Annotated in this window: 42 protein-coding genes and 1 pseudogene; 21 read left to right on the forward strand and 22 right to left on the reverse strand. The window is 73.2% G+C overall.

The features are described from left to right. Nucleotides 1–92 precede the first annotated feature (92 nt). Both AB0I91_RS28885 and AB0I91_RS28890 read right to left on the reverse strand, forming a co-directional pair. Nucleotides 93–1,397 carry an ABC transporter substrate-binding protein gene (locus AB0I91_RS28885; RefSeq protein ID WP_498779371.1) on the reverse strand — a complete coding sequence of 435 codons (1,305 nt, stop codon included), beginning with the start codon at nt 1,395–1,397 and terminating at the stop codon, nt 93–95. Between the two features lie 62 nt (nt 1,398–1,459). Then, nucleotides 1,460–3,418: a DUF2264 domain-containing protein gene (locus tag AB0I91_RS28890; RefSeq protein ID WP_499639732.1), complete on the reverse strand. Its 1,959-nt coding sequence runs from the start codon at nt 3,416–3,418 to the stop codon at nt 1,460–1,462. 363 nt (nt 3,419–3,781) lie between these two features. On the opposite strand from AB0I91_RS28890, the gene AB0I91_RS28895 reads away from it, so the two are divergent. Further along, a complete protein-coding gene (locus AB0I91_RS28895; RefSeq protein WP_499639734.1) occupies nt 3,782–4,891 on the forward strand; it encodes a LacI family DNA-binding transcriptional regulator in 1,110 nt (369 codons plus the stop codon). 33 nt (nt 4,892–4,924) lie between these two features. On the opposite strand, the gene AB0I91_RS28900 is transcribed toward AB0I91_RS28895, so the two are convergent. Beyond that, entirely contained in the window at nt 4,925–5,695 is a 771-nt protein-coding gene (locus AB0I91_RS28900) for an SDR family oxidoreductase (RefSeq protein ID WP_498779376.1), read from the reverse strand. Next, nucleotides 5,692–6,522, reverse strand: a complete 831-nt coding sequence (gene kduI / locus AB0I91_RS28905; protein WP_498779378.1) for a 5-dehydro-4-deoxy-D-glucuronate isomerase — start codon at nt 6,520–6,522, stop codon at nt 5,692–5,694. The genes AB0I91_RS28900 and kduI overlap by 4 nt, the downstream gene beginning before the upstream one ends. Before the next feature lie 143 nt (nt 6,523–6,665). Between kduI and AB0I91_RS28910 the strand changes: the two genes are divergently transcribed. Beyond that, nucleotides 6,666–7,775 (forward strand): LacI family DNA-binding transcriptional regulator, encoded by a 1,110-nt coding sequence (locus AB0I91_RS28910; RefSeq protein WP_499614276.1) that lies wholly within the window; start codon nt 6,666–6,668, stop codon nt 7,773–7,775. 138 nt (nt 7,776–7,913) lie between these two features. On the opposite strand, the gene AB0I91_RS28915 is transcribed toward AB0I91_RS28910, so the two are convergent. After that, the gene (locus AB0I91_RS28915; protein WP_499639802.1) at nt 7,914–8,864 is read right to left on the reverse strand and encodes a sugar kinase; all 951 of its coding nucleotides are present in this window, start codon (nt 8,862–8,864) and stop codon (nt 7,914–7,916) included. A gap of 172 nt (nt 8,865–9,036) precedes the next feature. Between AB0I91_RS28915 and AB0I91_RS28920 the strand changes: the two genes are divergently transcribed. Both AB0I91_RS28920 and AB0I91_RS28925 read left to right on the forward strand, forming a co-directional pair. Next, nucleotides 9,037–11,076, forward strand: a complete 2,040-nt coding sequence (locus tag AB0I91_RS28920) for a glycoside hydrolase (RefSeq protein ID WP_499639736.1) — start codon at nt 9,037–9,039, stop codon at nt 11,074–11,076. Nucleotides 11,077–11,152: 76 nt separating this feature from the next. Continuing rightward, nucleotides 11,153–12,457, forward strand: a complete 1,305-nt coding sequence (locus AB0I91_RS28925) for a BNR repeat-containing protein (protein ID WP_499639738.1) — start codon at nt 11,153–11,155, stop codon at nt 12,455–12,457. A gap of 43 nt (nt 12,458–12,500) precedes the next feature. Here the strand turns inward: AB0I91_RS28925 and AB0I91_RS28930 are convergent, their stop codons facing one another. Beyond that, entirely contained in the window at nt 12,501–13,913 is a 1,413-nt protein-coding gene (locus AB0I91_RS28930; RefSeq protein ID WP_498779385.1) for a ricin-type beta-trefoil lectin domain protein, read from the reverse strand. A gap of 242 nt (nt 13,914–14,155) precedes the next feature. Between AB0I91_RS28930 and AB0I91_RS28935 the strand changes: the two genes are divergently transcribed. From AB0I91_RS28935 to AB0I91_RS28955, 5 genes are all read left to right on the forward strand, one after another. Beyond that, the gene (locus tag AB0I91_RS28935) at nt 14,156–15,085 is read left to right on the forward strand and encodes a carbohydrate ABC transporter permease (protein ID WP_498779387.1); all 930 of its coding nucleotides are present in this window, start codon (nt 14,156–14,158) and stop codon (nt 15,083–15,085) included. Nucleotides 15,086–15,141: 56 nt separating this feature from the next. After that, nucleotides 15,142–15,951 (forward strand): carbohydrate ABC transporter permease, encoded by an 810-nt coding sequence (locus AB0I91_RS28940; RefSeq protein ID WP_498779563.1) that lies wholly within the window; start codon nt 15,142–15,144, stop codon nt 15,949–15,951. 32 nt (nt 15,952–15,983) lie between these two features. Then, entirely contained in the window at nt 15,984–17,327 is a 1,344-nt protein-coding gene (locus AB0I91_RS28945; protein WP_498779388.1) for an ABC transporter substrate-binding protein, read from the forward strand. A 103-nt stretch (nt 17,328–17,430) separates the two neighbouring features. Then, nucleotides 17,431–19,191 (forward strand): glycoside hydrolase family 35 protein, encoded by a 1,761-nt coding sequence (locus AB0I91_RS28950; RefSeq protein WP_498779389.1) that lies wholly within the window; start codon nt 17,431–17,433, stop codon nt 19,189–19,191. Nucleotides 19,192–19,283: 92 nt separating this feature from the next. After that, nucleotides 19,284–20,342 (forward strand): LacI family DNA-binding transcriptional regulator, encoded by a 1,059-nt coding sequence (locus AB0I91_RS28955; RefSeq protein ID WP_499614263.1) that lies wholly within the window; start codon nt 19,284–19,286, stop codon nt 20,340–20,342. Between the two features lie 9 nt (nt 20,343–20,351). Here AB0I91_RS28955 and AB0I91_RS28960 read toward each other — a convergent pair whose 3' ends face one another. Genes AB0I91_RS28960 through AB0I91_RS28970 form a run of 3 tightly spaced genes read right to left on the reverse strand, consistent with a single transcriptional unit; the run spans nt 20,352 to nt 24,867 of the window. After that, the gene (locus tag AB0I91_RS28960; RefSeq protein ID WP_499639741.1) at nt 20,352–22,064 is read right to left on the reverse strand and encodes an ABC transporter ATP-binding protein; all 1,713 of its coding nucleotides are present in this window, start codon (nt 22,062–22,064) and stop codon (nt 20,352–20,354) included. Then, nucleotides 22,061–23,863: an ABC transporter ATP-binding protein gene (locus AB0I91_RS28965; RefSeq protein ID WP_499639743.1), complete on the reverse strand. Its 1,803-nt coding sequence runs from the start codon at nt 23,861–23,863 to the stop codon at nt 22,061–22,063. Before AB0I91_RS28965 ends, AB0I91_RS28960 begins: the two co-directional genes overlap by 4 nt. After that, entirely contained in the window at nt 23,860–24,867 is a 1,008-nt protein-coding gene (locus AB0I91_RS28970) for an alpha/beta hydrolase (protein ID WP_499639745.1), read from the reverse strand. Before AB0I91_RS28970 ends, AB0I91_RS28965 begins: the two co-directional genes overlap by 4 nt. A 77-nt stretch (nt 24,868–24,944) precedes the next feature. Between AB0I91_RS28970 and AB0I91_RS28975 the strand changes: the two genes are divergently transcribed. Both AB0I91_RS28975 and AB0I91_RS28980 read left to right on the forward strand, forming a co-directional pair. Then, nucleotides 24,945–25,523 carry a TetR family transcriptional regulator gene (locus AB0I91_RS28975; RefSeq protein WP_499614257.1) on the forward strand — a complete coding sequence of 193 codons (579 nt, stop codon included), beginning with the start codon at nt 24,945–24,947 and terminating at the stop codon, nt 25,521–25,523. A 147-nt stretch (nt 25,524–25,670) separates the two neighbouring features. Then, entirely contained in the window at nt 25,671–28,832 is a 3,162-nt protein-coding gene (locus tag AB0I91_RS28980) for a S8 family serine peptidase (RefSeq protein WP_499639747.1), read from the forward strand. A gap of 48 nt (nt 28,833–28,880) precedes the next feature. On the opposite strand, the gene AB0I91_RS28985 is transcribed toward AB0I91_RS28980, so the two are convergent. Beyond that, nucleotides 28,881–31,565, reverse strand: a complete 2,685-nt coding sequence (locus tag AB0I91_RS28985) for an nSTAND1 domain-containing NTPase (protein ID WP_499639749.1) — start codon at nt 31,563–31,565, stop codon at nt 28,881–28,883. A 302-nt stretch (nt 31,566–31,867) separates the two neighbouring features. Here AB0I91_RS28985 and AB0I91_RS28990 point away from each other — a divergent pair, with 302 nt between their 5' ends. Next, on the forward strand, nt 31,868–32,980 hold the full coding sequence (locus AB0I91_RS28990) for a lytic polysaccharide monooxygenase auxiliary activity family 9 protein (protein WP_499639751.1): 1,113 nt from the start codon (nt 31,868–31,870) through the stop codon (nt 32,978–32,980). 51 nt (nt 32,981–33,031) lie between these two features. On the opposite strand, the gene AB0I91_RS28995 is transcribed toward AB0I91_RS28990, so the two are convergent. Then, nucleotides 33,032–33,856: an SDR family NAD(P)-dependent oxidoreductase gene (locus tag AB0I91_RS28995; protein WP_498779403.1), complete on the reverse strand. Its 825-nt coding sequence runs from the start codon at nt 33,854–33,856 to the stop codon at nt 33,032–33,034. Between the two features lie 110 nt (nt 33,857–33,966). Here AB0I91_RS28995 and AB0I91_RS29000 point away from each other — a divergent pair, with 110 nt between their 5' ends. Beyond that, a complete protein-coding gene (locus AB0I91_RS29000; RefSeq protein ID WP_499614247.1) occupies nt 33,967–34,566 on the forward strand; it encodes a TetR/AcrR family transcriptional regulator in 600 nt (199 codons plus the stop codon). Between the two features lie 158 nt (nt 34,567–34,724). Further along, nucleotides 34,725–35,060, forward strand: a complete 336-nt coding sequence (locus AB0I91_RS29005) for an SH3 domain-containing protein (RefSeq protein WP_498779406.1) — start codon at nt 34,725–34,727, stop codon at nt 35,058–35,060. A gap of 72 nt (nt 35,061–35,132) precedes the next feature. Here AB0I91_RS29005 and AB0I91_RS29010 read toward each other — a convergent pair whose 3' ends face one another. The 4 genes from AB0I91_RS29010 to AB0I91_RS29025 form a co-directional block, all read right to left on the reverse strand. Beyond that, a complete protein-coding gene (locus AB0I91_RS29010) occupies nt 35,133–36,863 on the reverse strand; it encodes an HEXXH motif domain-containing protein (RefSeq protein WP_499639753.1) in 1,731 nt (576 codons plus the stop codon). Continuing rightward, entirely contained in the window at nt 36,860–37,174 is a 315-nt protein-coding gene (locus AB0I91_RS29015; RefSeq protein WP_498779410.1) for a hypothetical protein, read from the reverse strand. Before AB0I91_RS29015 ends, AB0I91_RS29010 begins: the two co-directional genes overlap by 4 nt. Next, nucleotides 37,171–39,702, reverse strand: coding sequence for a tetratricopeptide repeat protein (locus tag AB0I91_RS29020; RefSeq protein WP_499614242.1), 2,532 nt, complete (start codon nt 39,700–39,702; stop codon nt 37,171–37,173). Before AB0I91_RS29020 ends, AB0I91_RS29015 begins: the two co-directional genes overlap by 4 nt. A gap of 251 nt (nt 39,703–39,953) precedes the next feature. Continuing rightward, on the reverse strand, nt 39,954–40,367 hold the full coding sequence (locus AB0I91_RS29025) for a DUF2000 family protein (RefSeq protein ID WP_498779414.1): 414 nt from the start codon (nt 40,365–40,367) through the stop codon (nt 39,954–39,956). A 49-nt stretch (nt 40,368–40,416) separates the two neighbouring features. Between AB0I91_RS29025 and AB0I91_RS29030 the strand changes: the two are divergent. From AB0I91_RS29030 to AB0I91_RS29045, 4 genes and pseudogenes are all read left to right on the forward strand, one after another. Beyond that, a pseudogene (locus AB0I91_RS29030) lies at nt 40,417–41,221 on the forward strand (AraC family transcriptional regulator). A gap of 84 nt (nt 41,222–41,305) precedes the next feature. After that, nucleotides 41,306–46,000, forward strand: a complete 4,695-nt coding sequence (locus tag AB0I91_RS29035; protein WP_499639755.1) for a hypothetical protein — start codon at nt 41,306–41,308, stop codon at nt 45,998–46,000. A gap of 109 nt (nt 46,001–46,109) precedes the next feature. Continuing rightward, nucleotides 46,110–47,870: a glycoside hydrolase family 3 protein gene (locus AB0I91_RS29040; RefSeq protein ID WP_499639757.1), complete on the forward strand. Its 1,761-nt coding sequence runs from the start codon at nt 46,110–46,112 to the stop codon at nt 47,868–47,870. 5 nt (nt 47,871–47,875) lie between these two features. Further along, nucleotides 47,876–49,882: a serine hydrolase gene (locus AB0I91_RS29045; RefSeq protein WP_499639759.1), complete on the forward strand. Its 2,007-nt coding sequence runs from the start codon at nt 47,876–47,878 to the stop codon at nt 49,880–49,882. On the opposite strand, the gene AB0I91_RS29050 is transcribed toward AB0I91_RS29045, so the two are convergent. Beyond that, nucleotides 49,883–50,512, reverse strand: coding sequence for a TVP38/TMEM64 family protein (locus AB0I91_RS29050; protein ID WP_499639761.1), 630 nt, complete (start codon nt 50,510–50,512; stop codon nt 49,883–49,885). Nucleotides 50,513–50,592: 80 nt separating this feature from the next. Between AB0I91_RS29050 and AB0I91_RS29055 the strand changes: the two genes are divergently transcribed. Both AB0I91_RS29055 and AB0I91_RS29060 read left to right on the forward strand, forming a co-directional pair. Next, complete coding sequence (locus AB0I91_RS29055) at nt 50,593–50,970, forward strand: hypothetical protein (RefSeq protein WP_499614225.1); 378 nt, start codon at nt 50,593–50,595, stop codon at nt 50,968–50,970. Nucleotides 50,971–51,048: 78 nt separating this feature from the next. Beyond that, complete coding sequence (locus AB0I91_RS29060) at nt 51,049–51,657, forward strand: DUF305 domain-containing protein (RefSeq protein WP_498779425.1); 609 nt, start codon at nt 51,049–51,051, stop codon at nt 51,655–51,657. Between the two features lie 32 nt (nt 51,658–51,689). Here the strand turns inward: AB0I91_RS29060 and AB0I91_RS29065 are convergent, their stop codons facing one another. The 3 genes from AB0I91_RS29065 to AB0I91_RS29075 form a co-directional block, all read right to left on the reverse strand. Beyond that, nucleotides 51,690–52,043 carry a hypothetical protein gene (locus AB0I91_RS29065; RefSeq protein WP_499639763.1) on the reverse strand — a complete coding sequence of 118 codons (354 nt, stop codon included), beginning with the start codon at nt 52,041–52,043 and terminating at the stop codon, nt 51,690–51,692. Between the two features lie 98 nt (nt 52,044–52,141). Then, nucleotides 52,142–53,548 carry an MFS transporter gene (locus tag AB0I91_RS29070; protein ID WP_499639765.1) on the reverse strand — a complete coding sequence of 469 codons (1,407 nt, stop codon included), beginning with the start codon at nt 53,546–53,548 and terminating at the stop codon, nt 52,142–52,144. Nucleotides 53,549–53,828: 280 nt separating this feature from the next. After that, nucleotides 53,829–54,944 carry a serine hydrolase domain-containing protein gene (locus AB0I91_RS29075; protein ID WP_499614217.1) on the reverse strand — a complete coding sequence of 372 codons (1,116 nt, stop codon included), beginning with the start codon at nt 54,942–54,944 and terminating at the stop codon, nt 53,829–53,831. Nucleotides 54,945–55,162: 218 nt separating this feature from the next. On the opposite strand from AB0I91_RS29075, the gene AB0I91_RS29080 reads away from it, so the two are divergent. Next, entirely contained in the window at nt 55,163–55,513 is a 351-nt protein-coding gene (locus AB0I91_RS29080; protein WP_499639767.1) for a DUF6223 family protein, read from the forward strand. On the opposite strand, the gene AB0I91_RS29085 is transcribed toward AB0I91_RS29080, so the two are convergent. The 3 genes from AB0I91_RS29085 to AB0I91_RS29095 all read right to left on the reverse strand — a co-directional run bounded on the left by AB0I91_RS29085 (nt 55,432) and on the right by AB0I91_RS29095 (nt 57,610). Further along, nucleotides 55,432–56,169 (reverse strand): response regulator, encoded by a 738-nt coding sequence (locus AB0I91_RS29085; RefSeq protein ID WP_498779434.1) that lies wholly within the window; start codon nt 56,167–56,169, stop codon nt 55,432–55,434. The genes AB0I91_RS29080 and AB0I91_RS29085 overlap by 82 nt on opposite strands. Then, entirely contained in the window at nt 56,166–57,272 is a 1,107-nt protein-coding gene (locus AB0I91_RS29090; RefSeq protein WP_498779435.1) for a sensor histidine kinase, read from the reverse strand. The genes AB0I91_RS29085 and AB0I91_RS29090 overlap by 4 nt, the downstream gene beginning before the upstream one ends. A 65-nt stretch (nt 57,273–57,337) precedes the next feature. After that, nucleotides 57,338–57,610 carry a GlsB/YeaQ/YmgE family stress response membrane protein gene (locus AB0I91_RS29095; protein WP_499639769.1) on the reverse strand — a complete coding sequence of 91 codons (273 nt, stop codon included), beginning with the start codon at nt 57,608–57,610 and terminating at the stop codon, nt 57,338–57,340. Between the last annotated feature and the right edge of the window lie 61 nt (nt 57,611–57,671).

The raw sequence follows: 57,671 nt of genomic DNA on the forward strand, positions 1-57,671 counted from the left end.
CGGGGGTTCGGCTCGCCCGTCTCGGGGTGGGGGGGGGGGGGGGGGTGGGGGGGGGGGGGGGGGGGGCGCCCCCCCCCCCCCCCCCCGGGCGGTCACTTGGACTCGAGGACCTCGCTGCGGGCCCGCTCGCCCGCCTTGGTCAGCGCCTCGTCCACCGGCGTGCTCCCGGACATGATCGCCGAGTGGGTCTCCTGCAGGATGTTCTGCAACGCGGCGGTCTGCGCCGAGACGGGGTTCTCCGCACGGGTGTCGTGCGTGGTGAACGAGAAGCGGGACAGCTCGTCGGACGGCATGCCCTGCACCCCGAAGTACGCCTGCACCACCGGGTCGGTCAGCGTCGCGGGCGTGATGCCGATGGACGCCAGCGCCGTGGCGCCGCCCTCGCCCGCGACGAAGGTCAGGAACTTCTTGGCGGCCGCGACCTTGTTCTCGTCGATCGCGGCGTTGACGCCGATGCCGGTGGGGTCGCCGAAGGTGATCGGCTTGTCCTTGGCGCCCGCGTCGGCCTGCGGCGCCGGCGCGAAGCCCCACTGGAACGGCTGCGCGGTGCCGGCCTTCTGCTGCGCGAGCAGGGTCGCGACGTACCAGCTGCCCATCAGCATCATCGCGGCCTGCTGCGTGCCGAACTGCGCCTGGTACTGCAGCGTGTTCGTGGTCGCCGTGCCGTAGTCCACCTGCGCGCCTGCCTGCTGCTGCTCCAGCGCGCGCTTGTAGTAGGGCGCGAGGTAGCCGTAGTCACCGCTGCCGAGGTCGGCGCCCTGCGTCTGGGCCAGCGCCAGGCCCTGCACCGTCGACTGCCAGACGTGCTGGTAGGCGGCCTTGGCGGGCGATCCGGCGGCCTTCAGCCCCGCCGCCAGGTCCGCCGAGGCCTTCTCGTACTCCGCCCACGTCCAGGTCTCGCTCGGCGGCGTCACGCCCGCCGCGGTGAAGAGGTCCTTGTTGTAGTAGAGGTACCAGGAGTCCTGCCGGTAGGGCACGGCGTACGTCACGCCGTCCACCTTGTAGTTGCCGAGGCCGTTGACCTTGTCACCGAGGCCGCCCGCGACGTCGGAGACGTCCAGCAGCTGCTCGCCCGCCTGGTAGGTGATGAAGTTCTTGAGGTTCTTCAGGACGTACAGGTCGGGCGCGCTGCCGGCGGCCAGGTCCGCGGTCAGCTGGGTGTCGTAGTTGGTGGCGTCGTACTCCTTGAACTCGACCTTCACCTCCGGGTTCTGCGCCTGGAACGCCTCGGCGAGCTTCTGGAACTCGGGCGTGGTCTTCATGCTCCACGCGCTCATCGTCAGCGTGACCGGGCCGCCGGTGTCGGCGGGTTCGTCGGCGCCGCAGGCGGTCGCGGTGAGCGTGAGGGCGGTGACGGCGGCCGCGATGGCGGTCCACCGGGGATGGCGGTGTCGCATGGTCCTTCACTTCCTGGTCGAGCCACGGGGAGAACGGGGAGCGCGGGTGGGTTGCCCGCCGGTCAGGACAGCGCGACGCGGGTGCGCGCGCCGTCGGGCCACCGGGTGGTGACCCGGGTCGTCGGCCCGAGGTCGAGCCGGACCTCGGGTTCTACGGACCAGGAGCCGGCGCCGCGCGCCAGTTCCAGCAGGACGGCGAACCACTCGCCGGGCACGACGGGGCACCGGGCCCACGGGACCGCGGCGACCGGTCCGAGGGGTCCGGCGTCCTCGTGCACGGACACGCCCGAGTCGGTCGTCTGTCCTACGAGGACGGTGAGCGTCGAGCGCGTGCCGTCGTCACCCTGGACGCACGGCGCTTCGGTGGACCGGATGTCGACGTCCGCGCCCGCGACGGCCCACCCGGACAGCCGCAGGGCCACCGGCGGGCGGTCCTCGGCGACGTCGTCCACGCGGACCAGGCGGACTTCCCACGGACCGCGGACCAACGAGTGCACGGTGACCGCGCCCGCGTCGTGGTGGCGGCCCGACCAGCCCGAGCCGTGGCCCTGCTGCGCCTCGTCGGGCTCCAGCCAGCGCACGACGCCGGACGAGGAGCCGACGCCCACGGCGACGCCGTCCGCGTCGACCACCTCGGTGGCGCCGACCGCCATGCCGGACCGGTGGGACGCCCGGCCCTCGGCGTCGACCAGCACGACGGCCTGGTCGGCCGGATCGGCCCAGCTGCCCCGGTCCAGCAACGGGCTGGTCGCGGTGGAGTAGCCGAAGCGGGCGTAGAGCGGGGAGTCGCCCCTGGTGTCACCGGGGACCGCGTGGTCCGTGCCGTGGTTGACGACTCGCACGACGCCGTCCGCGGCCGTGCCGCTGACCAGCCAGCCCGGCGCCTTGATCGCCCGCACGTAGTCGCCCCGCTCGACCGGCAGCGGCAGTTCCCCGGCCAGCCACACCGGGTGGTCGGCGGGCAGGGCCAGCCCGAGCATGCCCTTCACCGCCCAGTACGGCGAGCCCGGACCCGAGTACGCCTGCGCGATGCGCGGCCACCGCCCGTGCCAGCCCAGGGACAGCAGGCCGTGCTCGTCGAGGGCGCCCCGGTCGACGAAGTGGCGCACGACGCTCGTCGCGGCCCGGCGCAGCACCCCGGGCGGCGTGGACGGCACCTCGGCGAGGGCGCCGGCCCAGAACGGCGCGGCGGCGGCGAAGCGGTAGGTCAGGCTGCGGCCCTGCACGAGCGGCGACCCGTCCGCGCCGACCAGGCGCACGGCGTCGAGCAGGAAGCGGTCGAGCAGCGCCGTGTCCCGGTCGCGGCGGGCCTCGGCGAAGCCGGCCGCGCCGGGCATCCGCGACCACAGCAGCGGGTAGACGTGCAGCGCCCAGCCGACGTAGTGGTCGAACGCGCGCTCGTGGCCGTCCGCCATCCAGGCGTCCTCGCGGAGGAAGCCGTCGTGGGTGGCGAGGTCCTCTTCGACGTCGTCCGGCGACCAGGGGCCGCCGACCGACCGCAGGAACGCCTGCACCATCAGCCGGAACCACACCCAGTTGATGCGCGGGTAGGTCGGGTCGCCCACGGCGGGCGCGAGGTAGGCGACGACCCGCTCCCGCACGGCCGGGTCCAGGCGGTCCCACAGCCACGGGCGGGTCAGGTCCAGCGCGAGCGCCAGCGAGGCGGCCTCGACCTTGGCCTGCGGGTGCTCGTCCAGGCGCACCCAGCGGTCCGGGGACGACGGGTCGGTGCCCGCCGCGATGCCCTCGGCGTAGAACTCGGCGAGGTTGTCCGGGTCGGCGCCGCGTTCGCCCGCGATCCGGAAACCCGCGAGCAGGAACGTGCGGGCGAAGCCCTCCAGGCCGTCCACGTCGGTCCCGTAGCCGCCGGCCGGTCCGGGCAGGGTGATCCGCGCGCGGCCCGGCGAGGCGAAGGGGCGCACCGCGCGCAGCATGGCGTCGGCCGTGCCCGCCCACTGGTCGCGGGTCCACCCGGCGACCGGGGTCGGTGGTGCGGCCCTCAACAGGGGTTCCGGCGGCATGTGACTCGTCCTTCAGCGTCGAAGGCGTTCGATCAAACGGTGCACAGTTACTTTCGTTTTTGATCGCTTTGCCTGTTAAGTAGTAAATACGTGCAGGAGCGATCGTGTCAAGACTCACATGAACGCTCTTCGCACGCATCCGCGCGGGGACGGCGTGGGCGCGGACCGGCCTGTCGCCGTGGGGTGTCACGGCGGGCCGCCCACATAATTGGGGTCACGATCAACGACGAGAGGACGTGCGGTGACGAAAGCGCGCATGGGGGACGGTGCGGCCGGCGGGACGCGGGCGACGGCCCGGCCGACCACAGGACCCCGGCCCGACGCCGCGGCGCCGTCGCCACGCGCCACCGCGGCGGACGCGTCGTGAACACCGAGTCCCGCACGCTCGCCGCCAAGAGGCGCGCCTCGATCCTGGAGGCGCTGCGCCGCGACGGCATGGTCCGCATCTCCGACCTCAGCGACAAGATGGGCGTCACCGCCGTGACGCTGCGCCGCGACATCGCCCACCTCGACGGCGAGGGCCTGCTGCGCCGGGTGCACGGCGGCGCCACGCTGCCCACCGCCGAGCTCCTGCCGGCCGCGACGCAGCCGTTAGAGGCCCCGGCGGAGCCCGTGCACTTCGGCGCTGCGGGCATGCTGGTCCCTTCGCTCGACTACTACTGGCCGGAGGTGGTCCGCGGCGCGGAGGAGGAAGCGTCCGCGAACGGGCTGCGGATCCTGCTCCGGGGCTCGTCCTACGGGAGCGCCGACGACCGGCCCCAGCTGGAGCGGCTGCTGGACCACGAGGACGTGTGCGGGCTGATCGCCGCGCCGAGCCTGACCGCGCCGTCGGCGGCGGCCACGATCGAGTGGCTGAGCACCATCGACACCCCGGTCGTGCTCGTCGAGCGCGTCGCGACCGTGGGCCCGCGCCAAGCCGTCGTGGAGTCGGTGGTGTCCGACCACGCCCTGGGCGCGGCCATGGCCGTGCACCACCTCGTGTCCCTGGGCCACCGCAAGGTCGGCCTGGTGACCAGCGAGAACAGCCCGACCTCCCCGCACGTGCACCGGGGCTGGCTCGACGCGTGCGCCGAGACCGGCCGCGACCCGCGGTCCACCGTGGACACCTCGATCCCGACGCCCGGCACGGCCGGGTGGGACACCGCGCTGGACGAGGTGCTCGACGCGTTGGCCACCACCGGCACCACGGCGGTGCTCGTGCACGCCGACACCGAGGCGATGGCCCTGGTCCAGCGCGCCGAGCAGCGCGGCGTGCAGGTGCCGTCCGGGTTGTCGGTGGTGGCCTACGACGACGAGGTGGCGGCGCTGTTCACGCCGGCGCTCACCGCCGTGCGCCCGGCGCGGCGCTCCATCGGCCGGGCGGCGGTGTCGCTGCTGGCCGCCCGGCTGCACGACCCGGACCGGCCGTCGCACCGGGTGGTGATCACCCCGTCCCTGCGCGTGCGCGGCTCGTCGGTCCCGCCGCCCGCCTGACCGCACCCACCGCACCCACCGCACCCACCGCACCTACCGCGCCAGCCAGCCGCCGTCGACCGGGAGGACGACGCCGTGGACGTAGTCGGCCGCGCGGGAGCACAGGAACAGCACCGCGCCCGCGATGTCCTCCGGTTCGGCCCAGCGACCCGCCGGGATCCGGTCGAGGATGGACCGGTTGCGGTCCGGGTCCGCGCGCAGGGCGCCGGTGTTGTCGGTGGCGACGTAGCCCGGCGCGACGGCGTTGACGTTGACGCCGCGGTGCGCCCACTCGTTGGCCAGTGCCTTGGTCAGGCCGGCCACCGCGGACTTCGACGCCGTGTACCCGGGCACGGTGATCCCGCCCTGGAAGCTCAGCATGGACGCGACGTTGACGATCCGGCCCGAGCCGCGGGCCAGCATCGCGCGGCCGACGTCGCGCGACAGCGTCCAGGTGGCGCGCAGGTTGACGTCGATCACGTGGTCGAAGTCGGCGTCGCTGTGCTCGGCGGCGGGCGCGCGGCGGATCGTGCCGCCGTTGTTGACCAGGACGTCCACCTCCCGCGCGGCCAGGAGAGCACCCAGCTCGGCCACCTGCGCGTGGTCGGCGAAGTCGGTCCGCACGGGGGTGAACACCCGGCCCTCGCCCTCGACCGCGGCCCGTGCCGGGCTGTCGCCCTCTGGCATGGACGCGCTGATGCCGATCACGTCCGCGCCCGCGGCGGCCAGCAGCCGTGCGACGGCCAGCCCGATGCCGCGCGCCGCCCCGGTGACCGCGGCTGTCTTGCCGGTCAGGTCGAGCAGGCCGGCCGCCTCCGGCGTCATCGCAGCGCCGCCGCGGGGTGCGGGTCCATGTCGTCGAACGCCTGGTTCTCCCCCGCCATGGCCCAGACGAAGCTGTACGCGGCCGTGCCGACGCCGCTGTGCACCGACCACGGCGGCGAGATCACCGCCTGGCGGTCGGCCACCACCAGGTGCCGGGTCTCGTTCGGCTCGCCGAGCAGGTGCACGACGCGGGCGTCCTCGGGCAGGCCGAAGTAGAGGTAGACCTCCATGCGGCGCTCGTGGGTGTGCGCGGGCATGGTGTTCCACATGCTGCCGGGGTGCAGCGACGTCACGCCCATCACGACCTGGCAGCTGCGGACGCCGTTCTCGTGGATGTACTGGGTGAGCGTGCGGCGGTTCGAGGTCAGCGGGTCGCCCAGCTCGCGCACGGTGCCGGCGCCCGGCTCCACCAGCACGGTCGGGTAGGCCGTGTGCGCGGGCGCGGAGAACAGGTAGAAGGCGGCGGGCGCCTCGGCGTCGTCGGACGCGAACGACACCTCTGCGACGCCGCGGCCGACGTACAGGCAGGCGGTCGGCGCGAGCCGGTGCTCCTCACCGTCGACGGTCACCGTGCCCGGTCCGCCCACGTTGACGATCCCGGCTTCGCGGCGGTCGAAGAACCGCTCCGACTTCAGCTCCGGGAACGCCGGCAGGTGCAACGGGCCGGCGCTCGGCAGCGCGCCCACCAGCACCACCCGGTCGTGGTGGCTGTAGACCGCGCGCACCTCGCCGTCGGCGAACAGGTCTTCGACCAGGTAGTGCTGCCGCAGGTCGTCCGTGGTCATGGACGGGACCTGCTGCGGCGCGGTCGCGTAGCGCTGCTCCACGTTGCGTCGCCTTCCTTCGGTCGGATCGTTTCACTCAGGTGACGGTCGGAAACAGTCAATCTCAGACACAAAGGAAGGGCAAGACTGTACAGTTTGCTTGTTACGATCAGTTTCGATCAGAACGACGAGGCGAGCAGGCGGTCATGGCGGACAAACCGGGTGCGGAGGCCAAGGGCGCGATGCTGCCCGCCGCCCGACGGCAGTGGCTGCTGGAGCACTTGGCGGGCCGGGGCGTCGTGCGGATCACGCACATCGCCCAGGCCATGGGCGTCACGCCGGTCACCGTGCGGCGGGACGTGAACGACCTGGCCGCCGAGGGCCTGGTGGAACGGGTGCACGGCGGGGTCAGGCTGGTCGCCGACGTGCCCGCCGAACCGTCCGGCGAGGACTCGACGCCCGCGATCGGGATGGTCGTGCCGTCGCTGGACTACTACTGGCCCGAGGTCATCCGCGGCGCGCAGGACACCGCGCACGAGAAGTGCGCCCGGCTCGTGCTGCGCGGGGCGTCCTACCAGGTCGACGACGTGCGGCACCAGGTCGAGTGGATGATGGGCAGCGGCGCGGTCGACGCGCTGCTCGTCGCGCCGCCGACCCGGGGCGCGGGGGCCGAGGAGCTCCTCGCCTGGCTGACGGCGCTGCCCGTGCCGGTGGTCCTGGTGGAGCGCTCGGCGGTGTCCGGCCCGTACCGGCAGCACGTCGAGTCCGTGCGCACCGATCACGCGGCGGGCGCGGAGCTCGCCGTCCGCCACCTGCACGGCCAGGGGCACCGCGGCATCGGGCTGGCGATCAGCGCGACCAGCCCCACGTCCGGCCAGGTCCGCGACGGCTGGCACGACGCGATGACCGACCTCGGGCTGCGGCCCGCGCCGGAGGTCAGCGTCGCCGCCTACTACGAGCCGGGCTGGGCGGTCGACGTCGACCGGGTGCTGGACCTGTGCGCCGAGCACGGGGCCACCGCGCTGGTCGTGCACTCCGACCGCGAGGCGGTGTCGTTGGTGCAGCGCGCCGAGGAACGCGGCATCCGGGTGCCGGCCGACCTGTCGGTGGTCGCCTACGACGACGAGGTGGCCAGGTTCGCCCACCCGCCGCTGACCGCCATGCGCCCGCCCAAGTACGCCGTGGGCAGCACCGCCGTGCACTTGGCGCTCGAACGCCTGGCCCAAGGCCCCGACCGGCCGGTGCGCCGGGTCGTCCTCAGCTCCGAACTGCGTGAACGCGCCTCGACCGGCGCACGCGCGGACGCACTGCGCTGATCACCGCACGCCGGCCGCACGCCAACTGCATCGACCCGCCCGGTTCACGGCACGCAGGCCGTGCTGAGGCGTGCGGTGACCACCCCGGCGAGGGATCACCGCACGCCAACCGCACCAACGCGACCTACCGCACCCGGCCTACCGCACACCCGCCGCGCTGACGCGTGCGGCGGCCCACGTGGCCGGATCGGCGACGAGCAGCCGTGCCACGTCGGCCGGTGGCAGCGGCACGGCGACGTCGGACATCGTGCACAGCGCCCCGGCCGCGGCGAGGTGACCGGAGCGCAGGCAGCGCCCGGGTGGAGCGCCTGCCAGGCGGCCCGCCAGGAAACCCGCGGCGAAGGCGTCGCCCGCGCCGACCGGTTCCACGACGTCCACCTCCAGCGCGGGCTCGAACACCGGCTCCGCGCCCGCCGCCAGCACGGACGCGCCGGTCGCGCCCTGCTTGACCACCACGGCGCCGGGTTCGGGCAGCACCTCCCGGACCGCGGCCGGCTCGGACACGCCCCACAGCGCCTCGGCCTCGTCGTCCCCGACCAGGACGAGGTCCGCCTTCGCGGCCAGGGAGCGCAGCACGTCCGGCCCCGACGGACCCCACAGCGCCGGTCGCCAGTTCACGTCGAACGACGTCGTGACGCCGGGGTGGTCCAGCAGGGCATGCACCAGCGCCAGGCACGACGGCGACAGCGCGGCCGTGATGCCGGTCAGGTGCACGAACGACACCGCGCCCAGGTCCAGCCGGTCGACCAGCTCCGGCCCGAGCGCGGACGCCGCCGAGCCCGCGCGGTAGTAGCGCACGGCGCTGCCGGTCCGGCCCGCTTCCTTGATGTACAGGCCGGTGGGCCGGGTCGGGTCGACCACCACGCGCGAGACGTCCACGCCCGCACCCGCCACGGACGCGACGACCGCCCGACCGAACGGGTCGTCGCCCACCGCGCTCACCCAGCCGACGGGGACGCCGAGCGCGGCCAGCGCGCAGGCCACGTTGGACTCCGCGCCGCCGGTGCCCCGCGTCCAGGCGCGCACGTCCTCGGGAGGCCCCGCTTCGGCGGGGGTGAACACGGCCATGGTCTCGCCAACGCACAGCACCGCGACCACTTCGACTCCTTCGGTCTCAGACCCGAACAAAACGATCGTAAACGATCAAATAGTGCTTGACTCGACTTAAACGATCGCACATGCTCGTCCCGGCACCGACTTGCTCTTGCTCTCCCGCTCCACCACCGGCCAGGCCCGGACACCGCAGAGGAGATCAACGACGATGAACCCTCGCCGAACACCCCGCCGTTCCCGGTCGAGGCTGGCCGCCGCCGGCCTGGCCACCGCGGTGGTCGCGACCCTGGCGGTGACGTACCCGTCGACCGCCGGCGCGCAGGACGCGACCGCCGCGGTCACCGTGCGGCCGGACCCGTCCTACCAGCAGCCCGCGTTCGAGGGCTGGGGCACGAGCCTCGTCTGGTTCGCCAACGCCACCGGCGGCTACCCCGACGCGATCCGCAACCGCCTCGCCAACCTGCTCTACGGCGACGACGGCCTGCGGCTCAACATCGCCCGCTACAACATCGGCGGCGGCAACGCGCCCGACGTGCGCGACGACTACATGAAGGCCGGCGCGACGATGGAGGGCTTCTGGCGGGCGCCGGAGGGCACCACCCGCGAGGACGTGGACTGGTGGAACCCCGACGACCCGGCCCACTGGGACCTCTCGGCCGACGCCAACCAGCGCTGGTGGATCGACCGGATCAAGGACGAGGTCAGCCACTGGGAGGCGTTCAGCAACTCGCCGCCGTGGTTCCAGACCGTCAGCGGGTACGTCTCCGGCGGGTTCGACCCCTCCGCCGACCAGATCCGCGCCGACCGGGTGGACGACTTCGCCACCTACCTGGTCCGGGTCTCCGAGCACATCGAGCGGACCCACGGCATCCGGTTCGACACCATCGATCCCCTCAACGAGCCGAACACCCCGTACTGGGGCACCCAGCTCGGTCCGGACGGTCAGCCGACCGGGGGCAGGCAGGAGGGCGCCCACGCGGGCCCGGCCCTCCAGCAGAGCGTGGTCCTCGCCCTCCGCCGGGCACTGGACGACTCGGCGCTCGACGCCCGACTGTCCGCCATGGACGAGACCAGCCCCACCATCTTCCGCACCAACTGGAACGCCTACGGCGCCGAGGGCAAGGCCGCCGTCGACCAGCTCAACGTGCACACCTACGGCACCGGCCACCGCACGTCCGCGCGCGACATCGCCAAGGGCGCCGACAAGCCGCTGTGGATGAGCGAGGTGGACGGCACCTGGGGCACCGGCCAGAGCTTCACCAGCATGGAGCCGGGACTGGGCATCGCCGAGCGGATCGTCAACGACATGCGCGAGCTGGAACCGTCCGCGTGGTTGCTGTGGCAGGCGATCGAGGACTACAACCCGCAGGCCGCGGCCGGCAAGAACTGGGGCGCGATCCAGGTCCCGTTCGACTGCCCGGCCGACGCCACGCCCGTGACGTGCCCGATCCGCACGAACACCAAGTTCCACACCATCCGCAACTTCACCCACTTCGTGCGACCGGGTGACCACGTCATCAAGGTGGACAACACGTCCAGCCTGGCCGCGGTGTCCGCCGACGGCTCGTCCGCCACCGTCGTCCACATCAACAACACCACCGAGCCGCGCGCCGTCACGCTCGACCTGTCGCGCTTCGGCGCGGTCCACGCGAACGCCTCGGTGACGCCGGTCGTCAGCGACGTCGCCGGCGGTCTGGTGCGGGGCAAGGCGGTGCGGGTCGCGGACCGCTCGGCGACGCTCACCGTGCCCGCCAAGTCGGTGACCACCTTCGTGGTCGACGGCGTGCGCGGCGTGGCGTCCGACGCGGCGCTGGTGCAGCCCGGTCACAGCTACACGCTGAACGGCGTGCAGAGCGGCAAGGCGCTGGTGCCCTCCGCCGACGGGAACTCGGTCGTGCTCGGCGCCGCCGACCAGGCCGACGCGACCGCGCGGTGGCGCATCGAGCCGGTGACCGCGGGCACCGGCAACCGCGAGCGCTACGCGGTGCGGCACGACAGCGGCAAGCGCCTGGCCGACCGGGGCGGCAACCTCGTGCTCGAACCGGGCGCGCAGACCGACCCGGCCGCCCAGTGGATCATGTCGACCACGGGCGACGGCAGCTACACGTTCGTCAACGCCGCCACCGGCCGGCTCTTCGACGTGGTCGGCCAGGGCACGGGCGTCGGCACCAGGGTGGGCGTGTACGTGCCCAACTCGGGGTCGAACCAGCGGTGGACGGTCGTGGACCGGACCCCGCGCACGAGCTGACCGGTACGGCGAACCGACGAGAGGAACGGCGATGGTGTCGGACACCGGGCGAGCGATCGCACCGAGAGCGACCTTGGTGTCCGACACCTTGCTGGACCCGGCCGCGCTGTTCTTCGTGTCCTACGACGGCGTGGTCAACAACAACTCCTTCCAGCGGGACGCGATCGTCACCTTCGCCGGTCACCAGTACGCGACCTGGTACACCGGCAGCCGCCACGCCGTCGTGGCGCGCAGGCCGCTCGGCGGCGCGTGGGAGAAGGTCGTGCTGCCGCACCGGCTGAGCGTGGACGACTCGCACAACGTGATCTCGCTCGGCATCTCCCCGCAGGACGGGACGCTGCACGTCGCGATGGACACGCACGACAACCCCGTCTTCTACGTGAAGTCGATCCCGGGCCTCGTCACGCGACCGCTCACGACCTCCTGGGACGCGACGGTGTTCGGCGCGGTGCAACGGACTTTGGACGGCGTCGACCCGGGCGACCTGAGCTACCCCCAGTTCGTGGTGACCCCGGAAGGGGGCCTCCAGCTGAGCTACCGCACCGGCAGGTCCGGGAACGGCGTCAACGAGCTGGCCGAGTACGACCGCGGGACCTGGCGACGGCTGGGCGCCTGGAGTTCGGCGACCGGCGAGTACACCGGGCCGAGCGGTGTCGTGTCCACGAGGCGCAACATGTACCTGCACGGGCTGGACTACGACCGGCACGGACGCCTGCACGCCGCCTTCACGTGGCGCGAGGACGATCCCGGCGTGCTGTGCGCGCCCGGCGGCCTGACCAACCACGACACCGGTTACGTCCGCAGCGACGACCGGGGCCGCACCTGGCGCACCGGCGCGGGCGCCGTCGTGGGCACGACCGGCGGGGAGCGCGTGGCCGTCTCCTCCCCCGGCGTCCTCGTCGACCACCTCGGCCCGGACCACGCGCTCATGAACCAGGAGAGCCAGGCCGTCGACTCGACCGGCACGCCGCACGTGGTGATCAGCTACGTGCCGGAGCGGTTCACCCGGTGCGTGTCGGACTACGCCGCGCAGCGGGCGCGGTACGCGCGCACCTTCCACCTCACCCGCTCGGGAGACACGTGGACCAAGCGCGAGGTGCCCGTGCCGCCCCGCAGCACCCAGCGCACGAAACTGGTCTTCGACCACGCCGACAACGCCTACCTGGTGATGCCGCGCGGCCGGATCGTGGCGGCGAGCGAGGCGAGTGGGTGGACCGACTGGACCCTGCTCTTCGACCGGCCGGCGATGAACGCGTTCGGCGAGGTCAACGTCGACGCGTCGCGGGTCGCGGTCGACGGCGTCCTGTCCGTGCAGTACCAGCAGGCCTCGTCGGGCACCACGCCGTCGCCGATCCGGGTCGCGGACTTCCGACTGGCCTGACGGGCGACCGGGTTCCCGCGTCGGCGGGAACCCGGTCGTGCCCTCAACTACGCCGCCAGACCTGGTTCGGCTTGCCGTTGCAGTGCCAGAACCCGACCGCGCTGCCGTTCGCGGTGGCCTCACCGGTCACGTCGAGGCACAGGCCGGACTGGTTGTTGGTCACCGTGCCGTTCGAGTGCAGGGTCCACTTCTGGTTCGCGCCGCCGTGGCAGTCCCAGATGATCAACCGGGCCTCGGTGCCGCCACCGCCCTCGGCGTCGAGGCACTTGGCGCCGTAGACGCGCAGCTCCTGGGCGGCGGTGTGGGCCCACTGCTGGTTGGCGCCCCCGTTGCAGTCCCAGAGCGTCGGCGCCGTGCCGTTGGTCCGGCTCGCGCCCGGAACGTCGAGGCACCGGTTGGACCCGGCCCCGCGCAGCACGCCGTCGGTCGGCGTGGTGGTACCGCCGCCCCACGCCCACCGCAGCCGGTCGGCGCCGCTGGGGTTGGTGACGTTCAGGGTGAGGTTGGCGCCGCTGCCGCTCAGGGTGGTCAGGGAGTAGCTGTCACCGGTGCGCAGGCCCGGCCAGTACACCGAGCCCATGCGCAGCGAGCGCAGGGTGTCGGTCGCGGCCTGGAGGTAGGCGACCTCGTAGGAGCCGTTGACCGGACCGTTGTAGTCCAGGCCCGAGGTCATCTCGGCGCCGAACTCGTCCAGCACGGTGCGCGAGGCGCAGGTGCCGATGCGCGCCCGGAGGTCGTCGGCCCACTGCTGCGGGCTGGTCCAGTCCTTGTGCCAGAAACCGTACTGGTGCAGCGCGAGGTACGTGCCGTCGAGCCGGCTGTCCGCGCACACCGGCTTGACGTCCTCGCTGTAGCCCGTGCCGCCGATGAACACCCGGCCGCGCGGCACGGACGGCCGGGCGGTCAACCAGTTCGCGGCGACGTCGCGCCACTCCTGGCTGCTGTAGCCGAACGGCTCGTTCATCGGCTCGAAGTACACCGCGGCGTCGGCCGCGTACTTCGCGGTGATCCGGTTCCACATGGTGTTGAACGCGGCGGTGTCGTCGATGCGGCCGTCCTTGGCCGTCGGGGACTCCCAGTAGCCCAGGACGACCTTGAACCCCTTGGCCGCGGCGGCGTCGATCGCGCCGGTGTAGGAGTTCCAGAAGGGGCCGTTGACCGTGGCCGGGTTCACCGGCAGCCGCACGGTGTTGGCGCCGAGCTTGGCCTGGAACTGCCCGATGACCGCCGTCGCCTTGGCGTGGGTGGTGGCGTAGTCGTCCGATTTGGACAACCCCGAGGGCACTACCTCGTCGGCGGCGTAGTTGTCGCGCGGGTCGGCCCAGTTGACCCCCTTGAACTGGCTGGTGTCCGCACTGGCGGGCGAGGCCGTCGCGGTCAGCAGCCCGGCCACGCCCAAGGCGCAGCCGACCGCCGCCGCGACGCGCGAGAGGCGTCGGGTGGGCGAAGAGTTCATCGTTGATCTCCTCTTGAGTGGTGCCGGGTGGAGGGGACCTTGCGGAACACGTCATGTTTGCGCAAACATGAGCGGCGGCCGCGCCAGTCTGTGACCCCGGCGACAGGCTGTCAAGAGGATCGGCCGGGACCCCGCACCCACCGCGGAGCCGCACGGCCCCCTGGACAGGCCCGAGTCGACGAGCTAGCGTCGGCCGCCAAATGTTTGCGTAAACATCTTCGCCGCGGTCAACAGGAGAGACGATGACGTCCATCTCGGCGCCGGTCGAGGCGCCACCGGCACGCCCGGCGCGGAACGCCGGCCGCCTGCGCGTCGACCGGAAGGGTTGGCTGTTCGTCGCGCCGTTCCTGGCCGTGTTCGCGTTGGTGTTCCTGGCGCCGATCGTCTACGCGGTGTGGTTGAGCCTGTTCCGCGAGCAGGTGTTCTTCGGCGGCACGGAGTTCGTGGGGCTGGACAACTACGCGGCGGTGCTCCGGGACGGGAAGTTCTGGGAGTCGTTCCTGCGGGTGCTGCTGTTCCTGGTCGTCCAGGTGCCGATCATGCTCGGCCTGGCGCTGGTGGCGGCGTTGGCGATCGACAGCGCCCGGCTGCACGCGGCGGGGTTCTTCCGGATCGTGGTGTTCCTGCCCTACGCGGTGCCGGCCGTCGTGGCGACGCTGATGTGGGGCTTCATCTACGGCGACAGCTTCGGCCTCGCCGCGGACCTCAACGGGTTGCTGGGCGACAAGGTCGTCCTGCCGCTGTCGGGCGACTGGATCCTGTTGTCGATCGGCAACATCGTGACGTGGGAGTTCGTCGGCTACAACATGCTGATCCTCTACTCGGCGCTCAAAGTCGTGCCGCACGACCTGTACGAGGCCGCCGCCATCGACGGCGCGGGCGCGTTCCGCACGATCGCGAGCGTGAAGCTGCCCGCGATCCGGGGCGCGGTGATGATCGCGACGATCTTCTCGATCATCGGCAGCTTCCAGCTGTTCAACGAGCCGAACATCCTGCGGGCGTTGGCGCCCAACGCGATCAGCACGTACTACACGCCGAACATGTACGCCTACACGTTGTCCTTCGGCGGCCAGCAGTACAACTACTCGGCCACGGTGGCGATCGTCATGGGCGTCATCACCGCGATCATCGCCTACGTCGTGCAGCTGCGCGGCACGCGGAAGGGTGCGTGAGGACCGTGGCCCTGTCCCCGCTCCGACCCCGCAAGTCCCGCCTGCTGACCACGGTCATGGCGGTGTACCTGGTCTACACGCTGGTGCCGCTGGCGTGGCTGCTGATCAGCGCCACCAAGACCCAGCAGGACCTGCTCTCCACGTCCGGGCTGGCGTTCGGCGGCACGTTCGCGCTGTTCGACAACATCGGGCAGACGTTCACCCACGACAACGGGATCTTCCTGCGCTGGCTGGGCAACACGCTGCTCTACGTCGTCGTGGGCGCGGGCGGCGCGACCGCGTTGGCCACCGCGGCCGGCTACGGCCTGGCCAAGTACCGATTCCGCGGCCGGCGCGCCGTGTTCGCCGTGCTGCTCGGCGCGATCGCGATCCCCGGCACCGCGCTGGCCGTGCCGACGTTCCTGATGTTCAGCAACCTGGGCCTGACCAACACGCCGTGGGCGATCATCATCCCGTCGCTGGTCAGCCCGTTCGGCCTGTACCTGGTGTGGACCTACACCACCGAGGCCGTGCCCGACGAGCTGCTGGAGGCCGCCCGCATCGACGGCGCGGGCGAGCTGCGGATCTTCTTCACCGTCACCCTGCGCCTGCTCGCGCCGGGCGTGGTGACGGTCGCGCTGTTCGCGGTGGTGTCGACGTGGAACAACTACTTCCTGCCGTTGATCATGCTCAGCGAACCCGACTGGTACCCGCTCACGGTGGGGCTGAACCAGTGGAGCGCCCAGGCCTCCGGTGTCGGCGCGCAGCCGATCTACCACCTCGTGATCACCGGCTCGGTCATCACCATCGTCCCGCTCGTCATCGCGTTCCTGCTGCTCCAACGCTTCTGGCAGTCAGGTTTGACCGCGGGCAGCGTCAAGCAGTAACCCTCTCCCACCGCCGCGAAAGGACCCCCACGATGTCACCCACCAGGCGCAGCCGGGTGGCCATAGTCCTGGCCACCGCCCTCGCCACCGCGCTCTCCGCCTGCTCCTCCGGCGACGGCGGCGGCACGACGCCGGGCGGCGCGACCGGCACCCAGGACGCGGTCGACGCCGCCCTGCGCGACGGCGGCGAGATCACCTACTGGAGCTGGACCCCGTCCGCCAAGGCGCAGGTCGAGGCCTTCCAGCAGGAGCACCCCAACGTCAAGGTCAACTACGTCAACGCCGGCACCGGCAACGACCACTACACCAAGCTCCAGAACGCCATCAAGGCAGGCTCCGGCGCACCCGACGTCGCCCAGGTCGAGTACCAGGCGCTCCCCCAGTTCGCGCTGACGGGCTCGCTGGTCGACCTCGGCCAGTACGGCTTCCAGGCCTTCGAGGGCGACTACACCCCCTCGACGTGGAACTCGGTCAAGGTCGGCGGCGGCCTGTTCGGCCTGCCCCAGGACTCCGGCCCCATGGCCCTGTTCTACAACAAGGCGCTCTTCGACCAGCACGGCATCGCCGTGCCCAAGACGTGGGACGAGTACGTCGACGCGGCCAGGAAGCTGCACGCCGCCGACCCGACCAAGTACATCACCAACGACACCGGTGACGCGGGCTTCGCGACCAGCATGATCTGGCAGGCGGGCGGCAAGCCGTTCCGCACCGACGGCAAGTCCGTGAAGATCGACCTCCAGGACGAGGGCGCGAAGAAGTGGACCGCCGCGTGGGACCAGCTCGTCGAGGAGAAGCTGGTCTCCACGATCCCCGGCTGGACCGACGCCTGGTACAAGGCGCTGGGTGACGGCACGATCGCCACGCTGGCGACCGGCGCGTGGATGCCCGGTGTGCTGGAGTCCTCGGTGCCGGGCGGCGCGGGCAAGTGGGCCGTCGCCCCGCTGCCGACCTACGACGGCGGCACGCCGGTGACCGCGGAGAACGGCGGCAGCACGCAGTCGGTGCTCAAGCAGAGCGCCAAGCCCGCGCTCGCGGCGGCCTTCGTGCGCTGGCTCAACAACGGCAACGGCGTCAAGCCGTTCCTGGAGAGCGGCGGCTTCCCCGCCACGAAGGCCGACCTCGACTCCGCCGCCTTCAAGGACAAGGCCTCGCCCTACTTCGGCGGGCAGCAGATCAACCAGGTCCTGACCGCCGCCGCCGGCCAGGTCCTGCCGGGCTGGAGCTACCTGCCCTACCAGCTCTACGCCAACACCGTCTTCAACGACACCGTCGGCAAGTCCTACACCGACGCCACCGGCCTCGACCCCGGTCTGGTGGACTGGCAGAAGGCGCTCGTCGAGTACGGCAACCAACAGGGCTTCACCGTCAACGGCTGACCCGACGGCGGGACGGCCCCCGACCGGCCGTCCCGCCACCGCGCACCCGCGCCGCACCCGGCGCCACACCCGGCGCCACACCCGGAAGGAACACCCGATCCCCGTGCCCGACTTCAGCATCGGCGAGCGCGACTTCCTGCTCGACGGCAGGCCTTTCCGCATCCTGTCCGGGGCCCTGCACTACTTCCGCGTGCACCCCGACCAGTGGGCCGACCGCATCGACAAGGCCCGGCGCATGGGTTTGAACACCATCGAGACCTACGTCGCCTGGAACGCGCACGCGCCCGCGCCGGACGCCTTCGACCTCACCGGCGGGCTCGACCTCGGCCGGTTCCTGCGCCTGGTCGCCGACGCCGGCATGCACGCGATCGTCCGCCCCGGCCCCTACATCTGCGCCGAGTGGGACAACGGCGGCCTGCCCGCCTGGCTGTTCCGCGACCCCGAGGTGGGCGTCCGCCGCGCCGAACCCCGTTACCTGGCCGCCGTCAAGGCCTACCTCGACCGCGTCTACGAGGTCGTCGCCCCGCTCCAGGTCCAGCACGGCGGCCCCGTCATCCTCGTGCAGATCGAGAACGAGTACGGCGCGTTCGGCGACGACAAGACCTACCTCAAGACCCTGGCGGAGCACACCCGCGACGCGGGCATCACCGTGCCGCTGACCACGATCGACCAGCCGACCGACGAGATGCTGGCGGCGGGCAGCCTGGAGGGCCTGCACCGGACCGCGTCCTTCGGCTCGCGCGCGGTCGAGCGGCTGGCCGCGCTGCGCCGTCACCAGCCGACCGGGCCGCTGATGTGCGCGGAGTTCTGGAACGGCTGGTTCGACCACTGGGGCAGCCATCACCACACCACCTCGGCCGCGGACAGCGCCGCCGAGCTCGACGCGCTGCTCTCCGCCGGCGCCTCGGTCAACGTCTACATGTTCCACGGCGGCACCAACTTCGGCTTCACCAGCGGCGCCAACGACAAGGGCACCTACCAGCCGACCATCACCTCCTACGACTACGACGCCCCGCTGGACGAGGCAGGCAACCCCACCGCCAAGTACCACGCGTTCCGCGAGGTCATCGCGCGCCACCACGACGTGCCCGGCGAACCGCCGCCCGCCGCACGGCCGACGCCGCGGTTCACGGTGGCGTTGACCGATCCCGTGCCCCTGCTGGACCTGGCGAAGCGGTCGACCGCCTGGCAGCGCCACGACACCGTGCCCGCGCTCGACGACCTGGACGGCGCGCCGCGGCTGGCGCTGGCGACCACGCGGGTCGACGCCTCGGACCCCGCCGTGCTGTGCTTCGGCGAGGTGCGCGACCACGCCTCGGTGTTCCTGGCCGGCCGACCGGTCGGGACCCTGCTGCGCGAGCACCACCAACGCGCCCTCGGCCTGCCCCGCGCGGCCGGTGAGCTGGCCGTCCTGGTCGAGGACCACGGCCGGGTCAACTACGGGCCGCGCCTCGGCGAGCCCAAGGGCCTCATCGGCGGCGCGACCCTCGACGGCCGTCCCCTGACCGGGTGGGACGTGCTCCCGCTCGCCCTCGACGCGCCGCCGGCGGCGTGGACCGGTCGGGAGGGCGCCACACCCGTGCCGGCGGCGGTGCCGGGTCCGGTGTTCCTGCGCGCCCGGTTCGACCTCGACCGGCCCGCCGACCTCCACCTGGACACCGACGGCTGGGGTCGTGGCCTGGTGTGGGTCAACGGCTTCTGCCTGGGCCGGTACTGGTCACGCGGGCCCCAGCGCACCCTGTACGTGCCCGGCCCGGTGCTGCGCGCCGGGGACAACGAGCTGGTCGTCCTCGAACTCGCCGCCCTGACCACCCCCACGGCCCGCTTCGTGCCGGGACCGCTGCTCGGCCACACCGAGGCGTGATCGATGTTTACGCAAACAAGTAGCGTTCCGCACCGGCTATAGTGGCGACGCGCCACACGGCGTCGACGCTGCCGGTGGAAAGGAGCCCCGACGTGACCGCGGAATCCGCGTCCGGGTCGTCCGGGCAGCCCCCCGTGCGGCGCGCGCCCGCCCGCCGGGTGTCCATGGCCGACGTCGCCCGGCTGGCCGGTGTGTCGGCGCAGACGGTGTCGCGGGTGTCCAACGGGCACCCCAGCGTCGTCGGCTCCACGCGCGAGCAGGTGCTGGACGCCATGCGGCGCCTGGGCTACCGGCCCAACAGCGCGGCCCGCGCGCTGAAGTACGGCGAGTTCCGCACCATCGGCGTCATCCTGTTCACCCTCTCCACGGTCGGCAACAGCCGCACCCTGGAGGCCATAGTGGACCACGCCGCGCACGAGGGTTACGCCATCACGTTGATCCCCGTGGCGGTGCCGACCCAGGACGGCGTGCTCGGCGCGTTCACCCGGCTCGGCGAGCTGGCCGTCGACGCGGTCATCGTGATCATGGAGGTCCACCTCCTCGACGCGGCCACGATGACGCTCCCGCTCGGCATCCCGGCCGTGATCGTCGACTCCAACGGCGGCGACCGCTACACCGTGGTGGACACCGACCAGGCCGACGGCACCCGCCAGGCCGTGCGCCACCTGCTCGACCTCGGCCACCGCACGGTCTGGCACGTCGCCGGCCCCGAGGACTCCTACGCCGCCGAACGCCGCGCCGAGGCGTGGCGCGCCACCCTGACCGAAGCGGGCCTGCCCGTGCCCGCGATGTCGCGGGGCGACTGGTCGGCCGACTCCGGCTACCGGGCGGGGCTGGCGCTGGCCGACGAGCCCGGCTGCACGGCGGTGTTCGCGGCGAACGACCAGATGGCCCTCGGCCTGCTGCGCGCGTTCCACGAGAAGGGGAAGGTGGTGCCGCGCGACATCAGCGTCGTCGGTTTCGACGACATCACCGACACCACCTCCTTCATCCCGCCCCTGACCACGGTGCACCAGGACTTCACCGAGGTGGGCCGCCGCTGCGTCGAACGCGTCCTGCGCCAGGTGCACCACCACCGCACCAAGCCCGGCACCACCCTGGTCCCGACCCGCCTGGTGGTCCGCTCCAGCACCGCGCCGCCCCCGGCCTGACCGGACGTCTCACGAGACCGGCGTCGCCTCCGACAGGTGCCAGAAGTCGGCGTAGCGGCCACCGAGGCGCAGCAGCTCTTCGTGGGAGCCCTCCTCCACGATCCGGCCGCCGTCGAGGAAGACGACCCGGTCGGCCCGTCGGACGGTCCGCATCCGGTGCGCCACCATCACCACCGTGCGGCCGGCCATCAGGCGCTCGACGCCGTCGTGGACGGCCGCCTCGTTCACCGGGTCGAGGGCGGAGGTCACCTCGTCCAGCAGCACGATCGGCGCGTCCTTCAGCAGCGCCCGCGCGATCGAGACGCGCTGGCGCTCACCGCCCGAGAGCCGCGTGCCGCCCTCGCCGACGTTCGTCGCCCACCCGCCGGGCAGCCGCTCGACCACCTCGTCCAACCGCGCCGCCGCCGCTGCCTGCCGCACCTCGGCGGCACTCGCGTCGGGACGGCCGAGGCGCACGTTCTCCTCGATCGTGCCGTCGAAGAGGTAGACGTCCTGGAACACGAACGCGATCCGGGCCATCAGCTCCTCGGTGTCGACGGCACGCACGTCCACGCCGCCCACGCGCACCGCGCCCGCGTCCACGTCGTAGAACCGCGCGAGCAGCTGGAGCAGCGTGCTCTTGCCCGCGCCCGACGGTCCGACCACGGCGAGCCGCTGCCCCTCCGGCACGGTCAACGACACGTCGTCGACCACCGTGCGGTCGCCGTGCCGGAAGGTGGCGGAGTCGAGTTCCAGCCCGTGGTGCCGCGGCCGGACCGGCTCACGCGGTCGTGGCAGCGGCTCGGTGCGCAGCACCTCGTCGAGCCGCGCCAGCTCGAAACGCGCGCCGCGCAGCTTGCCGCCGATGTCCGACAGCGACAGCAGCGGATCCGCGCACCGGGCGGCCAGCACCAGGATCGCGACGACCTCGGCCGCGCCGATGTGCCCGCCGAGCGCGAGGTACGCGCCCAGGACGAGCACCACGGTGAACATCGCCTGCACCGCCAGCGCCAGGCCCACCGCGCCGGGCAGCGCGGACCGCACGGAGCGGCGTGACGCGCGCCGGACGTCCCGCAGCGAGTCGTCCAGCGACCGGAAGCGCTCGGCGGTCCGGCCGCCGGCCCGCAGCACCGGCTGCGCCTGGAGGTACTCGATGACCCGCCCGGCGGCCTCGTGGTCGCGTTCGGCGCGCTCGGCGTCGGTGGCGGCCGCCGAGCGCCCCGTCCAGGACTGGACCGCCGCCACGACCGGTGCGGCGGCCAACGCGGCCAACCCCAACCGCCAGTCGAAGCCGAGCATCACCAACACGATCGTCAGCGGCGTCACGGCGGCGGAGACGAACGGCGCCAGCAGGTGCGCGATCACACCCATGGCCTGCAACACCCCGGTGCCGGCCAGGACGGACAGCTCCCCGACCCGGCGGCCGTCGTACCAGCCGACGGGCAGCCGGGCGAGGTGGTCGCCGAGCCGGTGGTACATGCCGCGCAGCAACGTGGTCCCGGCGCGGAACCCGGACAGGTCGCTGCGGTAGCGCAGCACCGCGTAGACCGCGACGGCGGCGCCGAACGCGACCAACGACGGCCGGACGTCCCCCGGTGCGGGCCCGAGCAGCGCCCGCAGCACGGGGACCAGCAGGGCGTAGGACAGGCCTTCGGCCATCGCGGTGACCGTCATCAGGGTGACGGTGCGGCGCACCGGCCGGGCGTACTCGTTCCCGAGCACCCGCAGCAACATCCGGATCATCGGGGTTCGCTTCCTTCCCGGGCGGGGGTTCCGTCGGCCGTCGCCGCTCGGTGCGAGTGCCAGAACGCGGCGAACTTCCCGTTGCGCGCCAGCAGTTCGGCGGGTGCGCCGCGCTCCACGATCGCACCGTCCTCCAGCACCACGACGGTGTCGGCGTCGGCGATCGTCTCCAGGCGGTGGGCGATCACGAGGGTCGTCCGATCGCCCGCCGACGCCGCCAGGGCCCGGCGCACCGCCTGTTCGGTCCGCGGGTCGGCGAAGGCGGTCGCCTCGTCCAGCACCAGCACGGGCGCGTCGGCGAGCAGCGCGCGGGCCAGCGAGATCCGCTGCGCCTCGCCGCCCGACAGCCCGGCGTCCTCGCCGATCACCGACTCGTACCCGCGCGGCAGTTCGAGGATCCGCTCGTGGATGTCGGCCAGCCGGGCGGCGCGGACCACGTCGTCGCGATCGGCGTGCGGCACGGCCAGCGCGATGTTGTCCGCGACCGACGCGCGCAGCAGGGACGTGGACTGGAAGACGAACGACACCGTCCGGTAGAGCTCGCGGCCGTCGAGGTCGCGCAGGTCGACGCCGCCGAGCACGACCGCGCCCCCGGTCGGGTCGAAGAACCGCGGCAACAGCTGGACCAGCGTGGACTTGCCGCTGCCCGAGGGGCCGACGACCGCGGTGGTCGTGCCCGGTTCGAGCACCAGGTCGATCCCGCGCAGCACCTCGTGCCCCGGCTCGTAGCCGAAGCGGACGTCGCGCAGCTCCACCCGGTGCCCGCGCGGCGCGACCGGGTGCGCGGGCTCCGGCAGCGGTCGCACCGCCAGCACGTCCCGGATCCGGTCGAGCGCGCGCCGTGCGGCCTGGAGGTCGTCGAAACCGTGGCCGAGGGCCGCCACCGGAGCCGTCAGGCCGAGCCCGAGCAGCACGAACGGCAGCAGGTCGGCCGGCGCCAGGCCGCCGGACGTGATCAGGACCGCCCCGCCGACCAGCACGACCAGCAGCACGAACGGCGGCGACAGCGCCAGCTGCATCCCGGCGGCGGGCCCGGCCATGCCGTGCACCCACCGGTTGAAGGCGCCGACGAAGTCGTCCACCGCCGTGCGGAACCGGCGGTGCGCGCGCTCGCCACCGCCGAACGCCTTCACCACGGCGATGCCCCGCACGAACTCGACCACCGAGCTCGCGATCCGCCCCATGGCGCCGTCGAACTCCTCCTGCTCGCGCAGCCGGGCCGGCGTCATCATCAGCGGGACCAGCGCCACCGCGAGCACCACCGGCGCCAACGTGATCAGCGTGAGCCGCCAGTCGACGGTGACCAGGTAGACCAACGACACCAGCGGCACCACGAACGCGGACACGAGCTCACCGGGTGCGTGGGCGATGACCGGGTGCACCGCGCTCACGTCCTCCCCCACGACCTTCGCCAGCTCGCCGGTCCGGCGGTGGGCGAACCAGCCGATCGGCGCGTGCCCCAGCCGATCGGCCAGCGCCCGCCGGAACGACAGCTGCACCCGGCCGTCGAGGAGGTGCCCGACGGCGGCCGACGCGGAGGTGAACAGCAGCCGCACGAACAGCCCGACCGCGCCCGCGACCACGACGAACCACACGTGGCCGTGGTCGACCGGGGCGGGCGACAGCAGCGCACGGCCCAGTTCGACCACCGCCAGCAACGGCGCCAGCCCCGCGACCGCGCCGACCACCTGGAGCACGACGACGGCGGCGAAGGCCCACCGGTGAGGGCGCAGCAGCCCTGCCAGGCTCGGTCTGGCCGGGTCGACGCCCGGTGCCGCGGACACCTCGGCGGCGGTCATCGGTCCCCCACCTTCGTCGACCCGGCCAGGAGGCGGTCCCGGAGGAACCCGGCGACCTCCGCCCGCGCGGCCTTCGCCTGCCGCACCACGCCAGGCATGCTGAGGAACCCGTGCGTCGCCCCGGCGTGCTCGGTGAGCCGTGCGGGCGTCCCCGCCTCCCGCAGCCGTTCGGCGTAACGGCGGCCGTGGTCGGCCAGCGGGTCGACGGTCGGCACCACGACGAGCGCGGGGGCCAGCCCGCTCAGGTCGTCCGCGCGCAGCGGCGACAGCGGACGGGCATCCGTTCCCGGCGGAACGGCCAGTCGCCGGTACAGCCGCAGGTGCGGCAGGGTCAGCGTCGGGCTGTGCGCGTGCCGGGTCATCGACGGGTGGTCGAACCCCGCCTCGGTCAGGTCGAGCGCGGGGTTGACCAACACCTGCGCCTGGAGGGGCAGCCCGGCTTCCCTGGCCCGGATCGCGACCAGCGCGGCGATCAGCCCGCCGTTGCTCTCCCCGAAGACCGCGGTGCGCGCCGGGTCGATCCCCCACTCCCCGGCGTGCCGCACCACGTGCCGCAGCACGTCCCAACCGTCGTCGACGGCCGCCGGCAGCGGGGTCCCCGGATCGAGGAGCCGGTGCTCGACCGAGACGACCACCGCGGGCAGCCGCGCGGCGAGGTGGCTGTTCACCCAGTCGCTCTGCGCCGCCGTGCCGACGAACCCGCCGCCGTGCACGTGCAGCACGAGTGGCAGGTCGTCGTCCCCGCCGCGGTCCGGTGACGGCCGGTACACCCGGACCCGGACCTCCCGGTCGGGCAACGCCACCTCCCGCCACCGGATCCCGGCGCCGCGCGCGGGCCACCCGGTGACCACCCGGAGCAGGCGGGACGCCCGCTTGCGGTTCTCCACCTCGCGGAAGGCGATCAGCTCCTCCGTCGTCATCGCGGACCAGTCCTGCTCCTTCCGCAGGGCGTGCAGCAGTCGGACCCCCGGCGAGGGGCGTTCGACGCCGGTGACGTCGTCCATGTCTCCTCCTCGACCACCGTAGTTTCGCTACCGATGGTATCGATACCGATCGTAGCGCAATTGGCTATCGTGGGGTCATGACCCCAGCGACCCCGTCCGGCAGGCCGCCCGGTCGTCCGCGCGCCGGCATCGACGCGGTGGTCTTCGCCGCGACGCTGGGCACGATCCACGAGCTCGGCTACGCGGGCGCGACGATGGACCGCATCGCGGCGGCGGCGGGGGTCGCGAAGACGACGCTCTACCGCCGGTGGGAGTCGAAGGGCGCCCTGATCGTGGACTGCATCCTCGACACGTTCGGCCCGCTGCGGCCGGAGAGCGAGGACCGGGCCGAGATCCTGTCCTCGGCCATCCGGTTGGCCGCGGCGAAGATCGGCGAGCCGGGGGTCGCCGCGGCGTTCGCGGGCGTGTTCGTGGACGCCATCAGCGATCCGACCCTGCGCGAGGTCCTGTCGACGCGGTTGCAGGCCCCGTACCTCGCCGTGCTCGTGGACGCGCTGGGGCTGCCGGAGGACCGGGTCCTGCTCTTCATCGACGTCGTCGTCGGGACCCTGCTGCACCGGATGGGCATGACCGGCGTGCCGATGGTCGACGCCGACGTCGAGGCGCTGACCGCGATGGTCCTGCGCGACTTCGCCGACTCCGACGACCCGGCCTAGATCGCCGCCGCCGGTGTTCACAATTCGTTGTTCAGCCTGCCCAGGGCGAAGCTGAACATCCTCCGCGCCGCTTGACTCGGGTCCGATGACGGAGCCCGTGCCGCGGCGTTCGAGGCACGGGCTCTCCCCTACGGACAGGGAGGTCCCGTGGCGCGAAGAGCAGTGGCGCTGGCGCTGGCCGCCGCACTGGCGGGAACGGCGGCGCCCGCCCACGCCGCACCCGACGGCACACCACCGGACACGACCGCGCCCGGCGGCGCGCGGGGCACGACGTCGTCGCCGGACGACCGCAAGACCGTCACCCTCGTCACCGGCGACCGGGTCGTCCTCGACGGCGACCGGTTGGTCTCCGTCACCCCCGGCGCGCACCGGCAGGACGTCTCGTTCCAGGTCACCCGGCACGCGGGCCGCCTGCGCGTGGTCCCGGCCGACGTGGCCCGGCCGCTGGCCGAGGGCCGGGTGGACCAGCGGCTGTTCGACGTCACCGGGCTGGTCGAGGCGGGGTACGACGACGCGCGGCGCGACACCGTGCCGGTGATCGTCTCCGGGGGCCGGCCGCCGTCGGGCGCACGGGTGGCCGACGCGCTGCCCGCCGTGGACGCGGTGGCGGCCGAGGTCCCGAAGTCGACCGGGTGGCTCGAACTGCCCGAGGGCCCCGGCAAGGTGTGGTTGGACGGGATGGCCCGCCCGCTGCTGGACCGCAGCACCACGCAGGTCGGCGCGCCGGCGGCGTGGGCGGCCGGGCTGACCGGCGCGGGCGTGACCGTCGCGGTCGTCGACACGGGCGTGGAGGGTGATCACCCCGACCTGGTCGGGAGGGAGGTCGCCGGGCGCGACTTCACCCGCGAGCAGGACGGCGTCGACCGCTACGGCCACGGCACGCACGTCGCGGCCACGATCGTCGGCCACCGCGCGCCCTACCGGGGCGTCGCGCCGGACGCGCGGCTGCTCGACGCGAAGGTGTGCGACCGCGAGGGCTTCTGCCCGGAGTCCGCGATCATCGAGGGGATGCGCTGGGCCGCGGAACAGGGCGCGGACGTGGTGAACGTCAGCCTCGGCCTGCCGCCCAGCGACGACGTCGACCCGGTCGAGGCCGCCGTGGACGCCCTGTCGGCGAGCCACGGCACGCTGTTCGTGGTCTCGGCGGGCAACTCCGGCGACGCGCCGGGCACCCTGCTCTCGCCCGGCACCGCCGACGCCGCGCTGACCGTCGGCGCGGTGGCGCGCGACGACTCGGTGGCCGATTTCTCCAGCCGGGGACCGAGGGTCGCCGACGGCGCGGTCAAGCCCGACATCACCGCGCCGGGCGTGGACATCGTCGCGGCGAAGGCGAGCACCGGCGGACTTCTCGGCGCGCCCGTCGGCGAGCACCACATGGCGCTGTCCGGCACGTCGATGGCCTCGCCGCACGTCGCCGGCGCCGCGGCGCTGCTGGCGCAGCGGCACCCGGACTGGACCGGCGCGCGGCTCAAGGCGGCGCTGACCGCCTCGGCGCGGCCGAACCCGGCGCTGGGCCTGCACGACCAGGGCTCGGGCCGCCTGGACATCGCCGCCGCGTTGTCCACGACGATCACCAGCGAACCCACGTCGGTCGTCCTCGGCAGGCACGAGTGGCCGCACGACGACGACAAACCCACCACGAAACCCGTGGTCTACCGCAACGACGGCGCGCAGCCGGTCACGCTGGACCTGGCGGTGCGGGCGAACGGGCCCGGCGTGTTCTCGGTGTCCCCGACGAGCATCACCGTCCCGGCGGGCGGCGCGGCCGAGGTCGCCGTCACGGGCGACGCGCGGCAGGCGGCCGCAGACGGCGCGCACTCGGGCACGGTGGTGGCGACCGCAGGCGGCGCGGAGGTGCTGCGGACGCCGGTCGGCCTCAACCGCGAGGTGGAGAGCTACCCGGTCACCTTCGACTACCCCGGCGCGCCCGAGGGCCGGGCGTTCACGCTCCTGGTGCACCTGGCCACCGGCGCGCACACCTACGTGCGGGACGGCGCCGTGCGGCTGCCCAAGGGCGACTACGTGGTGCAGGCGCTGCTGGGCCCGGAGGAGGGCCCGCACACGATCGTCACGCGGCCGGACCTCCGGGTGGAGGGAGCGGCGCACGTCGTCCTCGACGCCCGGCCGGCGGGACCGCTGGAGGTCGTGGCGCCCGATCCGGCCGCGACCGCGGGCGAGCACCGCCTGCTGGTCGAGCGCCGGCTCGGCGAGCAGACCGTGAGCGTGGGGCTGTACCAGCCCGGCGGTTTCCGGGCCGGGACGCGGGTCGGTCACGCCGGGCCGGCGCTGCCCGCGGGCGAGTTGGACGTCTTCATCTCCGCGCAGTCCGAGAGCCCGTCGGCGTCCTACTGGCTGGGGTGGGTCGAGCAGGGCCGGGTGCCCGACGGGTTCGTGCGCCGGCCGCGTGAGTCGGACCTGGCGAAGGTGCGCACCACGATCGCCCTGAAGGACACCGGTGGGTACCGGGCGTTGGGCGGCTGGGTGGTCGCGCCGTCGGGTGCGGCCGGTCCGGGCTTGTTCACGGACTTGGCCCCCGGGCCCGTTTTCACGCGGTACACGACACCGGATGTCGCCTGGGAAACGCTGTACACCGACGAGGGAGCTCTGATGACCGCGAAGCAGGAGCGGTACGGCGCGGGCCGGACCTACGACCGGTCGTTCGGCGCGCCCGTCATCGGTCCGGTGATGTACTCCGGCGACTACCCGAACCTGGCCCGCACCGGGAACGAGGTGGCGGTCTCGCTGTCGCTGTTCGGCGACCGGGAGGGCAACGAGGGCTACTCCAGGGTCACGTCCGCGCGGACCGCGCTGTACCGCGACGGTGAGCTGGTCGGCGAGAACGACAGCAGCGGGCACGGGGTGTTCGCGGTGCCGCCGGGGCCCGCGGTGTTCCGGGCGCGGACCGAGGTGACGCGCGCGCCGGAGGTCTCGGACTTCAGCACGCGCATCGAGGTCGACTGGACGTTCCGCTCGGACACGACGAACCGCGAACGACGGCTGCCGATGTCGGTGGTGCGGTTCACCCCGGAGCTGGACGGCACGGGCAGCGCGCCCGCGTACCGACCGCTGACCGTGCCCTTGGTGGTGGACCAGCAGCGTGGCGTGGACAACGCGCCGCTGCGCCACTTCCGCGTGGAGGTGTCCTATGACGACGGTGCGAGCTGGGTGAGCCTCCCGGTGCTGGGCCGCGCGGCGCTCGTGGGCAACCGGGCGAAGCCGGGGACGTTCGCCTCGCTGCGCGTGCACGCCACCGACGGCCGGGGCGGCGAGTTGAGCCAGACCGTGATCCGGGCCTACCGGCTCGGCTGACGGTCCCGGCAGGCGCCGGGCGGGTGTCCGCCCTCCCGCCCGGCGCCGTCACGGGCACAGCGGCCGTTCCGCCACCCCGGGGAAGTGCGCCGCCCAGTCGACGTCCACCAGTTCGGGGCACACCTCGCGGATCACCCGGTCGACGTCCACCGCGAGCCGCCACAGCGCGCCGCGGGTGTCCACCATCAGCAGCTCGCCGTGCTCGTAGCGCACGAAGCTGAACTCCACCCCGGGCGCGCGCAGCGCCAGCGGTTCCCCACCGCGCAGGTCCCACAACCACACCGAGTCGCGGTGCACCGCCGTGACGGCCCCGCCGTCGCGGGCGAACTCGACCACGGCCGACTCCGGGATCCCGTCCGCCTCCAGCAGCGTCGTGGCGCCGTCGAGCACGGCGAGGTGCGCGTCGTCCCGGCCGTGGACGGCGAGCATGCGCCCCGGGCCCGGCACGAGCATCAGCCGCGAGTCGCGGCCGAACACCGGCGTGACCCGGCCGTCCGAGGACCACACCTCCACCTGCCGCCGGTCGCCGTCGTGGCGGGCCAGGACCACGCCGGAGCCGTCGTCCAGCGGCATGGCGTACTCGACGCCGTCGGCGGGCAGGCGGGTGCGGGTGGTGTCGCCGGGTCGCCAGTGGACCGCGGCGCCGTCCTCGACGGCGGTCATGAGGGTGCCCGCCGCGTCGACGCCGAGGGGGAACGGCCAGTCGGTCATGGTGCTCGTGACGCGCGGCGCGGCGGGGTCGCTGATGTCCCACAGCTGGAACTCGTCGCGGTCGACCACCACGAGCGCGGTGCGCTCGTCGGCGCTGATCAGGTTCAGGAAACCGGTGGGCGGCAGCGGGATCCGGCCGGCCTGCTGCTGTTCCGCGCCGGCCCAGAGCCGGATGGTCCCCGGCAACCCGGGTTCGGCGCCGAACTCCTGGGTCACCGAGAGGCGGCCGGGCACGCGCACGTGACCACTGCCCAGGGTGGTGGCGGCGCCGGCCGCGCGGGCGAGCAGCAGCGCGTCGCGGGACTGGGTGGTGGGTGCGACGCGGTAGGCCGCCAAGGCGAGCGTCGCCGCTTCGCGCGGGCGGGTCAGCAGGTCCAGGGCGGAGTCGGCGGCGCGCATCGACAGCGTCTGGTTGCGCTCGCGGGTGGCGGCGCGCTGGGCGGTGACCGCGTAGGCCGCGGTGGCGGTGAGCAGCAGGACGAGCGCGGCGAGGCAGGCGACGAGTCGCCGCAGCCTGCGCACGCCCCGCCTGCGCACCGCCTCGCGGTCGCGTTCGGCGGCCAGGCCCGCGTCGACGAACTCGCGTTCGGCGGGGTTGAGGCGGGACGCCAGGCGGCGTGCCTGGTCGAGGTGGACGCCGCGGTAGAGCGCGTCGGGGTCGCGGTCGTGCGCGCGCCAGGCGTCGGCGGCGCTGGTGAGCCTGCGGTGCGCGCGCAGCGCCTCGCGGTCCTCGTCCAGCCAGCCGACCAGCCTCGGCCACGCGCGCAGCAGCGCCTCGTGGGTCAGCTCCACGGTGTGCCGGTCGAGGGTGATCAGCCTGGCCGCGGCGAGCCGGTCGAGCAGCGCGTCGCCCGCGTCGAGTTCGGCGCGGGCGACGCGGCGGCGGGTGTCCTCGGTGCCGTCACCGGGTGCGACCAGGCGTTGGAACACCTGCCGCGCCGCCTCCCGGTCCGGCTCGGGTAACGCGTCGTAGACCTGTTCGGCGGTGCGCGCCAGGGCGTGCTCGACGCCGCCCGCGTCCTCGTACCCCGCCAACGTGAGCACCGCGCCACGGCGCCGTCGCCACGTCTCGACGAGCACGTGCGAGGCCAGCGGCAGCGCGCCCGACTGGGCGGTGACGTCCGCGATCAGCCGTGCCACCAAGGCGTTCTCCAGCGAGGCTCCCCGGCGGGCGGCGGGTTCGACGACCGCGCGGCGGAACTGCTCGGCGTTCATCGGGCCGACGAGCGACTGCGAGCGGTGCAGCGCGTCGAGCAGCTCGGGGTGGCGGGCGCAGTGGCCGTAGAAGTCGGCGCGCACGCCGATGACGACGTGGGCGGCGCCCGCGGCGTGCGTGAGCGCGTGCACCAACCAGCGGCGGTCGGCTTCCCGGCAGTGGGTGAAGACCTCTTCGAACTGGTCGACCACGAGCAGCAGGTCGTCGGCGGCCCGGCGCAGCAGGACGCGCAGGTGCTCGGGGTCGGCGGCGAGCTCGGCGCGCACCTCGACCGCGGACCGGTCGTCGGCGAGCGCCGCGGCCAACTCGGTGATCGGGTCCGAGCCGGGCGTGACGACCAGGTGCGCGCCCCACTGGGCGGCCAGTCCCGCGCGCAGCAACGACGACTTGCCCGCGCCGGACGCGCCGAACACCCCGACGAAGGGCCGTTCGCGCACCAGCGCCAGCAGTCGGCCCACCTCGGCCTCGCGGCCGAAGAACCGGTCGGCGTCGCCGACCTGGTAGGCGGCCAGCCCCACGTAGGGCGCGTCGCCGTCGTCCGGGCCCTCGGCGGCCAGCTCGCGCCAGCGGGCCGTCCACTCCTCGACGTCTCCCCCGCACGCGCGGACGAACGCCCTGGTCACCGCGAGGCTGGGCAACCTCCGTCCGGCCACCGCCTCGGACAGCGCGGCGGGCGAGTAGTTCGCCAGGCGGCCCAGCTCGCGGTAGGACGGCAGCCCGGCGACGCGGCGCAGCCGCCGCAGGTCGCCCGCGAACTTCAGCACCGGCGTGTCCTCTTCGACCAGCGGACGTTCCGTGCGCGGCACCCCGAATCCCCCTTCGACGCCTCGAATTCTCCCGGCGAGGACCACCGGCGGACACCGTCGCGGGGCGGCCCATCGCACGTTGCGCAACGTTGCGCAAGGCCCGGAAGGGCGCAAGCACGGCGTCCGATCCGTCCCCCGCACCCGGGTCCGCACGGCCGCTTTGCGAGCCCGTAACCCGAATGGCGGATGCCGACCAGGTGGCACAGCCTGACACTAACACCGTTCTGGGAGCGCTCCCAGAAGCGGGCGGAGGCACCCGCGCGTCCACGTCGTCGATCAACGAAGATTTGGCGGTCACACACATGCTTCGCTTCTCCGAAGACGTCCCCGACCGGCGCCGCCGGGCACCGGGAACCCCGACGAAGGTCGTGCCGGCCCGCGGCAAGGCCGCCGTCTGGCGGGCGTCCGCGATCCTCGGCGCCTGCCTGACCCTGCTGACGACCGTGCTGGTCACCTTCGGCGCGGGCAACGCCTCCGCGCACGGCGCGGTCAGCGACCCACCCTCGCGCCACTACGGCTGCTACAACCGCTGGCCCAACGGCCCGTCGCAGCAGATGGCCACCGAAGACCCCATGTGCTACCAGGCGTGGCAGGCCGAGCCGGCCGCGATGTACAACTGGAACGGCCTGTTCCGCGAGGGCGTCGCCGGCAACCACCAGGGCGCCATCCCCGACGGGCAGCTGTGCAGCGGCGGCCTGACCTTCAACGGCCGTTACGCCGCGATGGACAAGGTCGGCGCGTGGGTCGCCCCGAGCAAGCCCAGCCGGTTCACCCTCAACCTGAACGACACGTCCTCGCACGGCGCCGACTACATCCGCGTCTACGCCACCAGGCAGGGCTTCGACCCCAAGACCCAGGCCGTGAAGTGGAGCGACCTGGAACTGGTCGGCCAGACCGGCAGGATCCCCACCGGCACGCGCACGCCCGTCGAGGTCAACGCGCCCGGCCGCACCGGCCACCACGTCCTGTTCACGGTGTGGCAGGCCAGCCACCTCGACCAGAGCTACTACGCGTGCAGCGACGTGAACTTCACCGACGGTGGCACCACGACCACCACCACCCCGACCAGCACGACGACCACGACCACGACGACCACCACGACCACGACCGGGAACCCCTCGGCGGGCTGCTCGGCCACCTTCCGGGTGACCTCGCAGTGGAACGGCGGCTTCCAGGTCGAGGCGCGCGTGACCGCCGGCGCGACGGCGATCTCCGGCTGGGCGGTGAGCTGGACGTTCACCAACGGTGAGCGGATCAACTCCTCGTGGAGCGCCACCCTGACCACCAGCGGGTCCACCGTCACCGCCCGCAACGCCGCCTACAACGGCTCGGTGGGCGCGGGCGCGAGCACCACGTTCGGGTTCGTCGCCTCCGGCACCGCCGGGACGCCGACCCTCACCTGCACCGCGTCCTGATCGGCGTGGGTCCGCCCGCTGCCTCGACGGCGGCGGGCGGACCCGCGCACGTCAGCCCGCCTGCCGGCTGAGGTGCTCCCACTTGGCGAGTTCGGCCCTGCGGGCGCCGTCCAACTCCTGGACCATGTCGTAGGCCGCGGCGCCCAGGATCAGCCGCTTCGGCGGTTCGGGCAGGTCCACCACCTGCGTCAGGACCGCGGCGGCCAGTCGCGGGTCGAAGTCCTCGGACTCGGCCCACAGCCCGTTCAGCCAGGCGCGCAGCGGCGCGTAGGCCGGGTTCTCCCCGGTCGTCGTCAGCCCGAGGGTGAACAGGTCGGTCCGGTAGCCGCCGGGCTGCAGGATCGTCACCTTGATCCCGAAGCGCTCGACCTCCATCGCCAGGGCCTCGCTCATGGCGTCGAGCGCGGCCTTGCCCGCGCTGTACAGGCCGGTCGCCGCGAAGCCCCCGGCCGAGCCCATCGACGAGACCTGCACGATGTGACCCGAGCCCTGTGTCCGAAGGAGCGGGACGACCGCCTGGTTCACCCAGAGCGCGCCGAAGAAGTTGACGTCGAGGTGGGCGCGAGCCTGCTCCTCCGTGACCTCCTCGACCATGCCGAGCAGCGCGCCACCGGCGTTGTTGACGACGACGTCGAGCCGGCCGAACGCCGCGAACGCCCGCTCCACGCCGACCACGACGGCCTGCCGGTCGGACACGTCCAGCGGGAAGGCGACCAGCCTGCCGCCGGACTCGGCGACGAGGTCGGCCAACGGCGTGACGTCGCGGGCCACGCCGACGACCCGATCGCCCGCCGCGAGCGCGGCCTCGGTGAACGCGCGCCCCAGACCACGCGAGGCGCCCGTGATGAACCAGGTACGAGAGTGGTCGCGCGTCATGACGTCTCCCCAGTTTGTGAGACGATACGTTCCGTCTCGATGCCCGGAACTCTGGCAGACGCCACGGCACAAGTCAAGACGGACCGTCTCGTTCCGAGTACAGTGCCGCCATGGCCACCAGCACCACGCCGAACAGCACCCGTCGCAGCGAGCGGTCCCGGGTGGCGATCCTCACCGCGACGCGCGAGCTCATCGGCGACCTCGGGTACGCCAAGCTGACGATCGAGGCCATCGCCGCCCGCGCGGGCGTGGGCAAGCAGACGATCTACCGCTGGTGGCCGTCGAAGGGCGCGGTCGTCTTCGACTCCCTGCTGGCGCTGAGCGAACGCCCCGACGGCGGCGGCATCGAACTGCCGGACACCGGCGACGTCGAGGCCGACCTCAAAGCAGTCCTGCGCGCGACGGCGGCCGAGTTCGCCGATCCCGGGTTCGAGGCACCGATCCGGGCGCTGAACACGGAGATCATCAACGACCCCGAGCTAGCCGCCGCCTACCGGGAGAAAATGGAACGGCCGATGCGCGAGGCGAAGCGACGACGGCTGCGCAGCGCCCAGGAGGCCGGCCAACTGTCCCCCGACGCCGACCTGGACCTCGTCATCGACCTGCTGTACGCGCCACTGGCCCAGCGCTGGCTGCTGCGCTCCGGCCCACTGGACGACGCCTTCGCCGACGCCCTGGTCGCCGCCGCCCTCCGCGCCTTCCGCCCCTGAAGCCCGACACCGGCGGAGCTGCCGTGGCCAGGCGAGTCGTTCGATCGGCTTGTTTCGCCCATTTGCCGGGTGACGCCGCGGCACGGACCTTGCGCAGCCTCAGGCCGGACTGCTGCTCTTGGCTCAAGGGTGCACACCAGCCGGAGGAAGGAACTCACATGCCGCGGCGACCGGTATCCGCAGGCCTGGTAGGCCTCTGCCTCGCGTCCGTCCTGTGGCCGGCCCCTGCCGCGGCCGCGCCGAGTGCCGACCTGGAGGGCTGGTTCACCGACGATGACGTCGCCATCCGCGCGGAACCCCGCCTCTCCGCCCGCATTCACGGACGAGGCTATCGGGATCACAAAGTCACCTTGCACTGCTACACCGTGGGGGATGACGTCGACGGGATCAAAGACTGGCTGAAGCTGACCGACCGGACCACCAACGTCCGGGGGTTCTCCTCGGCGAAATACGTCAGCTTCGATTGGCACCATGAGGCCCCGTCGAAGTGCTGAGGGCCGGACATCGACGTAGCGCGCGGGGCGACCGGTTTCTCAGCGGCTCAGGCGCTGGAACCGACCACGTGGTCAACCGTGGACGTGGACCGGCGGGACGTCGGATCCGGCGGGTGGCGCGAGCCATGCCGCCACCGTCTCCACCTCGACGGTCCGGCCGGTCCGGTCGCGCACCTGCGTGCTGACGGCCCGCACCAGTTCCGGACACCGCAACAGGCCTCTTGCCACGTGGTGATCGCCCCGCCGGCGCGCCACGAGACCCAGCACGACCCAGGATTGCCTCTGTTCGAGCGCGTCCAGGCACAGTTGGCGCGCCTGGACGAGGTCACCGGTCAGGTAGGCGCGCCGGGCCGGGGACAGTGCGGTGTCGTCGTCGAGCGACGCCGAGCGGAGGAAACCCAGCTTGGTGTCGAGCACCTGCGTCCCGATCCCGTCCACCCACGCGGCACTCGAAGGCCTTGTCCCGGCGAGCCACATCTCCGCCAGAGCGCTCACGCGGCCGCCGTTCGGCACGACGTGCGCCAGCCTCCACTCCGCCCGGTGGTCGATGACGGCCTCGAGGGCGGCCGACAGCACGTCGGCAGGCGGCTCGTCCGTGCAAGCCGCCAGGCGATCGACGATGCCGCGCACGAAAGCACGACCGGCCGGTGTGAGCTCAGGTCGGTCGACGACCGCCACCGCGACGTCGTAGGCCTGGCGTCGCCAGTACGCGTACTCGAACCACGCCTCGGGAGAAGCGTCGATCCGACATCGTCGCTGCCAGAACCCGGTCACCGCGGAGAACGCGTACACCCCGTGCAGAACGCCCTGCAGCGGACGGGGATCGTCACGCCAAGCCGTGTAGAGCAGCGCGCCGCGGTCCCCGTCGAGCAGGTCGACCAGATCCAGCAGCCCGGACAGCTTGGTGTGGTGGAACTCGTGCACGAGCGTCTCCGCCAACCGCACGGGTCGAGCAGGGCGGGTGAGCATGACCGCGCCGAAAGCCTCCTCGGCGGTGGCGCTCGTGAAGCCGGTCTCCTCGCGCGTCGACCACGGCACCACCACTGTCATCGTGGTTGCCATCGCCCTCGCCTGCGCGGCGTCGTTGCGGAACAGCACACCCCAAGCCTCTCGCCACATCTCGTTCCACAGCCCGACCTCCTCGGGCCCGGGCTGCGTCGGCGAGCGGTGGGGCCGCGTTCGCTCGAGCCCGCGGAACGGATCGTGGGAGTCCAACCGGGCCACCGCTCGGGGGGCGGTGAGCACCGGGATCGGGTGCCAGCCGGGTGTCGTCGTGGTGAGGTCGCGCGGCAGCCGCACCGCCGCGCCGCGGAACGACATGTCGGAACCCGGCCGGAACAGGGCATGACCGGATTCGGGTGCCGGGAACGCGGCGAACCCGATGCCCGGTATGACCGCTGTGCCGTCGTGAACCGGCACGGGCACTTCGACGTCCACGCCCGCGACGACCTTCGCCGCGGCGAGCAGGCTCCACAGGTACCCCGCGTCCTGCCACAACGGCGGCGACCCGTCCCCGGTCCCGTGCAGTCGGCGTACCAGCCAACCCAACCACCGACCCACCTGTGGGTAGAGCAGGACCGAACGGACCGCTTCGGGCTCGTCGTCGTGCAGTTGGGTGAGTTCGTCCCACGCCAGCTCCACCGGAGGCAGGGGCCCGGCGGCGTCCTGCCGGTCACGCAGCAGGCGGACGACCTCGTCGATCAGCAGCACCCGAGGTCCCCACCGGCTGGCGCCGAGCAGGGTGAGCACCCGGTCGTCACCCGATCCGAATGCCCGCAAGTCCGCCGACGACAGCCCGTTCACCCCGGCGATCCTTCCTTCGGCGGCGCACCGTCGGAAACGGCTTCACCGTCCTGGGCCTTCGGTTCCCGCTCCACGCGCTCGGACGGGGACCGCAGTTCCGTCGCCGGCCTGGAATCGGGCATCGGGTTGGACTGGGCCTCCGTGCTGGAGTAGTCGAACCCGCCGCCGCCGTCGTGACCGCCCATGCTGGACGTGGTGGCCTGAGCACGCCTGATCAACCGCCGGGTGATCCGGTCGGTGCTCTCCGGATCGAGTGACCGGATGTCCATGATGGACAGACCGTCGAGCTCCCGCGGGTCCGGACCGTTCACGAATCAGACCCGTTCTCCCCGGTTGACGAGGACGACGTGGACAGGAGGTCGAGCACGCGTGCGCGGTACCACCGGCTCTCCTCCGTCTGCGGGTGGTCCTCGCCCAGCACCGCTGATCGAGAGTTGGCCACGGCGTCGAACAGCACGAAGGCCTCGTTCAACGCCTCCAGGTCCAGCAGCACGCACGCCATGTTGTAGCGCACCGTCAACGTGTCGGGATGCGCCTCGCCCAGGGTGTCCGAGTTGACCCGCCAGACGTCGGTGAACTCCGCCAGGGCTTCCGAGTAGTGACCCCGCCGATGGAGCACGGTAGCGCGTTCGTGTCGTGTGGCCAAGGTGATCGGGTGGTCCTCCCGCAGCCGCTCACCGGTGACGTGGAGGATGGCGTCAAGCGCGCGCTCGGCCTGGTCGAGGTGTCCCAGGTCCCGGAGGTCCCGCGCCCACTCGTACCGCGCCGCGAGGAGCGCCAGGTGCTCCGGGGCGAAGGTGGCCGACGCGGTCTCTATGGCGTCCCGCAGTTCCGCCTCGGCTTCCTCGATCCGTCCCTGACCCCGCAGCGACCTGGCGATGTGGTGCCGGACGTCGAGCACGTACCGACTGGGTACTCCTTGGGGCAGCACGAACAGGTACCGCAACTCCCGCTCCGCCTCCGCGTGCTTGCCCAGGTTGACCAGCGCGAGGGCGCGAAGGTACCGGCTCGCGAGGGTCTCCGGGTCGTCCTCGGCGTGGCCCGCCTCGACCAGGGTGCGGAAGAGCTCGTCGAGCACCGCTTCCGCGTCGGTGAAGCGGCCGACGGCCATCAGCGCGCGGCCCAGTCCGCGACGCGCGGACAGCAGGTGCGGGTCGTTCCGGTCGAACAGCGGCAGGCTCAGCTCCAGGACGCGTTCGTACTCGCCGAGCGCGGCTCGGAACTCACCGTTCTCCAGGAGCGCGCGTGCGTGGTGGCGCCTGCCGTGCAGGGTCTCGGGGTGCGACGGGCCGAAGCGCTGCTCGCGCAGGCTCACCACCGACCGGAGCACTCCCACGCTCTCCTCGAAGTACCCGGCCGTGTAGTGGTGACGGGCGGCCAGGACACCCAGTGCGGTGGTGGTCAGGACCTGGTGGTCGCTCGCGCCCGGGGTGTCGACGAGGAGCCGCACCACCGCGGTGCAGTGCGACGCCAACAAGCTCCAGTGCGACCACGTGCCGGGATCGTCCGGGGACAGGCGCGCGGTGGCGCGTTCCAGCAGCGCGGTGACCAGGGACAAGTAGTCGACGCCATGGCCGGAGCGGATACCGGCTCGCACGACCGGGTGTATGTCGAGGGTGCGTCCCGCCTCGCCGGAGGTGATCGAGATCAGGCGCAGGCCCGCGAGCCCCTGCAACGCGTCCCGGAGGCCGCGGTGGGTCAGGCTCGCGAAGCGTCGATCCGCGCGCAGCACCTCGGAGTCGAGCACCATCTGGTACGGCAAGGAGGTCTCGGCGAAGCAGGAGAGCAGCCTCAACAGCGGCCGGGCGATGTCGTGGCCTTGGGTCACGAGCAGTTCCAAGGACAGTTCCCAGGTGGCGAAGATGTCCCGGCGGGCTTGCTCGGATCCACTCGACCGACCAACGGTGTTCACGGCCACGTCGGCTAGCCGGTGGGCGAACGCGGTGCGGTACGCGGCGAACGTGACGGGTTCGTCGTCGTCAGGCCAGACCGCCCTGGCCGTCGTCGCCAAGTAGGAGCCGGCGAGATCCAGGGCCAGCGGCAAGCCGCCCAGGTCCGCGGCCAGCAGTTCGGCTTCCCGCACGTCACCCGCGTCGGGGGCCAGGTCGAGGAGCACGCGCGCGGCGTCGGGCAGGGGAAGCGGATCCACTTCGTGGAACGTCACCCACGACCCCCAGCGCTCGCGGCGGGTCTCCCGACTGGTGACGAGGACCGTCCCGAGAGGCGTGCGCGGTGCGCGCAGCCAGCCGGTGCCGTCCGCCAACGCGCGCCCGGCGGCGGAGGCGGCGTCGAGGTCGTCGAGGTTGTCGAGCACCAGCAGCCACGGATCGGGTAGCACGTCCAGCTTCCGCCACAGGACGTCTGCCGGGTGCAGGTGGTCGAAGTCGACGGGAGCCGCGCCGGCGTCCGTTGCCACCGCCCGCAGCGCCGCCGACAGACCGGTCGCGTCCGAGGCCGACACCCACCACGTGTGCCGGTGATCGTGGTCGAGTCGATGGGCGACTTCGAGGGCGATCGTGGTCTTCCCCGTGCCCCCGAGCCCGCACAGCGCCCACACCCTCGGTGCGTCGATCGGGTCCGTCCTGCGCCGCACGCCTTCGGTCAGCGTCGCCACGAATGCTTCACGCCCGTGCAGTCGGTTCGAGGCGACCCGGCGGTGCGGCACCGCCAAGGGCGTGGAGGGCGGAAGCGGGTTCTGCGGCGTGACGGCGAAGTGCGCGACATCAGCGGCGGCGTGCACATGGACGTCACCGGTGATGGTGCCCCCTTGGATCACCGTCCCGGCGGAGCCGCTGAAGTCGTTCGTGGTCTCGGAACGTTGCTCCGGGTTACCGGTCAACCGAACCTCATTCCCTGCGACATCCGGAGCCTCACCACGATGATCCCGGGCCTCGGAGCATCCTCGCCCGCAATACTGCGGAAGGGGGAGGGGTGGTCGGTGAAACGACGCTGTGCTTGCGGAGAACGACTCCGTGCAGGTCAGGCTTACCGGTGACAGTCGTTGGGATGGTCATCGAGTCGCCGCGGTCCGCGGATGCCGGAGCCGTCCCACCTGGACTGGTCGACGTCGCCGCGGCGGTCGGGCGATGGTCAGGGGTGCATCCGGGCGCCCTTGAGGGCCTTGTCGACGGCGTTGCGCGGGCCGTGCACGCCGATGCCCACCAGGTCCAGCTCGGCACGCGGCACGGCCCGCACGGCGGCGCGGTTGTCCGCGTCGTTGCCGGTGGCGAACAGGTCGGAGGTGAACACCGCCGACGTCAGCCCCCGCGCGACCACCTTGGCGTGCGCGGTGGTCAGCACCTCCTTGCCACCGGTCAGCACGAGCACCGGTTGGCCGAGCATCGGCAGGTACCGCGTGCCGTCCGCGTCCTCGTACGGCTCCCCGACGGCCTCCGGCACGGCCGAGGTGAGGGCGCCGGCCAGGAAGGCGGTCACGTTCAACGCCTGCCACGGCGCCAGGTCGTCGCGGAGCAGGACGGCGAACTTCGTCTCGAATCGTTCCACCCGCACACCGTCGCCGAACCGGGCGGCGCCCGTCTTGTACGTTCTTGACGTGGGCCCCGACATCGCCGCGTGGCGGCCCGCCGTGCCGGGCATCGCCGAGGTGCTGCACGCGCGCTTCACCGACCACGCCTACCCAGCGCACACGCACGACGCGTGGACGTTGCTGCTGGTCGACACCGGCACGGTGACCTACGGCCTGGACCACCGCGAGCACGGCGCACCGCCCGCGTCGGTCACCCTGCTCCCACCGCACGTGCCGCACGACGGCCGCAACGCCACCTCCGAGGGCTTCCGCAAGCGAGTCCTCTACCTCGACACGTCCGTCCTCGGCACGGACCTGGTCGGCGCGGCGGTCGACCACCCCGCGTTCGCCGACCCGGCGTTGCGCCTGCGCGTGCACCAGTTGCACGGCGTGCTGCACGGCGGCGACGAGTGGGAGGCAGAGTCGAGGTTGGCGCTGGTCCGGGACCGGCTGCGCACCCACCTCACCCGGCAAGCGCCGAGGACACCTGCCGCCGAGCCCGGCCTCGCCCGCACGTTGCGGGACCTGCTGGACGCCCACGTGACCGACGGCCTCACCCTGACCGACGCCGCGACCCGGCTGGCCGCCGCCCCGGAACGCCTGGTCCGCGCGTTCACCCGCGAGTTCGGCCTGCCACCGCTACCTCACCGGCCGCCGCGTCGACCTGGCCCGCCGCCTGCTGCTCGACGGCCTGCCACCGGCCGAGGTGGCGCCGGCCGTCGGCTTCTACGACCAGTCCCACCTGACCCGGCACTTCCGCCGGATGCTCGGCACCGCACCGGGCGCTTACGCGCGATCGGGCACCTCACGCGCGGTCCGCTACCGCACCTGACCCGCTCACGACCACGACAGGACCACCCGTCCGTCGCCGCAGTATTGCGGGACCGCGCGGAAGTCCGGTCTGGATGATGCGGGGGTGCGAGTTGGTGACGAGTCCGACGGGCCCGCGGCGGCGGCCGGGAACGGGACCGGCGGCTCCGGGGCCGTGGCGAACGCCGTGGCGAACGCCGCGGCGGCCACGTCGGGCGGTGTGGTCGTCCAAGCGGGACGGGACGTCAACCTCCGGACTGGTGAGCCGGTCCGGACCCGGTACCGGCACCAGGTGCTGAGGATCGCGCCACGCGAGCTGATCGGTCGCGGGTCGGAGTTGGCCGACCTGGCGGCGTTCTGCTCCGAGGAGTCGGCCGACGGCTGGTTCCGGTGGTTGAAGGCGGCGGCGTGGGCGGGCAAGTCGGCGTTGCTGTCCTGGTTCGCGGTGAACCCGCCGCCCGGCGTGCGGGTGGTGTCGTTCTTCGTGACGGCGCAGCTCGCCGACCAGGCCGACCGCGTGGCGTTCGTGGAGAACGTGCTGGAGCAGTTGCTCACCCTGCTGGGCGAGCAGATGCCACCGTTCCTGACGCCGGCCACGCGTGAGGCGCACCTGTTGGGGCTCTTGGAGGACGCGGCCTCACTCTGCGCCGAACGCGGTGAACGCCTGGTGCTCGTCGTGGACGGGCTGGACGAGGACCGGGGCGTCGGCACGGGGCCGGACTCGCACAGCATCGCCGCGCTGCTCCCGGCCCGCCCGTTGAAGGGGTTGCGGGTCGTGGTGGCCGGACGGCCCGACCCGCCCGTGCCCGACGACGTGCCGGAGGGCCACCCGCTGCGCGACGGCGGGATCGTGCGGGAGCTGGAGGTCTCACCGGAGGCACGCGCGGTGCGCGCGGAGATGAAGCGCGACCTGAAGCGCCTGCTCGCCGGCCGCCCCGAACGCGACCTGCTCGGCCTGGTCGTCGCCTCCGGAGGCGGGCTGACCGCGGACGACCTCGCCACGTTGACCGACACCCTGGCCTGGGAGGTGCGCGAACACCTCGGCACGGCGGCGGGGCGGAGCTTCACCCGGCGCGACAACGACCTCGCCCCCGGCACGGCCCCGGAGGTGTACCTGCTGGCGCACGGCGACCTGCGGGTCACCGCCGCGGAGATGCTGGGCGCGGAAGCGGTGTCCGCCTACCGGGAGCAAGTCCACCGGTGGGCCGCGGGGTACCGGGACCGGGGTTGGCCCGCGGAAACGCCGGAGTACCTGCTGCGCGGCTACCTCTTCATGCTGCTCACCACGGCTGACGTCGGGCAGGCCACCGCCCTGTGCACCGATCCCGTCCGCCACGAACGGCTGTTCGCGCACACCGGTGACGACCGCGCCGCCCTCGCCCAGCTCGCGGCGACCCTCGACCGCCACGTCACCGGCGACGCGCCGGACCTCCTCGCGGTCGCCCGCCTGGCGGTGCACCGCGACCACCTGACCGATCGCACCACGCGCGTGCCGCCGGACGTGCCCAGGCTGTGGGTCCGCATGGGCCGGGCCAACCGGGCGGTCTCGTTCGCCCTGGCGGTCACGGACGACCACCGGCAGAGCTCCATGCTCGTGTCGGTCGTGGACGCGCTGGTCGACGAGGGCCTGCACGACCAAGCCGCGGAGACCGCCGCCCTCATCCCCACCGCGTCCCGCCGCGGCACCACCCTGGTCTCCCTCGCCCGGACCCTCACCGCCACCGGACGGCACGGCCAAGCCGCGGACCTCCTCGACCAAGCCGTCACCACCGCCCTGTCCACCGACGACCCCGACCACCGGAGCCTGGTCCTGGTCGCCGTGGTCGACGCGCTGGTCGACACCGGTCGGCCCGACCGGGCCGCGGAGACCGCCGCCCTCATTCCCACGCCGGCCCGGCGCGGCACCGCCCTGGTCCACGTCGCCGGCGCGCTCACCGCCACCGGACGACGCGACCAGGCCGCGGACCTGCTCGACCAGGTCGTCACGACCGCCCTCGCCCTCGACGACCCCCGACGCCAGAACCCGCTCCTGGCCGACGCGGTCGGCGCGCTGTTCCACAGTGGACTGCACGACCGGGCGATCCGGACGGCCGCCACGATCACCAACCCCTTCCGCCAGGGTGAGGTGCTGACCTCCGTGGTCAGGTCGTTGATCAGGGCCCGCCTCCACGACCGGGCCGTCGAGGCCGCGCGTGCCGTCGCCGACCCCGGCTGGAAGGGCACCGCGCTGGTGTCGGTGATCGAGTCGCTGGCGGCGGAAGGCTCGCACGGGCGGGTCCAAGACCTCCTGGAGGAGGTGACCGGGGCCGTCCGCGCCATGCCCAACCCGTACCAGCGGAACACCGCGTTCGTGTCGATGGCCAGGGCGCTCGCCACCGCCCACCACGACGACCGGGAGGACCGGCCCGAGCGCGCCGCCCTCGCGCCCACCGACCACGCCTGGTCGGGATCGTCCCTGGCGTCGGTGGTCACCACGCTGACCCGCGCCGGTCACCACGACCGGGCGGCGGAGACCGCGCGCTCGATCACCGATCCGGCCGCGCGGCGAGCCGCCCTGGTGTCCGTTGCGGACGCCCTGGTCGAGGCCGAGCAGCACGACGAGGCGGAGTACGCCGTCGTGTCCGCCACCGACCGCTACCGGCGCAACGCGGCGTTGGCGTCCGCGGCGAAGGCGCTGGCGGACGCCGGCCTGCCCGAGCGGGCCTTGGCGACCGGCCGCTCGATCGTCGGGCGGCCCGAGACCGCCCCGGTCGTGGCGTCGCTGGTCGAGGCGGGCATGTTCGACCAGGCCGTGGAGGTCGCGGTCGACGCGGGCGACAGCTCGGTGCTGGCGTCGGTCGGCCGGAGCCTGGTCGAAGCCGACCGGTGCGCGTTGGCCGTCGAGGTCGCCCGGCTGATCACCGACGACGACCAGCGGGACCTGCTCCTGACGGCGGTGGCCGAGTCCCTGGTCGAGGCGGGACTGCCCCACCTGGCCCTGGACACCGCCGCGCGGTCGATCACCGACGCCTACCGCAGGGTGTTGGCGCTGGTCCCGATCGTCAAGGCGTTCGCCGAGGACGGCGCCCGTGATCGGGTGGACGAGGTCGCAGACCAGGCGGTCGGCGCGGCACGCTCGATCACCGACGCCTACCGGCGGAGCTGGGCGTTGCGGGTGGTGGTCGGGGTGCTGGCCGTGAACGGGCGGAGCCGCCGGGCCGAGGTGCTCGTGCACGAGATCGTCGACGCCTCCGACGCGATCGGCGACCTCGACCTGCGGTGCCTGGCCCTGGAATCGGCGGCCGGCACGCTCGTCGACGTCGGCCTGCACGCTCCGGCGATCGAGGTCGCGCGGTCGATCGCCGACCCCGAACGGCGGGCCGCGGAACTGGTGGCGCTGGCCGAGGCGCTGCACGAGAGCGGTTTCCGCGACCGGGCCGAAGACCTCGTCGACGAAGCCGTCCAGGTCGCGCACACGGCCACGGACCCGTTCCAGGACGGCCGGGCGTTGATGACGCTCGCCGAGGTGCTCGCCAGGGCCGGGCACCCCGTTCGGGCCGTCGCCGTGGTCGGCTTGATCACCGATCCCGACCGCCGCGCCTGGGCTCTGGTGTCCGTGGCGAAGGGGGCGGTCGAAGCACGCCTGCTCGACCGCGCCGAAGAGCTCGCCGACGAGGTCGTCCTGGCGGCGCGCTCGATCCTGGACCCCTACCGGCGGAGCTCGGCGCTGGCGTCGGCCGCCGGGGTGCTGCGTGCTCTCGGCCGGCACGACGAAGCGGAGCGCCTCGTCGACGAGGTCCTCCGGCCCACGCGGTCGGCCATCGACCCCGACCTGCGCGGGTCGGAACTGGTGGCGGCGGTCGAAGCGCTGGCCGAAGGTGGTCTGCACGACCTCGCGGCCGAGGCCGTCGCCCGGATCACCCGCCGCCACCAGCGTGCTTCGGCCCTCGCCGCGGTGGCCAGGGAACTCGCCAAGGCCGGCCGGCACGACCGGGCGGTCGAGACCGCGTCCCTGATCGTCGATCCCCAGCGGCGGAGCTGGTCGCTGCTGTCGGTGGTCGAGGCACTGGTCGAGGCGGGGCGGCACGACCAGGCGATCGCGCTCGCCCGTTCGATCCCCTGGCCGCACCAGCGGGGGCTCGCGATCGCCGGCCTGGCCGAACGCCTCGTCGCGACCGACCGCGAAGACCGCGTCGAAGGCCTGGTCGAGGAACTCGTCAAGGCCGCCGACGAGACCACCGGACCCGACCACCAGGCGCTGCTGCTGGCCGCGGCGTCGAAGGCGATGGCCGTGATCGGCCGCCACGACCGGGCCGCGGACCTGCTGGACCGGTCCGGGGTGGCGATGCGCGGCGTCCACGACCGGTACGACCGGAACTCGGTGCTGGCCGCGATGGCCACCGCCCTCGCCGCCGCGGGGCACGACGACCGGACCGGCAAGACCGTCGAGTCGATCACCGACCCCGACCAGCGCGCCGCGGCCTTGGCGGCGGTGGCCGAGACGCTGGCCACCTGCGGGCGCCACGGCCCGGCACTGGAGGTGATCGACGCCATGGTCGACCCGAACCAGCGGTCCCGGACCACGATGCGGCTGGCGCGCCTGGCCCGGGACACCGCTCCGAGGGACGCGGGCCGCTTGGCCGCCCTCGCCCTGCGGACCGCCCACTGGAGCACGGCCACCACCGATCTCCGCCACGTCTCCCTGCCGACGGTCCTGGCGATGATCGACGAGGTCACCGCGCTCACCCGGATGGGCACGGGCTCGCCCGCGGACGCCGAGCCGCCCGATGCCCCCTCCGGTCAGTACGCCCTCTTCGAGTAACTCCCCACCCGGTCCTTCGCGCCAACGCCCCCCGAACGGGCGATGCCGGCGCCGGCGCCGGCTGCGTACATTCGACCGGATCGGTGATTTCCTCACTGTAGGAGTGCGCATGAGGAAAATCTTCAACCGACGACGGGTGGTCGTCGGGCTGGCGGCCCTGCTGGTCGGCTCCGCCCCGGCGGTGGCCACGGCCGGCACGGGTGACGTGGTGGCGGACGCGTTGCGGCGGATGAGCCTGGAGGAGAAGGTCGGCCAGCTGTTCGTCACCTACGCCTACGGCGCCACGGTCGACGCCTCCGACCCTGCCTCGGTGGCCGCCAACCGGCGCCAGCACGGCGTGGACAACGCCGAGCAGCTGATCCGGAAGTACCACCTCGGCGGCATCATCTACTTCGCGTGGTCCGGCAACACGGCCAACCCGGCGCAGGTCGCCGCGCTGTCCAACGGCATCCAGCGGGTGTCGGCGATCCCCGCCCTGGTGAGCACCGACCAGGAGTACGGCGTGGTGTCGCGGATCGGGGAGCCGGTCACGCCGTTCCCCGGCAACATGGCGCTCGGCGCGGCCCGTGACCCGCGGGCGGCGGGCGAGGCGGCCGTGATCGCCGGGCGGGAACTGCGCGCGATGGGCGTCAACCAGGACTTCGCGCCGGTCGCCGACGTCAACGTCAACGCGCTCAACCCGGTGATCGGCGTCCGGTCGTTCGCCGAGGACCCGGAGCTGACGGCGGCGTTGGTCGAGGCGCAGGTCCGGGGTTACGAGCGGGGCGGCGTCTCGGCCACCGCCAAGCACTTCCCCGGCCACGGCGACACCGCCGTGGACAGCCACACCGGTCTCCCCGTGATCGGGCACAGCCGCGAGGACTGGGAACGGCTGGACGCGCCGCCGTTCCGCCGCGCGATCGCCGCCGGCATCGACTCGATCATGACCGCGCACATCGTGGTGCCCTCGCTCGACCCGTCCGGCGACCCGGCCACGCTCTCCCGGCCGATCATCACCGGCATCCTGCGCGACCGGCTCGGCTACGACGGCGTGGTGATCACCGACTCGCTCGGGATGGCGGGCGTCCGGCAGAAGTACGGCGACGACCGCGTGCCCGTGCTGGCCCTGAAGGCGGGCGTCGACCAGTTGCTGATGCCGCCCGACATCGACCTCGCGTACCACGCGGTGCTGGCGGCGGTGCGCGGCGGCGAGCTCACCGAGCGCCGCATCGACCAGTCGGTCCGCCGGATCCTGCGGATGAAGGCCAAGCGCGGCCTGTTCGACGACCCGTTCGTCGACCCGGCGAAGCTGCCGGAGGTCGTCGGGACGGCGCCGAACAAGCAGGCCGCGCAACGGATCACGGACCGGACCACGACGCTCGTGCGCAACGCGCTCCTGCCCCTGCGCACGCCGCCGTCCTCCGTGTTCACCACCGGCTGGGGCACGACCGCCGACCCGGTGCCGCACCGGCTCGCCACCGCCGTCGCCCGACGTTCGGCGACGACGAACGCCCTGGTCACCGGCACGAACCCGAACCAGGCGATGATCGACCGCGCGGTCGCCGGCGCGGGCGCGGCCGACCTGACGATCGTCGCGACCAACAAGGCGTGGACCGACGTCGGCCAGCAAGGGCTGGTGAAGGCGTTGCTGGCCACCGGGAAACCGGTCGTCGTGATCGCGGTCCGGGACCCGTACGACATCGCGTACTTCCCGGACGCGCAGACCTACCTGGCGACCTACTCCTACACCGAGGTCTCGGTGGAGTCGGCGGTGCGGGTGCTCTACGGGGAGCACGCCCCGGTCGGGAAGCTGCCGGTGACGATCCCGGTCGCGGGCGATCCCTCGACCGCGCTGCACCCGTTCGGCCACGGCCTGACCTGGGAGGGCTGAACCCGATGCGTCGCCTGCCGACCGCCGTCCTGTGCGCGCTGCTGGTCGCGACACCGTCCGCGGTGGCCGAACCCACGAGCGCCGGGACCGTGCCGCTGACCGTGATGACCTACAACATCCACACCGGCATCGGCGTGGACGGCAGGCTGGACCTGGCGCGGGCAGCCGCGGACATCACGGCCTCCGGCGCCGACGTGGTCGGCGTGCAGGAGGTCGACGTCCACTGGATGGCCCGCAGCGAGTGGCGCGACCAGGCGACGGAACTGGCCGCCGCGGTCGGCATGGACGTCTACTTCGCGCCCATCTACGACCTCGACCCGGCGGAACCGGGCAAGCCGCGGCGGCAGTACGGCGTGGCGGTGCTCAGCCGGCACCCGATCGTCGCGGCGGAGAACCACCCGATCACCCGGCTGTCCACCCAGGTGCCCGACCCGAGACCCGAACCGGCGCCGGGGTTCCCCGAGGTGGAGCTGAACGTGCGCGGCGAACGCGTGCACGTCTACGACACCCACCTGGACTACCGCGCCGACCCGGCGGTGCGGCGGGCGCAGGTCGCCGACATGCTGCGCGTGATGGCCGAGGACCGCGGTGACGCGCGGGTGCTGCTCGGCGACTTCAACGCGACGCCGGACGCGCCGGAACTCGCTCCACTGTGGACGGAACTGGTCGACGCCTGGGCGATGACCGACCCGTCGTCCCCCGGCATGACCTACCCGGCCGCGGCGCCGACCAAGCGCATCGACTACGTCGCCGCCGGCTACCCGGCCCGCGTGCGCGAGACGCGCGTCGTCACGACCGGGGCGTCGGACCACCTGCCCGTGGTGGCCGAGTTGGCCATCGCCCGACGGCACGGTTCCCCTTGGGACGGACCGCTCCCCGACGACCGACTGCGTTACGGCACGGCACGGCAGGCCGGACTGGCCGCCGAGCACGTCGACCGGCTGGTGCCCGACGTCGAGGCGGGCGTGCGCGCGGTGCCCCAGGCGTTCCCCGGTGGCGTGGTGCTGGCCGCGCGCAACGGCGTGATCGCCCGCCACGCCGCCGTGGGAGACGCGCTGCGGTACGGGTCCGACGGCGCGGAACTGCCGCCCGACCAGCGGATCCCGATGCGCGAGGACACCATCTTCGACGTGGCGTCGATCTCGAAGCTCTTCACCACCGTGGTCGCGCTGCGACTGGTCGAGCGCGGCCTGCTCGACCTCGACGCGCCCGCCGCGCGCTACCTGCCCGAGTTCGCCGGCAACGGCAAGCAGGACGTCACGCTCAAGCAGTTGCTGACCCACACCTCCGGGCTGCCGGCCGGCTTGGCGCTCGGTTCGTACCCGACGGTCGAGCAACGGCTGGCCGCGGTCTACGCGGTGGCGCTCCGGTCGGAGCCGGGCACGCGGTACGTCTACTCGGACCTGAGCCTCATCGTGGTCGGCAAGGTGCTGGAACGGGTCACCGGCCGGTCGCTGCCGGACCTCGTGGCCGCGGAGGTCACCGAGCCGCTGGGGCTGCGCGACACCATGTTCAACCCGCCGGAGAGCCTGCGGCCGCGCATCGCGCCGACCCAGCACACGGGTCCGCGCGGGCTGATCTGGGGCCAGGTGCACGACTCCACGTCCTGGTACCTCGGCGGCACGGCGGGGCACGCCGGCGTCTTCTCCACCGCGCGCGACCTCGCCGTCTTCGCCCAGGTGCTGCTCAACGGCGGCCGGTACGGCGACCGGCGGATCCTGCGGGCGGACAGCGTCCGGGCGATGACGACCAACTGGAACGCGGCCATCCCAGGTGCCGCCCGCGGGCTGGGCCTGGACGTCGACAAGCCCGCGTTCATGGGCATGCTGGCCACGCCGTACACCGTGGGTCACACCGGGTACACCGGGACCTCGCTGGTCGTCGAGCCGGCGAGCCGGTCCTTCGTGCTGCTGCTGACCAACCGCGTGCACCCGACGGCGGCCGGTCCGGCCACCAACCCATACCGGCACGCCGTGGCCGACGACCTGGCCCGCGCCGTCCTGGACCGCTGACTAGACCTTCGACCGGCGGAGCAGGTGGCGGCCCCACACGACGCCGACCACGGCCAGCACCAGCCACGCCGCCGCGGCCGCGATCGAGCGGGGTGAGTCGAGGTCGAGCGCGGCGTCGCCGAGGGTCGCGGCCAGGGCGGTGGTCGGCAGCAGCCCGAGCGCGGTCCCGGCGGCGAAGGACCTCGGCGCGACGGCCGTGACGCCCGCGCCGTAGTTGGACACCGCGAACGGGATCACGGGGAGCAGGCGGAGCACCACCGTGGCGGACAGGCCGTTGCGCGCGAAGGCCGTGTCGAGCACCTTCAGCCGGCCGGAGCCCAGCCACCGCGCCACGGACCGCCGCCCCAGCAGGCGTGCGACGAAGAACGCGATCAACGCACCCGCCGTGAAGCCCGCGACCGCGACCACCAGTCCCGGTAGGACGCCGAACAGCAGGCCGGACGCCGTGGCCAGCACCGGTTTCGGGAAGAACGCCGCCGTCCCCGCCGCGCACACCGCGAAGAACACCAGCGGCGCCAGCACGCCGTTGCCCTCGATCCAGGCCCGGAGCTGTTCCGGGTCCGGGAGGTCGAGCAGCGTGGCGGCGAACGCGAGCGCCACGACCACCACGGCCGGCCCGACCACCCGCACGTGCCGCACCGTCTCCCCCGCGCTCCCCGCCGACCTCGAGGTCGGCTGTCCGCCATCGTAGGTCCTTGTAGGATGGGCCCGTGCTCCACCGCGTCCGCACCCGAGCCTCGCTGTGGGCTCTCGTGTGGGCTGTCGCGTTCGCCGTCGTGGGGATGCACCACCTCGGCACGCACGAGCAGGCCGCGGTGACCGTGACCGCGGTGGCCGACTGCTGCGCGCACGGCGCGTCCGAAGAGCACGCGCCCGGTCCCGTTCAGCAGCACGACCTGCTGCACCTGTGCCTGGCGATCCTCGTCGCCGGGCTCGGCCTGCTGCTCGCCGTCCTCGTGCTCCTCCGCCGCGGCGTCCTCGTGCGGCTGACGTCGGCCACCACGCGGTCGGCCCGGCCGCGCTCACCTCCCCCGAGACCGGGCGGCGCGCCGGCGCTGCTCGCCACCCTCTGCGTCCTGCGGCTGTGACAGGCGGCGCGTGACGTCCCTTGTGGACGTCGACGCGACGCCGCGCAACCGACTCGGATCCACACCGCAGAGGACATCATGACCAGGAAGAACCTGGTCGGGACGGCGCTCGCCCTCCTGACCCCCGTGCTCGTGCTCGCCGGGTGCGGCAGCGACTCCACCGGCCACGACCCGGGCAGCACGACCGGCCACCCGAGCGCCGCCGCCGGCGCACCGTCCGGTGGGCACAACGAGGCGGACGTCACGTTCGCGCAGGGCATGATCCCCCACCACCAGGGCGCGATCGAGATGGCGAAGCTCGTCCACGGCCGGACCACCACCCCCGAGGTGCTCGACCTCGCGTCGCGCATCGAGAAGGCGCAGGACCCGGAGATCAAGACCATGACCGGCTGGCTGACCGGCTGGGGCGCGCAGGTGCACACCACCGGCATGCCGGGCATGGACCACGGTTCGGACCAGCCCGGCATGGGCGCCGCCGAAATGGAGGCGCTGGCACAGGCCCGGGACACCGAGTTCGACCGGATGTTCCTGGGGATGATGATCAGGCACCACCAGGGCGCGATCGAGATGGCGAACGTGGAACTCCGGCACGGCGCCAACGCCGAGGCCAAGGCGCTCGCCCAGCGGATCGTCGACGCGCAGCAGGCCGAGATCACCGAGATGCAGGGCCTGTTGCCGCCCGGCTGACGCCCGGCGGACGGCGACGGCGACCGCGCGCGTCAGCTCGCGGCGCTGTCGTCGGCCGGCCGGTCGATCAGGTGGTCGGCCAGGCCGGCCGGCATCTCGGCCCGGCCCGGCCCGCCCGCGGCGACCCAGTCGAGGACGTGGTCCACCGCCTCGTCGGTGAGCACGCCGCCCAGCCACACCGGCCGGACGCCCGTGCCCCGGGCCGGCCTGACCACGACGACGTTGGAGAACTCGCAGGAGCTCAGGCAGTTGGCCACGGTGACCGCCCCCGGCCCCACGGCCTCCCGGAACTTCCGCAGGTGCGTCGCGTGGTCGACGTCCGGGTGCTTGTCGACGGTGCCGCAGCAGCAGCCCCGGCAGACGGTCACCTTGCTCGTTTCGGGCACCTGATCTCCCTGCTGCGGCGAACCAGTGGACAGCTATACCCCGACTGGGTATGCCCGAGAACGTAGCATACCCAGCCGGGGTACTGATCCACCGCGGGTCAGGCGTCGACCGCCACCGGCTCGACGACCCGGCCACGCAGGGTGAAGGCGGCCAACAACGCGGCGGCCAGGGCGACCAGCGCGGCGCCGGTGAAGGCGGCCGAGTAGCCGTCGGTCAGCGCGACCGCGTCCCCGAGCCGGTCCGCGCCCCGCGACGTCGCCACCGCCGTCATCGCGGCCAGGCCGAGCGCCGAGCCGACCTGGTAGGTGGTGTTGACGATGCCCGAGGCCAGCCCGCCCTGGTCGGGGGCGACCCCGCCGATGGCGGCCATGGTCGCGGGGATGAAGACCAGCGCCATGCCGACCGCGGCGATCAGCGAGCCGGGCAGGACGTCGACGACGAAGCTGCCGCCCGGGTCGGCGGTGGCCAGCAGGCCGAGGCCGGCGGCGAGCACGGCGAGTCCGGCGACGATCAGGGGCTTGGCGCCGAAGCGGCCGATCAGGCGTCCGGTGACCGTGGTCATCAGCACGGTCATGAGCGCGGTCATCGGCAGCAGCGCCGCGCCGCTGGCGAACGCGTCGAACCCGAGCACCTGCTGGACGTAGAGGTTGAGGAAGTACCACATCGGGATCCACGCCGCGCCGAGCAACGCCATCGCGACGTTCGCCGCAGCCAGGTCGGGCGTGCGCCAGACCTTCAGCGGCATCAACGGGTTCTTGACCGTCCGCTGCACCAGCAGGAACGCGATCAGCAGGACCGCCGCGGCGCCGAGCTGCACCAGCGTGGCCGTCGACGCCCAGCCGCGTTCTGGCGCCTGCACGATGGCGTAGACGGCCAGCGCGAGCCCGCCGGTCACCGCGACCGCTCCCCCGACGTCCAGGCCACCGCTGCGACCGGGGACGACGGGCAGCAGCCTCGGCGTGAGCGCGAGGGTCAGCAGGCCGATCGGGACGTAGACGACGAACACCCACGGCCAGCTCAGCCACTCGGTGATCACGCCGCCGAGGAACACGCCCGCGGTGCCGCCGGCCGGGGCCGCCGCGCCGTAGAACGCCATCGCCTTCGGCAGTTCGCGGGGCTGACCGGCGAACAGGACCATGAGCAGCGTCATCGCGGCCGGTGCGATCAGCGCCGCGCCGACGCCCTGCACCGCGCGGCCGACGACCTCCGTACCCGCCCCGGTCGCGGCGGCGGCGATCACCGAGCCGACGATCAGGGTGGCCCAGCCGACGGCGAACACGCGGCGTGCGCCCCAGAGGTCCGAGAGCCTGCCGCCGAGCAGCAGCAGGCCGCCGAGCGCGACCGCGTAGGCGTTGAACACCCACTGGAGCCCGCCGGGGGTGAAGCCCAACTCGCGCTGCATGTCCGGCAGCGCCACGGCGATGATCGAGGTGTCCATGATGACCATGAACTGCGCCGCCGCGAGCACGACGAGTGCCCACCAGCGCCGGGGATCGGGGTTCATGACGGGTCCTTCCTTTCGATACCCCTCGGGGGTATCCCGTGGAGCGATCGCGAACATACCCCCTAGGGGTATCACCCTGTCAAGCCGGACTTCCGCCCGCCCGCAACGTGGCGCCAACTCACGCGGCCGGCCGCGCCACCACCGCGGGCGCGCCGACCGTGACTTCATTGGCCAACCACGCGGCGATCCTCGACCGGTGGGAGATGTTCGACGTGGCCCGCGCCCTGACCGCGCTCGGCGCGTTCGGGCTCGTGGTCGGTCGGCGCGTCCCGACCGGGCGTCAGCCGCAGTCGACCCGGAGGTTGAGGTCGTCGCCCAGTTCGGCGGCGATCTCGGCGATCCGCGAGTGGTCGTGGAGTCGGCGGGTCACGTAACCCACCGCGTGGTCGTTGCGCAGCGACCACCACGCGGCCGACCCGCCGAACCCGCCGAGGCCGATGAACGAGCCGGTGCGGAACAGGCCGAGCGCCCAGTTCACCGTCGTGCCGACGACCTCGTCGTGACCGCACACCTGGGACGCCAGGAAGTCCGCGTGCAACCGCGGTCCGAGCAGTCGGCGGACCGGCCCGTCCGGCGCGGTCAGGCCCGCGTAGAACCGCGCCAGCGCGGTCGCGGAGGCGTGCAGACCGCTGGCGCCGAACACCGCCCGGTGCCAGTCCGGCGAGTTGAGGCGGGCGGGGTCCAGCGCGCCGACGGGGAGGGCGAGCGCGCGCTGGTACGACGAGGCGACCTCGGCCACGAGGTCGTCCGTGCTGCCGTCGATGCCCAGTTCGAGCTCGGCCACGCGGTCCAGGTCCCGTTCCGGCACGCCGAACCAGGCGTCGACGCCCAACGCCGGCCGGACCACGTCGGCGTACAGCTCGCCCAGCGACCGCCCCGTGGCGGCACGCAGGACCCCGTCGATCAGGTGGCCGTAGGTCAACGCGTGCTCGGCCAACACCGACCCGGGCTCGGACTCCGCCGTGGCCGCCGCCAGCTCACGCCGGAGCCCCGCGTCGTCCAGCAGGTCCACCGCGGCGGCCGAGGCCGGGAACGCGGGCAGACCCGCCCGATGGGTCAGGACCTGCCGCAACGTCGTGCGCTCCTTGCCGCCGGTCGCGTAGTCGGTCCAGTAGGTCGACACCGGCTCGTCCAACGACAACGCGCCGTCGGCCACCGCCGCCAGCGCGGTGAGCGCGGCGAACGGCTTGGAGGTCGAGTACGTGGTGACGAGGGTGTCGTCCCGCCACGGACGGCTGCGGGCCACGTCGGCCCAACCACCGCTCAACCGGACGACCTCACGTCCACCGGCCCACACCGACAGCCCGGCGCCGGTTTCCCGACCCTCGTCGACCATCCTCGTGAACACCCGGCGAACCTGCTCGTAGCCCTCCGCGACGAACCCGCTGACACCCACCGACCGCCCCCTCCGCCGACGACCTACCGTTCCACCATACCCCGTATGGGTATGACCGACGGCGAGCCCGCTGCGGCACGCGACCGCCACTGCGGTGGTACGGCGCGCGGAGGGCGTACAACCGGGGTGGTAGGAAGATCGGCAACTCCGGCATGACGACTCGCGGCCACCCCCGTTCCTACGCTGCCCGTACCTGTTGTACGAGTGGAGGAATCCCCATGCATGTCGCCAATGTTCTCGCCGCGGCCAGTGTCTACACGATGAGCCCGGGACGGATCGGCGCCAGTCTCGGCGCGGTGCTGGGGTTGGTCGGCCTCGTGGTGGGCGCGCTGGCCCTCACCCGGCCCACCGGTCGCTTCGGCACCCGCACCGGACGGCTCGGGGCCCTCGTGTCCTTGGCGACGGGTGCCGTCGGCCTGGCGCTCGGCGGGCTCGTCGCGGTCACCTCCGACAGCGGCATCGGGACCGGCAACGGCCGTGGCGGGGCCTACGTTGCCTTGGTGGTCGGGTCGGTCGCCGTGGTCCTCGGCGGGTCGGCGCTGGCGCGCTCGCGCCGGGAGACCGCCTGATCGGTCAGCCAGCCCGGCACGGCGAGGCCGGACTCGTACGCGAGGATCACCAGCTGGGCCCGGTCGCGGACCCCCGCCTTGGTCATGATGCGACTGACGTGGGTCTTCGCGGTGGCCGGGCTCAGCACGAGCCGGGCGGCGATCTCGTCGTTGGACAGGCCAGCCGCCACCAGCGCCATCACTTCGCGTTCGCGGTCGGTGAGCGCGCTCAGCCGCGGTCCCGGGTCCGGGTGCGTGGCGCGGGTGGCGAACTCGGCGATCAGCCGGCGGGTGACCGACGGCGCGAGGAGCGCGTCACCGCGGGCCACGACCCGCACACCGTGGATCAGCTCGGCCGGCTCGGTGTCCTTGACCAGGAAGCCGCTCGCACCGGCCCGCAGCGCGCCGTAGACGTAGTCGTCCAGGTCGAACGTGGTCAGGATGATCACGCGGACGTCGGAGGTCGCGGTGATCTCCCGCGTGGCGGCCAGGCCGTCCAGCCCGGGCATCTGGACGTCCATGAGGACGACGTCGGGCCGCAGGTGCCGGGTGAGCCGCACCGCCTCCGCGCCGTCGGCGGCCTCGCCGACCACCTCGATGCCGTCCTCACCGTCCAGGATGGACCGGAACCCGGCGCGGACGAGGGTCTGGTCGTCGGCGAGCAGCAGGCGGATCACGCCGGCACCGGGTCCTCGCGCAGCGGCAGGCGGGCGTGGACCCGGAAGCCGCCGTCCGGGCGCGGGCCCGTGGTCAGCTCGCCGCCCAGCGCCTGCGCCCGTTCCCGCATGCCGAGGATGCCGTTGCCGGGCGCGCCCGGTGCGCCGGTGCCGTCGTCCTCGACCTCCACCAGCACGGTGTCGTGGTCGGGCCGGACGCGGACCACGGCGGCGGTCGCGCCCGCGTGCCGGGTCACGTTGGTCAACGCCTCCTGGACGATCCGGTACGCGGCCAGGTCGACCTCCGGCGGCAGCGGCCGGGTCTCGGCGAGCTCGACGCGGATCTCCAGCCCGGACCGCCCCGCCGTCGTGACGAGGTCGCCGAGGCGGTTCAGGCCGGGTGGCGCGTCGCCGTCCTGGCGCAGGGCGTTGAGCGTCGCGCGCAGCTCGCGCAGGGTTTCCTTGCTGGTCTGCTTGATCGCGGTGAGCGCCTGCTCGGAGCGGGCCGGGTCCGGGCGGTGCAGCGCGGCGCTGGCCTGCACGTTGATCAGCGAGAGGTGGTGCCCGAGCGCGTCGTGCAGCTCGCGGGCGATGCGCAGCCGTTCGTCGGTGGCGCGTCGCCGGGCCTCCTCCTCCATCCGCTGCTCGGCGGCGAGGGTGCGCGCCTCCGCTTCGGCGAGGTAGGCCCGGCGGTTGCGGGTCACGCCGACGATGACGGCGATGAGCCAGCCGGCGTGCAGGAACGTCGCGCCGTTGTCGGTCCGGTTGAAGCTGTCCGCGAGGGCGAAGGCGACGACCGAGGCGACGCCGAGCCCGATGGCGACGGCGAGGTGGCCCTCGTCGACGACCGTGTAGAGCGCGACCACGAACACGACCATGATCGGGCCGGGTTGGTGCAGCAGCGCCCCGTACGCGCTGATGGCGGCCAACGCCACCACGCCGACCGGGATCGGGTGGCGGCGGCGGACGACCAGCGCGCCGGCGGAGACCAGCACGACGAGCAGTGCCGCCCACTCGCCCGGGGTGTCGACGCCGCGCGACTGCACCAGCAGCCCGAGCAGCGCGACCAGGCCCGCGGCGATCGCCGCGGCGGTGTCCGCCGTCCGGCCACGCCCTCTCGACATGGCCGAAGCCTAACCCCCGCCGGGTGAGCGGGAGGTCAGGCTTCGACGGGGTCGGGCGCGGTGGGTCAGGCGACCCGTTTGCGGGTGTAGAAGCCCGCCGCCACGGCGACGCCGCCGGCGGCGAGCGCGACCTGGATGATCACTTCGATCCAGTCGATGCCGCGGGTGTCGCCCACGCCGAGCGCGTTCGCGATGAAGGTGCCGATCACGGCCGCCACGATGCCGACGACGATGGTCAGCCAGATCGGGATGCTCTGCTTGCCGGGCAGCGCGAGTCTGCCGAGGGCGCCGATGATCAGGCCCACGATGAGGGCGCTGATGATGCCGGAGACGGTCACGTTCACTCCTTCGAGTCAAGTGAGCCTCAGGTACCCGATCAGCGCCCCCGTCACTCCTCCG

Origin of the sequence: Actinosynnema sp. NPDC049800 (assembly GCF_040656635.1) — a bacterium.
GTDB lineage: Bacteria > Actinomycetota > Actinomycetes > Mycobacteriales > Pseudonocardiaceae > Actinosynnema.

Coding starts and splice junctions, on each gene's coding strand:
- AB0I91_RS28890 (WP_499639732.1), bottom strand. CDS start 3,418: ATGCCGCCGGAACCCCTGTTGAGGGCCGCACCACCGACCCCGGTCGCC.
- AB0I91_RS29040 (WP_499639757.1), top strand. CDS start 46,110: ATGAGGAAAATCTTCAACCGACGACGGGTGGTCGTCGGGCTGGCGGCC.
- AB0I91_RS28995 (WP_498779403.1), bottom strand. CDS start 33,856: ATGACGCGCGACCACTCTCGTACCTGGTTCATCACGGGCGCCTCGCGT.
- AB0I91_RS28930 (WP_498779385.1), bottom strand. CDS start 13,913: ATGAACTCTTCGCCCACCCGACGCCTCTCGCGCGTCGCGGCGGCGGTC.
- AB0I91_RS28910 (WP_499614276.1), top strand. CDS start 6,666: ATGGCGGACAAACCGGGTGCGGAGGCCAAGGGCGCGATGCTGCCCGCC.
- AB0I91_RS28960 (WP_499639741.1), bottom strand. CDS start 22,064: ATGATCCGGATGTTGCTGCGGGTGCTCGGGAACGAGTACGCCCGGCCG.
- AB0I91_RS29090 (WP_498779435.1), bottom strand. CDS start 57,272: ATGTCGAGAGGGCGTGGCCGGACGGCGGACACCGCCGCGGCGATCGCC.
- AB0I91_RS29080 (WP_499639767.1), top strand. CDS start 55,163: ATGCATGTCGCCAATGTTCTCGCCGCGGCCAGTGTCTACACGATGAGC.
- AB0I91_RS28975 (WP_499614257.1), top strand. CDS start 24,945: ATGACCCCAGCGACCCCGTCCGGCAGGCCGCCCGGTCGTCCGCGCGCC.
- AB0I91_RS28900 (WP_498779376.1), bottom strand. CDS start 5,695: ATGACGCCGGAGGCGGCCGGCCTGCTCGACCTGACCGGCAAGACAGCC.
- AB0I91_RS29070 (WP_499639765.1), bottom strand. CDS start 53,548: ATGAACCCCGATCCCCGGCGCTGGTGGGCACTCGTCGTGCTCGCGGCG.
- AB0I91_RS28920 (WP_499639736.1), top strand. CDS start 9,037: ATGAACCCTCGCCGAACACCCCGCCGTTCCCGGTCGAGGCTGGCCGCC.
- AB0I91_RS28965 (WP_499639743.1), bottom strand. CDS start 23,863: ATGACCGCCGCCGAGGTGTCCGCGGCACCGGGCGTCGACCCGGCCAGA.
- AB0I91_RS29005 (WP_498779406.1), top strand. CDS start 34,725: ATGCCGCGGCGACCGGTATCCGCAGGCCTGGTAGGCCTCTGCCTCGCG.
- AB0I91_RS28990 (WP_499639751.1), top strand. CDS start 31,868: ATGCTTCGCTTCTCCGAAGACGTCCCCGACCGGCGCCGCCGGGCACCG.
- AB0I91_RS28940 (WP_498779563.1), top strand. CDS start 15,142: ATGGCGGTGTACCTGGTCTACACGCTGGTGCCGCTGGCGTGGCTGCTG.
- AB0I91_RS28935 (WP_498779387.1), top strand. CDS start 14,156: ATGACGTCCATCTCGGCGCCGGTCGAGGCGCCACCGGCACGCCCGGCG.
- AB0I91_RS29060 (WP_498779425.1), top strand. CDS start 51,049: ATGACCAGGAAGAACCTGGTCGGGACGGCGCTCGCCCTCCTGACCCCC.
- AB0I91_RS28970 (WP_499639745.1), bottom strand. CDS start 24,867: ATGGACGACGTCACCGGCGTCGAACGCCCCTCGCCGGGGGTCCGACTG.
- AB0I91_RS29045 (WP_499639759.1), top strand. CDS start 47,876: ATGCGTCGCCTGCCGACCGCCGTCCTGTGCGCGCTGCTGGTCGCGACA.
- AB0I91_RS28945 (WP_498779388.1), top strand. CDS start 15,984: ATGTCACCCACCAGGCGCAGCCGGGTGGCCATAGTCCTGGCCACCGCC.
- AB0I91_RS28885 (WP_498779371.1), bottom strand. CDS start 1,397: ATGCGACACCGCCATCCCCGGTGGACCGCCATCGCGGCCGCCGTCACC.
- AB0I91_RS29000 (WP_499614247.1), top strand. CDS start 33,967: ATGGCCACCAGCACCACGCCGAACAGCACCCGTCGCAGCGAGCGGTCC.